At 56.3% G+C, this 57,090-nt stretch carries 51 protein-coding genes, 3 tRNA genes and 8 pseudogenes (2 of these 62 running past the window's edge); 48 read left to right on the plus strand and 14 right to left on the minus strand.

Annotated elements, in window-relative coordinates; all coding sequences use genetic code 11:
- A pseudogene (trxB, locus tag JCM25354_RS15945) lies at positions 1-356 on the minus strand (thioredoxin-disulfide reductase) (it extends 600 nt beyond the left edge of the window).
- A gap of 252 nt (positions 357-608) precedes the next feature.
- Between trxB and JCM25354_RS01985 the strand changes: the two are divergent.
- The 7 genes and pseudogenes from JCM25354_RS01985 (at position 609) to JCM25354_RS21940 (ending at position 5,811) form a co-directional block, all read left to right on the plus strand.
- On the plus strand, positions 609-1,067 hold the full coding sequence (locus JCM25354_RS01985; RefSeq protein WP_025884765.1) for an Lrp/AsnC family transcriptional regulator: 459 nt from the start codon (positions 609-611) through the stop codon (positions 1,065-1,067).
- Complete coding sequence (locus JCM25354_RS15950) at positions 1,064-1,834, plus strand: polyprenol monophosphomannose synthase (RefSeq protein WP_369345708.1); 771 nt, start codon at positions 1,064-1,066, stop codon at positions 1,832-1,834. The genes JCM25354_RS01985 and JCM25354_RS15950 overlap by 4 nt, the downstream gene beginning before the upstream one ends.
- On the plus strand, positions 1,831-2,154 hold the full coding sequence (locus JCM25354_RS23240) for a GtrA family protein (RefSeq protein ID WP_369345709.1): 324 nt from the start codon (positions 1,831-1,833) through the stop codon (positions 2,152-2,154). The genes JCM25354_RS15950 and JCM25354_RS23240 overlap by 4 nt, the downstream gene beginning before the upstream one ends.
- Positions 2,129-3,583: an ArnT family glycosyltransferase gene (locus JCM25354_RS15955; protein ID WP_243443831.1), complete on the plus strand. Its 1,455-nt coding sequence runs from the start codon at positions 2,129-2,131 to the stop codon at positions 3,581-3,583. Before JCM25354_RS23240 ends, JCM25354_RS15955 begins: the two co-directional genes overlap by 26 nt.
- 156 nt (positions 3,584-3,739) lie before the next feature.
- Positions 3,740-4,372: pseudogene (locus JCM25354_RS21930) on the plus strand (S9 family peptidase); the annotation flags it as partial.
- Positions 4,373-4,671: 299 nt separating this feature from the next.
- Positions 4,672-4,917 (plus strand): annotated as a pseudogene (locus JCM25354_RS21935) (hypothetical protein); the annotation flags it as partial.
- Between the two features lie 90 nt (positions 4,918-5,007).
- Positions 5,008-5,811 (plus strand): prolyl oligopeptidase family serine peptidase, encoded by an 804-nt coding sequence (locus JCM25354_RS21940; protein ID WP_243443849.1) that lies wholly within the window; start codon positions 5,008-5,010, stop codon positions 5,809-5,811.
- Positions 5,812-5,925: 114 nt separating this feature from the next.
- Here JCM25354_RS21940 and rpsU read toward each other — a convergent pair whose 3' ends face one another.
- Positions 5,926-6,129 carry a 30S ribosomal protein S21 gene (gene rpsU / locus JCM25354_RS02005; protein ID WP_007283570.1) on the minus strand — a complete coding sequence of 68 codons (204 nt, stop codon included), beginning with the start codon at positions 6,127-6,129 and terminating at the stop codon, positions 5,926-5,928.
- Positions 6,130-6,350: 221 nt separating this feature from the next.
- Between rpsU and def the strand changes: the two genes are divergently transcribed.
- The 4 genes from def to JCM25354_RS02025 are packed head-to-tail and all read left to right on the plus strand — an operon-like array spanning position 6,351 to position 9,410.
- Positions 6,351-6,881, plus strand: a complete 531-nt coding sequence (gene def / locus JCM25354_RS02010; RefSeq protein WP_025884767.1) for a peptide deformylase — start codon at positions 6,351-6,353, stop codon at positions 6,879-6,881.
- 3 nt (positions 6,882-6,884) lie between these two features.
- Complete coding sequence (locus JCM25354_RS02015) at positions 6,885-7,367, plus strand: MarR family winged helix-turn-helix transcriptional regulator (RefSeq protein ID WP_025884768.1); 483 nt, start codon at positions 6,885-6,887, stop codon at positions 7,365-7,367.
- Positions 7,364-8,053, plus strand: coding sequence for a response regulator (locus JCM25354_RS02020; protein WP_025884769.1), 690 nt, complete (start codon positions 7,364-7,366; stop codon positions 8,051-8,053). The genes JCM25354_RS02015 and JCM25354_RS02020 overlap by 4 nt, the downstream gene beginning before the upstream one ends.
- A gap of 10 nt (positions 8,054-8,063) precedes the next feature.
- Complete coding sequence (locus JCM25354_RS02025; protein ID WP_025884770.1) at positions 8,064-9,410, plus strand: ATP-binding protein; 1,347 nt, start codon at positions 8,064-8,066, stop codon at positions 9,408-9,410.
- A gap of 129 nt (positions 9,411-9,539) precedes the next feature.
- On the opposite strand, the gene JCM25354_RS02030 is transcribed toward JCM25354_RS02025, so the two are convergent.
- Entirely contained in the window at positions 9,540-10,112 is a 573-nt protein-coding gene (locus JCM25354_RS02030; RefSeq protein ID WP_025884771.1) for an outer membrane protein assembly factor BamE, read from the minus strand.
- 186 nt (positions 10,113-10,298) lie between these two features.
- Between JCM25354_RS02030 and JCM25354_RS15965 the strand changes: the two genes are divergently transcribed.
- The 7 genes and pseudogenes from JCM25354_RS15965 (at position 10,299) to JCM25354_RS02065 (ending at position 14,806) form a co-directional block, all read left to right on the plus strand.
- On the plus strand, positions 10,299-10,895 hold the full coding sequence (locus JCM25354_RS15965; protein WP_051537176.1) for a DUF177 domain-containing protein: 597 nt from the start codon (positions 10,299-10,301) through the stop codon (positions 10,893-10,895).
- Positions 10,896-11,032: 137 nt separating this feature from the next.
- Complete coding sequence (gene rpmF / locus JCM25354_RS20490) at positions 11,033-11,236, plus strand: 50S ribosomal protein L32 (protein ID WP_023977526.1); 204 nt, start codon at positions 11,033-11,035, stop codon at positions 11,234-11,236.
- A 66-nt stretch (positions 11,237-11,302) separates the two neighbouring features.
- Positions 11,303-12,397, plus strand: coding sequence for a phosphate acyltransferase PlsX (gene plsX, locus JCM25354_RS02045; RefSeq protein WP_025884774.1), 1,095 nt, complete (start codon positions 11,303-11,305; stop codon positions 12,395-12,397).
- Positions 12,398-12,465: 68 nt separating this feature from the next.
- A pseudogene (locus JCM25354_RS15975) lies at positions 12,466-13,418 on the plus strand (beta-ketoacyl-ACP synthase III).
- Positions 13,419-13,503: 85 nt separating this feature from the next.
- Positions 13,504-13,827 carry an integration host factor subunit alpha gene (locus JCM25354_RS02055; protein ID WP_025884775.1) on the plus strand — a complete coding sequence of 108 codons (324 nt, stop codon included), beginning with the start codon at positions 13,504-13,506 and terminating at the stop codon, positions 13,825-13,827.
- On the plus strand, positions 13,824-14,651 hold the full coding sequence (locus tag JCM25354_RS21945; RefSeq protein ID WP_025884776.1) for a MerR family transcriptional regulator: 828 nt from the start codon (positions 13,824-13,826) through the stop codon (positions 14,649-14,651). The genes JCM25354_RS02055 and JCM25354_RS21945 overlap by 4 nt, the downstream gene beginning before the upstream one ends.
- Before the next feature lie 81 nt (positions 14,652-14,732).
- Positions 14,733-14,806 (plus strand) — tRNA-Pro (locus tag JCM25354_RS02065).
- Between the two features lie 394 nt (positions 14,807-15,200).
- Here the strand turns inward: JCM25354_RS02065 and JCM25354_RS02070 are convergent.
- The 3 genes from JCM25354_RS02070 to JCM25354_RS02080 form a co-directional block, all read right to left on the minus strand.
- Positions 15,201-16,382 (minus strand): AI-2E family transporter, encoded by a 1,182-nt coding sequence (locus tag JCM25354_RS02070; RefSeq protein WP_243443832.1) that lies wholly within the window; start codon positions 16,380-16,382, stop codon positions 15,201-15,203.
- Positions 16,383-16,570: 188 nt separating this feature from the next.
- Positions 16,571-16,954 (minus strand): DUF3574 domain-containing protein, encoded by a 384-nt coding sequence (locus JCM25354_RS02075; protein ID WP_025884778.1) that lies wholly within the window; start codon positions 16,952-16,954, stop codon positions 16,571-16,573.
- Positions 16,955-17,013: 59 nt separating this feature from the next.
- Positions 17,014-17,838, minus strand: coding sequence for an NUDIX hydrolase (locus JCM25354_RS02080; protein WP_025884779.1), 825 nt, complete (start codon positions 17,836-17,838; stop codon positions 17,014-17,016).
- An 89-nt stretch (positions 17,839-17,927) separates the two neighbouring features.
- Between JCM25354_RS02080 and JCM25354_RS02085 the strand changes: the two genes are divergently transcribed.
- The 8 genes from JCM25354_RS02085 to JCM25354_RS02120 all read left to right on the plus strand — a co-directional run bounded on the left by JCM25354_RS02085 (position 17,928) and on the right by JCM25354_RS02120 (position 27,455).
- Positions 17,928-19,781 carry an ABCB family ABC transporter ATP-binding protein/permease gene (locus tag JCM25354_RS02085; RefSeq protein ID WP_025884780.1) on the plus strand — a complete coding sequence of 618 codons (1,854 nt, stop codon included), beginning with the start codon at positions 17,928-17,930 and terminating at the stop codon, positions 19,779-19,781.
- Positions 19,778-20,122 (plus strand): hypothetical protein, encoded by a 345-nt coding sequence (locus JCM25354_RS02090; protein ID WP_025884781.1) that lies wholly within the window; start codon positions 19,778-19,780, stop codon positions 20,120-20,122. Before JCM25354_RS02085 ends, JCM25354_RS02090 begins: the two co-directional genes overlap by 4 nt.
- A gap of 119 nt (positions 20,123-20,241) precedes the next feature.
- Positions 20,242-20,544 carry a 50S ribosomal protein L28 gene (rpmB, locus tag JCM25354_RS20500; RefSeq protein WP_023977516.1) on the plus strand — a complete coding sequence of 101 codons (303 nt, stop codon included), beginning with the start codon at positions 20,242-20,244 and terminating at the stop codon, positions 20,542-20,544.
- A gap of 238 nt (positions 20,545-20,782) precedes the next feature.
- Positions 20,783-22,888: an elongation factor G gene (gene fusA / locus JCM25354_RS02100; protein ID WP_025884783.1), complete on the plus strand. Its 2,106-nt coding sequence runs from the start codon at positions 20,783-20,785 to the stop codon at positions 22,886-22,888.
- Between the two features lie 337 nt (positions 22,889-23,225).
- A complete protein-coding gene (locus JCM25354_RS02105) occupies positions 23,226-23,687 on the plus strand; it encodes a TetR-like C-terminal domain-containing protein (protein ID WP_025884784.1) in 462 nt (153 codons plus the stop codon).
- 172 nt (positions 23,688-23,859) lie between these two features.
- Positions 23,860-25,419, plus strand: a complete 1,560-nt coding sequence (locus JCM25354_RS02110; RefSeq protein WP_025884785.1) for a sugar ABC transporter ATP-binding protein — start codon at positions 23,860-23,862, stop codon at positions 25,417-25,419.
- Between the two features lie 12 nt (positions 25,420-25,431).
- Positions 25,432-26,451: an ABC transporter permease subunit gene (locus tag JCM25354_RS02115; protein WP_025884786.1), complete on the plus strand. Its 1,020-nt coding sequence runs from the start codon at positions 25,432-25,434 to the stop codon at positions 26,449-26,451.
- Positions 26,452-26,513: 62 nt separating this feature from the next.
- A complete protein-coding gene (locus JCM25354_RS02120) occupies positions 26,514-27,455 on the plus strand; it encodes an ABC transporter substrate-binding protein (RefSeq protein WP_035446602.1) in 942 nt (313 codons plus the stop codon).
- Between the two features lie 38 nt (positions 27,456-27,493).
- Here the strand turns inward: JCM25354_RS02120 and JCM25354_RS02125 are convergent, their stop codons facing one another.
- Complete coding sequence (locus JCM25354_RS02125) at positions 27,494-27,751, minus strand: GlsB/YeaQ/YmgE family stress response membrane protein (RefSeq protein ID WP_025884788.1); 258 nt, start codon at positions 27,749-27,751, stop codon at positions 27,494-27,496.
- 354 nt (positions 27,752-28,105) lie between these two features.
- Here JCM25354_RS02125 and JCM25354_RS02130 point away from each other — a divergent pair, with 354 nt between their 5' ends.
- On the plus strand, positions 28,106-29,821 hold the full coding sequence (locus tag JCM25354_RS02130) for a thiamine pyrophosphate-dependent enzyme (protein ID WP_025884789.1): 1,716 nt from the start codon (positions 28,106-28,108) through the stop codon (positions 29,819-29,821).
- A gap of 165 nt (positions 29,822-29,986) precedes the next feature.
- Here JCM25354_RS02130 and JCM25354_RS15985 read toward each other — a convergent pair.
- A pseudogene (locus tag JCM25354_RS15985) lies at positions 29,987-32,737 on the minus strand (phosphoenolpyruvate carboxylase).
- Between the two features lie 238 nt (positions 32,738-32,975).
- On the opposite strand from JCM25354_RS15985, the gene JCM25354_RS22895 reads away from it, so the two are divergent.
- From JCM25354_RS22895 to JCM25354_RS02175, 9 genes and pseudogenes are all read left to right on the plus strand, one after another.
- Positions 32,976-33,563 carry a DUF445 family protein gene (locus JCM25354_RS22895; protein ID WP_279379529.1) on the plus strand — a complete coding sequence of 196 codons (588 nt, stop codon included), beginning with the start codon at positions 32,976-32,978 and terminating at the stop codon, positions 33,561-33,563.
- On the plus strand, positions 33,533-34,306 hold the full coding sequence (locus tag JCM25354_RS15990; RefSeq protein WP_279379530.1) for a DUF445 domain-containing protein: 774 nt from the start codon (positions 33,533-33,535) through the stop codon (positions 34,304-34,306). The genes JCM25354_RS22895 and JCM25354_RS15990 overlap by 31 nt, the downstream gene beginning before the upstream one ends.
- Before the next feature lie 130 nt (positions 34,307-34,436).
- Positions 34,437-34,904 (plus strand): SUF system Fe-S cluster assembly regulator, encoded by a 468-nt coding sequence (locus JCM25354_RS02145; protein ID WP_025884790.1) that lies wholly within the window; start codon positions 34,437-34,439, stop codon positions 34,902-34,904.
- 1 nt (position 34,905) lies between these two features.
- Positions 34,906-36,396: a Fe-S cluster assembly protein SufB gene (gene sufB, locus JCM25354_RS02150; RefSeq protein WP_025884791.1), complete on the plus strand. Its 1,491-nt coding sequence runs from the start codon at positions 34,906-34,908 to the stop codon at positions 36,394-36,396.
- Between the two features lie 11 nt (positions 36,397-36,407).
- Positions 36,408-37,178 (plus strand): Fe-S cluster assembly ATPase SufC, encoded by a 771-nt coding sequence (gene sufC, locus JCM25354_RS02155; RefSeq protein ID WP_025884792.1) that lies wholly within the window; start codon positions 36,408-36,410, stop codon positions 37,176-37,178.
- Positions 37,175-38,390 (plus strand): annotated as a pseudogene (gene sufD, locus JCM25354_RS23675) (Fe-S cluster assembly protein SufD). The gene sufC and the pseudogene sufD overlap by 4 nt, the downstream one beginning before the upstream one ends.
- A pseudogene (locus JCM25354_RS16000) lies at positions 38,387-39,624 on the plus strand (cysteine desulfurase). The pseudogenes sufD and JCM25354_RS16000 overlap by 4 nt, the downstream one beginning before the upstream one ends.
- A gap of 17 nt (positions 39,625-39,641) precedes the next feature.
- On the plus strand, positions 39,642-40,025 hold the full coding sequence (locus JCM25354_RS02170; protein ID WP_025884793.1) for an SUF system Fe-S cluster assembly protein: 384 nt from the start codon (positions 39,642-39,644) through the stop codon (positions 40,023-40,025).
- Positions 40,026-40,040: 15 nt separating this feature from the next.
- Positions 40,041-40,412 (plus strand): HesB/IscA family protein, encoded by a 372-nt coding sequence (locus JCM25354_RS02175; protein ID WP_025884794.1) that lies wholly within the window; start codon positions 40,041-40,043, stop codon positions 40,410-40,412.
- Here JCM25354_RS02175 and JCM25354_RS21960 read toward each other — a convergent pair.
- The 6 genes from JCM25354_RS21960 to JCM25354_RS21980 all read right to left on the minus strand — a co-directional run bounded on the left by JCM25354_RS21960 (position 40,403) and on the right by JCM25354_RS21980 (position 44,656).
- Positions 40,403-40,810 carry a class I SAM-dependent RNA methyltransferase gene (locus tag JCM25354_RS21960; protein ID WP_243443850.1) on the minus strand — a complete coding sequence of 136 codons (408 nt, stop codon included), beginning with the start codon at positions 40,808-40,810 and terminating at the stop codon, positions 40,403-40,405. The two genes, JCM25354_RS02175 and JCM25354_RS21960, sit on opposite strands and share 10 nt — an antisense overlap.
- 308 nt (positions 40,811-41,118) lie before the next feature.
- Positions 41,119-41,463: a class I SAM-dependent RNA methyltransferase gene (locus tag JCM25354_RS21965; protein ID WP_243443835.1), complete on the minus strand. Its 345-nt coding sequence runs from the start codon at positions 41,461-41,463 to the stop codon at positions 41,119-41,121.
- A complete protein-coding gene (locus JCM25354_RS21970) occupies positions 41,400-41,687 on the minus strand; it encodes a hypothetical protein (protein WP_243443836.1) in 288 nt (95 codons plus the stop codon). Before JCM25354_RS21970 ends, JCM25354_RS21965 begins: the two co-directional genes overlap by 64 nt.
- Before the next feature lie 6 nt (positions 41,688-41,693).
- Positions 41,694-43,298, minus strand: coding sequence for a DEAD/DEAH box helicase (locus tag JCM25354_RS16010; RefSeq protein ID WP_051537177.1), 1,605 nt, complete (start codon positions 43,296-43,298; stop codon positions 41,694-41,696).
- A gap of 906 nt (positions 43,299-44,204) precedes the next feature.
- A complete protein-coding gene (locus JCM25354_RS21975; protein ID WP_243443837.1) occupies positions 44,205-44,411 on the minus strand; it encodes a hypothetical protein in 207 nt (68 codons plus the stop codon).
- Positions 44,408-44,656 carry a hypothetical protein gene (locus tag JCM25354_RS21980; RefSeq protein WP_243443838.1) on the minus strand — a complete coding sequence of 83 codons (249 nt, stop codon included), beginning with the start codon at positions 44,654-44,656 and terminating at the stop codon, positions 44,408-44,410. The genes JCM25354_RS21975 and JCM25354_RS21980 overlap by 4 nt, the downstream gene beginning before the upstream one ends.
- A 137-nt stretch (positions 44,657-44,793) precedes the next feature.
- On the opposite strand from JCM25354_RS21980, the pseudogene JCM25354_RS16020 reads away from it, so the two are divergent.
- The 12 genes and pseudogenes from JCM25354_RS16020 to proS form a co-directional block, all read left to right on the plus strand.
- Positions 44,794-46,255, plus strand: a pseudogene (locus tag JCM25354_RS16020) (NAD(P)H-hydrate dehydratase).
- Between the two features lie 27 nt (positions 46,256-46,282).
- A tRNA-Leu gene (locus JCM25354_RS02205) sits at positions 46,283-46,367 on the plus strand.
- Positions 46,368-46,467: 100 nt separating this feature from the next.
- Positions 46,468-47,799 carry a trigger factor gene (gene tig / locus JCM25354_RS02210; RefSeq protein WP_025884796.1) on the plus strand — a complete coding sequence of 444 codons (1,332 nt, stop codon included), beginning with the start codon at positions 46,468-46,470 and terminating at the stop codon, positions 47,797-47,799.
- Positions 47,800-47,935: 136 nt separating this feature from the next.
- The gene (locus tag JCM25354_RS02215) at positions 47,936-48,580 is read left to right on the plus strand and encodes an ATP-dependent Clp protease proteolytic subunit (protein ID WP_025884797.1); all 645 of its coding nucleotides are present in this window, start codon (positions 47,936-47,938) and stop codon (positions 48,578-48,580) included.
- Positions 48,581-48,784: 204 nt separating this feature from the next.
- On the plus strand, positions 48,785-50,053 hold the full coding sequence (gene clpX, locus JCM25354_RS02220; RefSeq protein WP_025884798.1) for an ATP-dependent Clp protease ATP-binding subunit ClpX: 1,269 nt from the start codon (positions 48,785-48,787) through the stop codon (positions 50,051-50,053).
- Positions 50,054-50,210: 157 nt separating this feature from the next.
- Positions 50,211-52,667, plus strand: a complete 2,457-nt coding sequence (lon, locus tag JCM25354_RS02225; protein ID WP_025884799.1) for an endopeptidase La — start codon at positions 50,211-50,213, stop codon at positions 52,665-52,667.
- Positions 52,668-52,902: 235 nt separating this feature from the next.
- Complete coding sequence (locus JCM25354_RS02230) at positions 52,903-53,187, plus strand: HU family DNA-binding protein (protein WP_025884800.1); 285 nt, start codon at positions 52,903-52,905, stop codon at positions 53,185-53,187.
- A 49-nt stretch (positions 53,188-53,236) separates the two neighbouring features.
- Positions 53,237-53,311 (plus strand) — tRNA-Val (locus JCM25354_RS02235).
- A 22-nt stretch (positions 53,312-53,333) separates the two neighbouring features.
- Complete coding sequence (locus tag JCM25354_RS02240) at positions 53,334-54,062, plus strand: biotin--[acetyl-CoA-carboxylase] ligase (protein ID WP_025884801.1); 729 nt, start codon at positions 53,334-53,336, stop codon at positions 54,060-54,062.
- A gap of 10 nt (positions 54,063-54,072) precedes the next feature.
- Entirely contained in the window at positions 54,073-54,864 is a 792-nt protein-coding gene (locus JCM25354_RS02245) for a type III pantothenate kinase (RefSeq protein ID WP_025884802.1), read from the plus strand.
- A gap of 33 nt (positions 54,865-54,897) precedes the next feature.
- Positions 54,898-56,544 (plus strand): ribonuclease J, encoded by a 1,647-nt coding sequence (locus JCM25354_RS02250; RefSeq protein ID WP_025884803.1) that lies wholly within the window; start codon positions 54,898-54,900, stop codon positions 56,542-56,544.
- A 68-nt stretch (positions 56,545-56,612) separates the two neighbouring features.
- Positions 56,613-57,090 carry the start of a proline--tRNA ligase gene (gene proS / locus JCM25354_RS02255; RefSeq protein WP_025884804.1) on the plus strand. Its footprint extends 848 nt past the window's final position, so only the first 478 of its 1,326 coding nucleotides appear in the window; its start codon is at positions 56,613-56,615; its stop codon lies off the right edge, out of view.

Here is a 57,090-nt window from a genome sequence, read left to right on the forward strand (position 1 = left end):
CCTGTTGCGATCACGACAGTCCGCGCAAGATAGATGGCGCCGGAATCGGCTATCAGTGTGAAAAAACCCTCTTCGTTTTTCTGGTCAAAACGTGCTTCGGTAATCAGATCATAATGGATCTGTGTTCCGACATGCTCTGCCTGGAGCCGCATCTGCTCGACCAGCCAGGGCCCCTGGACCGGTTCGGCAAAACCGGGATAGTTCTCGACTTCAGTCGTGATGGTCAACTGGCCGCCTGGCTGCAAGCCGGCCACGAGAATCGGTTTGAGATTGGCACGAGCGGCATAGATGGCCGCTGTATAGCCCGCCGGGCCGGCGCCAATAACGAGCAGATCGGTCTTGAAACTCTGGCTCACAGGTGAGGTCCTCGGTCTGGGCCCGGCAGATCATATGCCGAGCCTATGTGAAGAGACATGTATCAAGAGACATGGCTCTTGGATCAGGATGCAGATATAGGTGATGCAGCGCACCTGCCAACCGACTAGTTTTGACCGACCCTCACGGTGACGATGACTGACAACGATTCAGAAGACCCCCATTTCCACCCTGTTTCGTCACGGGGCAATGTGTCTCCCGGCGGTTTCTCCACAGGGGATTCCGTATCGGGGATCGTCGATCTTGACGCGATTGACCGTCAGATCGTCGCCGAGCTTCAACGCGATGGGCGCATGACGAATGTAGAGCTTGCACGGCGCACCGGTATTTCGGCTCCTCCCTGCCTGCGTCGTGTCAGGCGGCTGGAAGAGGTCGGTGTGATTGAAGGCTATCACGCCGATGTTGATGCCTCGAAACTGGGATGGTCTTTGACCTTCTTTGCGTTGATTGGGCTTGAAAGCCAGAAAGGCAGTGTACTCGACGCTTTCGAGACCGAGATTGCCGGTTGGGCTGAAGTGCGCGAATGCCACATGATACGTGGTGGCGGTGATTTTCTTGTGCGTCTTGTGGCACGCGATGCACCCCATCAGAATTATCTTACAAAGCGATTGACCGATCTTGATCATGTCGTACGGGTGCAGACCCTGCAGACAATCCGTACCAGTCTGATGCGGGCCGGTGTTCCCGTATGAATCACCCGCTTCCTGCGGATCTGACACTTGTCATTCCCTGTTACAACGAAGCGGCCAATGTCGAGCCGCTGATCAATGGTGTGAAGCACGCCCTGGAGGGGATGCGTTGGGAAATTGTCTTCGTTGATGACGATTCTCCTGATGGTACATCACGTGCGGTAGAGCGCGCTGCGCGTCGCGATCCGCGTATCAGGCTGATACGACGTGTTGGTCGCCGGGGTCTGTCTTCGGCTGTCATTGAAGGGGCCTTGTCTTCAACTGCGACGGTCATTGCCGTGATGGACGGTGACCTCCAGCATGATGAAGGTATCCTGCGTGATCTCGTCACCCCGCTGCTGGACGATCATGCTGATATTGCCGTGGCGAGCCGCCATGTTGCCGGAGGTGACAGCAGCGGGTTGGCCAGTCGCTGGCGACATATGCTCTCCCGTTCAGGTATCAGACTGGCCCAGAGTATCCTGCCCATGACGCTCTCGGATCCGATGAGTGGTTTTTTTGCCGTAAGGCGCGCCATGTTCACACAGGCTGTGCCGCGCCTTACAGGTACAGGCTTCAAGATCATGCTTGAACTTGTCCTGTCCGTACCAAGAACGGCGCGGCTTGTTGAAGTACCTTTTGTTTTCAGGCCTCGTATTGCCGGAGAAAGCAAGCTCAGTCCGCTGGTTATGGTGCAGTTTCTCGGCATGCTGATCGAGCGTGCATGTGGTGGATGGTTACCGACACGTTTCATCATTTTTGCGGCAGTCGGTCTTGTTGGCGTTGCGTGAACCTTCTGGTTTCCGAGCTGTCGCGATTTGCCGGAGCGGATTTTCAGATCAGTCAGGTTGTTGGTACAGCCTGTGCCATTCTGGTCAATTTCCAGCTCAATAACCGGATCACCTATCTCGATCGTCCGCTCAGAGGGAAACGCTGGTTACCAGGCCTGTGTATTTTTGTGATCGGGGCCACGATCGGGGCTTTCGGTAATATTGGTGTCGCTCAGCTTCTCTACGATACGCATGGGCATTGGAGCCGGGCCAGCGCGGCTGGCGCGGTGATAGGTGTGGTCTGGAATTATGCAATTGCCTCTACACTCGTCTGGCGCTGACAGTTTCAGTATATTCCGTTTTGAGGGAAGGCGCGCCACAGTCTTCTTCTGGAGCGTGCTGTTCGGGCTGACATTCTTGCGTTTTGTTCTCGCTTCATCCCTCGGTATCACACCGGATGAAGCCTATTACTGGCTCTGGTCGCAGCATCTGCAATCCGGCTATCTCGATCATCCTCCAATGATCGCGCTCTTCATACGTCTTGGCACCAGCTTATGGGGCGATAATGCTTTTGGCATTCGGTTCTGTGGCCCGCTTTCGGCTCTGGTGGGCTCAGTAGCGCTGTTCCGGGCGGGGCGCGACCTTCTGGCAAGCCGCGCTGCCGGGTATCGAGCCGCTCTTTTGCTCAACGCGACGCTCATGCTTGGGTTAGGTGCAGCCACAGCGACACCTGATACGCCGCTCGTCTTTTTTCTGGCATGGACACTCTGGGCGCTTGGACGTCTGATCTGCACGGGTTGGCCAGGCTGGTGGCTCGTCATCGGGGCTTTCTTCGGTCTGGCTTTTGACAGCAAATATACGGCGGTTCTGCCTGCTCTGGGGTGCGGATTCTGGGCGTTATCGACGCCTTCCATACGTCGTCACTGGGGCTGGATGCTTGGTGGCTGCGTGGCGGGGCTTATCATGATCGCACCCGTTCTATTCTGGAATGCTACCCATGGTTGGGCAAGCTTTGCCAAGCAGGGAGGCAGGGCAGGGGATTGGCATCCGTTACGCGCTCTGAATTTTCTCGCTGAACTGGCCGGAGGGCAGATAGGCCTTGCGACCCCACTGATTTTCGTCCTGTTCTGTACAGGTCTGATCTGGTGCCTGAAGCATTCTGGCGAGAAGAGTGTTGCACGTTTGCTCGCTTGTCTCTGCATTGTGCCAATTGCAGTATTCGTACAGCATGCTTTTGGCGGACGTGTGCAGGCCAACTGGCCTGTTGTGCTCTATCCTGCCGCGGCTCTGGCTGCTGCGGCAACGGGGCGTCGCATAGGGTTTGCCTGCGCTACCGGACTGATAGTGACCGGGCTGGTCACCTTTCAGGGCATTGCCTCGCCTTTGCCGCTTTCTGCCCATCATGACGTCATTGCCCGGCAGACAGCAGACTGGTCAGGGTTGAGAGAGCGTCTGGATAAGGCATTGCCCGAGGGACAGGCTGTGATTGCCGGAGATTATGCCCTTGCCGCTATCTTGGCCTATCATCGACCGCATCACGCCTTGTTCAGCTATGACAAGCGCTGGGTCTATCTTGGTCGTCAGTTAGATCATCCTCATCGTGCCATACTGATTTTGCGAGAAAGCGAGCAGCCCGATCTGCCTGCTTCCTGGCTCGGTCAGCCTTGGCAGCAACATCCTTGTCGCATGCTGCGGGGCTCGCCCATGATCTGCTACAAACTGATCCCGCTGTCCCTGCCAGAGGATATACGGATGTACAGTCTTCCCTGAGACATCCTGACGCCAGGGTAATCGTTTTCTGTACAGAACATCTGTTCCCCTCATCCGGAGGCTGCTCTAGGCTTTCTCCTATTTCATAGGAGTAGAGCCGTGAGACACATTCTGTTGGCGATGACATCGCTTGCCTGGACCGCTCTGGCCGGGGCAATGGTACTTCCGGCCAGAGCCACTCCTGTCGATGTGACACCGTCCCGTACAGTGCTGGAACAGGTTGAGGGGAAGGAGGCTCTGGACTGGGTCAAGGCGCAAAACAACCGTACTGCTGCGCTTCTGCAGGCGGATCCGCGCTATCAGTCTTTCTACAGGTCTGTCCTGTCAGTGGAGCAGGCATCGGGGCGTTTGCCTCTGCCGGATCAATCTGGTGGCAAGGTCTGGAATTTCTGGCAGGACGCAGCTCATTCAAAAGGTATCTGGCGTGCGACAACGCGTGCGTCCTTTGAGACTGCCGACCCTGACTGGGTAAACGAACTCGATATTGATTCGCTGTCAAAACAGGAGGGGCGCGATTGGGTGTTTCAGGGGGCTGACTGCCTGGCGCCGGATGCCCGACACTGTCTGGTCATTCTCTCTCTTTCCGGCGAAGACGCCTCGTTTTATCGTGAATTCGACACGGTCGATAAAAAATTCATACCGGGTGGCTTCGAGTTGCCGCATTCGAAACAGCGGGCAGCCTGGCTCGATCGTGATACACTGCTCGTGTCCCGTGACTGGGGCCCTGATACGATGACACGTTCCGGTTATCCGTTCAGTGTCCGGGTCGTAAAGCGTGGTGAGCCGCTTGCTGCTGCGAAGGAGATCTACCGCGGCACGCCGGATGACATGATTGTCGAGCCGCAAGTGCTGCATGACAGTCAGGGCGGACAGATTGCGATCATCCAGCGTAATCTTGATTTTTTTCGCAGTGAGTATCGTGTCTATGACCCTGTCACACAAAACCTGCATCTTCTGAACTTGCCGCAGAAAATGCGGATCGAGGCTATTACGCCGGAAAGCTTGTCATCAGGCTTGACCAGGACTGGAAACAGGGCCGTCTCTACCGTCAGGGCAGCATACTGGCAGTTGATCCTGTCTCTGCAAAAATGCAGCCCGATCTGCTTTTTGCCCCTGACAGGCATGAGACCACGGCTGACATCGGTGTTACCTCCCGAGGAGTTATCGCTGTTATTTATCGCGATGTGCAGCCGTCCATACGCGTTTATCATGCGGTTGAGGGCAAGACTCAGTGGCATGAAACCACGATTTCCCTGCCATCGAACGTTTCTGCATCACTGCAATCTTCTGACCCCTCTGAATCATGGGCCACAGTAAAGATTGAAGGCTATATCGAGCCACCACAGCTCTGGACGCTGGATGTTACGGCCGGAAGAATCAGAAAAACGAAGGAAACTCCTGCGCTTTTCGATGCGAAAGGACTTGTGACCGAGGAATACTGGGTAAAGTCCAGCGATGGGGTGTCAGTGCCCTATTTTGTTGTGCATCGTCGTGACTGGAAGCTGAACAGCCATAATCCGGTGTTGTTCACGGCTTATGGCGGATTCGATCTGTCTTACCTGCCGACCTATTATGCCGATATTGGCAAGACCTGGCTTGAGCGTGGCGGCGTCTATGTGGTCGGTAACATTCGTGGTGGTGGCGAGTTCGGTCCTGCCTGGCATGAAGCCGGGATGAAGTCGGGCCGTCAGCACGCCTATGACGATTTTGCAGCGATAGGCCGCGATCTTGGCAGGCGGGGTATTGCCGATCGCAATCATCTGGGTATCCGGGGGCGATCGAATGGCGGCTTGCTGATGGGCGTGGAATTCACACAACATCCCGAACTCTGGAAGGCAGTGATCATCGGCGTGCCGTTGCTCGACATGGAACATTTCGAAAGCATGGCCGCAGGAGCGTCATGGGCAGCGGAATATGGTCATATGGCTGATCCGGCCGAGCGTGACTTCCTTCAGAGGATTTCACCTTTGCAGCAGCTGAAGAAAGACGTGGCCTATCCGGTGCCGTTTATTTTTACGTCCACCAAGGATGATCGTGTCGGGCCGGTGCATGCGCGGCTTTTTGCCGCGCGACTGGCAGAATTAGGCAAGTCTTTCTATTACTATGAGGATATGGAAGGTGGTCATGCTGGCACCGTCAATGCGAAAGAAATCGCTCATGAGCGTGCGCTCGAGGCTGTTTATCTTTCCCGCAGCCTGATGGATCAGGACAACGCGATAACACCCTGAGAAGAAGGAGAGGCGGGTCACCCGCCTCTTCTGGACCGGTCAAACCGGCACAGCAGGCACAAAAAAACCGCCGTGAAAGCGGCGGTTGATCTGTTTGCCGGAAGGGCAGGCTGATTAGAAGCCTTCACGCTCCAGGCGCTTGCGCTCCATCTTGCGAGCGCGGCGAACCGCTTCGGCCGCTTCACGAGCGCGACGCTCGGAGGGCTTTTCAAAGTGGCGACGCAGCTTCATCTCGCGGAAAACGCCTTCGCGCTGCATCTTCTTTTTTAGCGCCTTGAGCGCCTGATCAACATTGTTGTCACGAACCAGAACCTGCACGGGTCTGCCATCTCCTGTCCGACCATGAAAACATGGTCTTGTTTGTAAATGCAATGTCAGGAACGCGATACCGATGGCAGAGCGCTCCAGAGAGGCCGCCGCCTTAGCACAGGTTTTCAAGAGGACACAAACGGTTTGAGTAGTATCGCCCTAAATTTATTCATGTCACCATGCAGATGATGAACGCAACTTTTACGGTCGGGTAAGGACAGGGTACAGAAATGGCGTTGCTGAAAATCGCGCGAATGGGGCATCCGGTACTGCTTCAGAGAGCGCAACCGGTTGAAGATGTTCATTCTTTATCCATACGGCAACTCGTTTCAGACATGATCGAAACGATGCTTGATTCTCGTGGAGCCGGGCTTGCGGCCCCGCAGGTTCACAAATCCTTGCGTCTTTTCGTTTATCATGTGCCGGAGCCGCGTTGCGCTGCGGGAGAAGCTCCGATTCCGCCTCGGGTGCTGATCAATCCGGAAGTGACGCCAATCGGGGACGCGATTATGCAGTGCACTGAAGGGTGTCTTTCCTTGCCGCTGCTGCGCGGGGTCGTGCCACGTTATGCGATGGTCGCTTACACGGGGCTTGATCTTGACGGATCGGTCATCAGCGGTGAAGCGCGCGGGTTTCATGCAAATGTGCTTCAGCATGAATTCGATCATCTTGATGGTATTCTTTATACGATGCGTATCCGTGATTATGCGAGTTTTGGTTATGCCGATGAGCTTTCAGCCCCGCGTGACAGTGAGGACTGAGCTATGTCTGGCCTTCGTACGACACGTGATGCGCCGGGGCAGGCGCATCTCTATCTTCGCGAGGAGCAGATACGCCTTGCCTATGAAGCCATGCTTCTGGCCTGGCGCGAGCTGAATGCTATCTGTGATCCTTTTCAGCGTGATAACCAGCTCGGTGCCGCGCATCATCGCGTAATGTTTCTTGTCTCAACCCATCAGGGCCTGACCATGAGCGCATTGTTGCGCCGGCTGAATATTACCAAACAGAGTCTCAACCGCGTGCTTCAGGAGCTTGTGGCGCGTGGTCTGCTCGAGCAGCGGGCCGATGAGCGCGACAAACGTGTCAAGCGCCTGCATCTGACAGTGCAGGGTATAGCAATAGAGGAAGAGATCTTTGCTGCTCTGCGTGACCGGATGACGATCGCCTATAAGGCGGCAGGCGGGCAGGCGGTGGAAGGGTTTCGTCGTGTTCTGGCAACATTGCAGAGTGAAGGGGATGGGGTATGAAGGAATCGCATGTTCTCGTAGTCGATGACGATGCCCGTCTGCTCCGTCTGCTACAGCGTTTTCTGTCGGAGAACGGCTTTCGCGTCACGATTGCAATGGACGCCGAAGCTGCCCGGAAAATCCTGGCTGTTACCCAGCCTGATGCCATGGTCGCTGACATTACCATGCCGGGTGAGGATGGCCTCAGTCTGACACGCTCGCTGAGAGAAGGCGGACAGAATTTCCCCATCATTCTTTTGACAGCCAGAGGGGAGCCGGCCGACAGGATTATCGGTCTGGAATCCGGGGCTGATGATTATCTGGGCAAGCCATTCGAACCTAGAGAACTACTGTTACGCCTGCAGGCTCATCTGCGGCGTCATGTTCCACGACCGAGCAGTGCACCGCGACTGTTGCGGATGGGCAAGCTTGAATTTGATACGGGGCGCAATCTCCTGAGCGGTCCTGAGGGCATTGTGCATCTTACTAGTGGCGAGGCGGCATTGCTCACGGTCCTGACGCGTAGCCCCGGAGAGATCCTGTCCCGGGAGGCTATTGCCGAGGCTTTGGGGATGGACGAGATCGGTGAACGTGCGGTCGACGTGCAGGTCACCCGTTTGCGTCGGCGCATTGAACCTGATCAGAAGGAACCGCGATTTCTTCAGACGGTCAGAGGCAAGGGCTACGTGCTGAAACCTGGCAGCTGAGGCGCCGCTCATGCAGATTGCCCGTTTTATGGAACGCCTTGTCAGGCGCCTTCTGCCGCGTTCCTTTCAGGGGCGATCGCTGCTTATCGTGCTCATGCCCCTTCTGATCACCCAGATCGTGGCGCTTCAGCTTTTTTACGGCAATTATCTCAAGGTCGTGTCACGGCGCCTTGCCGATAGTGTGGTGTCCGATCTCGCTTTTATTGTGGATTCTGTCGAGCATATGCCTGGCCAGCGTGACTGGCTGATCACCCAGGCGCGCTGGCGTACGCAGCTTGAAATCGATTTTCATCCAGGCGAGAGACTCACAACCGAGAGCGCACCATTTGTGTTGGGTCCGATGGATGAGGATCTGACAAAGGCAGTACTGCGCGTGTTCGATGCCCCATGCCACATTGACTGGAAGGCCACCAGGCAGAGTGTCAGGCTTGAAATTGCCCTTCATGACGGCGTCCTGGATGTTTATATTCCGCGTAAACGTCTTGATGTGGGCCCGATCTGGCTGTTTGTTGCCTGGGAGGTGGGGAGTGCGATCCTACTCTTCATCATTGCCGGTCTTTTTGTCGGTCAGCAGGTGCGGGCTGTGCGCCGTCTGGCAAAGGCAGCCGAAAATTTCGGGCTGGGGCGCGATGACGGGCCGATCCAGCCTCAGGGTGCGCGTGAGATACGCAAGGCCGCTCTGGCATTCAATCGCATGCAGGCGCGCGTCAATCGCTTCGTTACCCAGAGAACAGCTGTGTTGGCGGGTGTCTCGCATGATCTGCGCACGCCGCTCACCCGATTGCGTCTGACCCTTGCCATGATGCCGGTTGAGGGCAGTGTTGAGGCGCAGGAGCTGCGCCCTGATATCGAGGATATGATCGCGGATATTACAGAGATGGAGCGCCTGATAGGCAGTTATCTCTCTTTTGCCCGCGGAGAAGGGGAAGAAGACCCGGTTCCCACCGATCTTCTCGCGCTTGTACGCGATGTGGCAGCAGATACGACCCGCTCGGGTGGAGAAGTGCTGGCTATACACGCTGAACAGAGCCTTGTGGTGCCGGTACGGCCAGACGCCATGCGTCGTGTGCTGATCAATCTGGCGGAGAATGCCCGTCGTCATGGCGGGCGTATGAGTTTCTCATTACGCAGGGCCGGGCGTTCCATCGAGATTATACTCGACGATGACGGGCCGGGCATCGCGCAGTCACGACGTAAAGATGTATTCCGTGCCTTCAGCAGTACATCAGGTCCTGACGGCGGAACCGGTCTCGGTCTGACGATTGCCCGTGATATCGTGGCAGCCCATGGTGGCAGTGTGACACTTCACAACAGCCCTCTTGGCGGATTGCGGGTTATGCTCAAGCTGCCACGCTGAGGCGTGTGATCCGGTAAGGGGCTGGTCCATCAGGGGAACAAAAAAAGACCCGACGAGGCAGTAGGCCCAGCCGGGTGAGATATGGTCGACGCGCCGCCCATGGTATGACGGCCACAACGTATGAGCAGGTTATGGAACCGAGTTGCCGGTACCGCCATGGCCGGTTCCAACGCCGGCACCCAGAGGACCCTGTGTGCCGCCAAAAGTACTGCCCATATTGCTCATGGGGTTGTAACGGCCGACATTGCCCAGCAGCTGCTGGAGTACATTGATCTTGGTGCCCGGTGTTGGTGTTGTTTCACCAACCATGCCGACATTGTAGCCATTCTTGCGATGGAGTGTATCCATGCGACGCAGGACGCCACCATTGTCGAAGGCCAGAACAAGCACATTCTGTTTTGTAATACGCGGGAAGCCCAGTGGCTGAGGAACAGTTACCATGGATATATAGATCCAGGTGTTGTCATCGAAAGTGGCGTGAGCTGTCGGTGAGCCGAGAATATCAGTCACGTCATTACGTGTGCTGGTTCCCGGCATAAGCTGGGAATAATCGTCTTTTTCGATCAGGGAGCCGCGATTTTGCGGAATGGGACCGAAGACGGAGCAGCCAGCGAGCGCAAGAGGGGCGATGCAAAGCAGGGCGCGCGCAAAACCCGCATGCGCTTTAAGCCGCGGGGAGGTCTTCTTGGAGGCGCTCTTCATGGCGGGTTATGTCGTCCTGCACTGATCGAAAAAAGGTCGAGAGATCGTCCGGCAATGACGGAAACAGGATTTTGACGCCATGGCAAGATGATCAAGCTCTTCTATATTGCGGAGAGCGACGGTAAGGCAATTCGGAAAAGAAGCCCCGTCTGCGGGTTTTTTACAGCCAGTGTCAGGAAAGCAGTCATGAACGACGCTCAGGAATTCTCCCGATCACATGCTCCACAGCCGGAATTCTCGCGCCGCCTGATGCTCAACCGCATCGGTCATGAAGGGCTTTCGGAGACGGTCAAGGCCAATCAGGACGAACGCAAGGCGCTTGCCCGGCGTCTGGGGATTCTCGATCTTCATGAATTGTCCTGCCGTTTCAGGATATTCCCTGAAGCATCCGATCATTTTGTGCTCGAGGGCATCCTGACCGCCCGTGTCGTGCTTGAATGTGTAATCACGAGTGAGACTTTCGAGGATGTCCTGAACGAATCCTTCGCAGTACGCCTGGTTCCGGCTCGCCGTTTCTCCGAGGAGAATGCTTCTGATCTCGATGCAATTGACGAGATTCCCTATGACGGCAATGCGCTCGATCTGGGTGAGATTACGTCAGAGCAGTTGGCGCTGATACTGCCTGCCTATCCTCGCAAACCGGGGGCAGCCCTCGAAAATGCGGTTGACGAAGCCCCACGAGAGGCGGCAGAGGAAGCTCCAGATGAAGCAAGTGGCCGACCTAACCCTTTCGGTGCGCTGGCTGGTCTGTCTGTACCCAAAAAGAAGACGGATCTCAGCTAGAACCGCACAGGATGCTTGCGACCCGGCTTCGGGTCTGCTAGAGCCGCCCGCCTGATCATAGTGAACAGTATCGTTTCCTGCTGCGGTCGAATGGCGACCAAAAGCGGGGTCGATCTAAGAAGAAAGAGGCTCCTGTCATGGCCGTCCCCAAAAGAAAGACCACGCCGTCCCGCATGGGCATGCGTCGCAGCCATCACGCCCTGACCGTTCAGGCTCACGCTGAGTGCAGCAATTGCGGTGAGCTGAAGCGCCCGCATCACGTCTGCGCGCATTGCGGTCATTATGACGGTCGTGAAGTCGTTGCTTCTGGCAAGACGCTCAAGACGACCGTTCGCGTTTGAGGCTCGATAGGGCCGGTCTTTTTCTGACTGGCTCATCTTGTTTTGAAACAAAACGCGGGGCGGAGCATGAGTGACGTAAATGCGCCGGCCAGCCAGGCTGCGCCTTACTGTTTGGCTGTCGATGCGATGGGCGGGGATCATGCCCCTGAAATCGTTCTGGCCGGCCTGGATCGCGCAGCCGATCGACATCCGACAGCAAGAATTTTGCTGGTCGGTGATGAAGCTGTCCTGCGTCCTCAGCTGGCCCGCTTCGCCAAGGCTCAGCGTATCTGCGAAATCCGCCACGCTCCGTCCTCCATTTCCATGGAAATGAAACCGACAGCAGCCCTGCGTCTGCGCGATTCCTCATTGCGTGTGGCGATTGATGCTGTCGCGTCTGGTGAGGCTGGAGGGGTTGTCTCGGCGGGTAACAGCGGTGCCATGCTTGCTCTCGCCAAAATCGTTCTGAAAACCCTGCCGGGCATTACCCGCCCGGCTATGGCGGCGGTCAATCCATCAGCACGTGGCGATGTGGTGATGCTGGATCTTGGCGCTAATATTGCCTGCGACACCCGTAATCTTGTTGAGTTCGCTGTCATGGGCGAGGCTTTTGCCAAGGCTGTTCTCGGGCTCCCTGCGCCCAGCATCGGTCTGCTGAATGTCGGTGCCGAAGAGCTCAAGGGTGATGAACGCTTGAGAGCTGCTGCGGATATTCTGCGCGAGTCGCCGCTTTCATCCCAGTTTCACGGGTTTGTCGAAGGTCATGACATAACGGCTGGTACAACGGACGTTGTTGTGACTGATGGTTTCTCTGGCAATATTGCTCTCAAGACGGGTGAGGGTGCGCTCAAACTCGTTTCCATGCTTCTGCAACGGGTTTTCAAGACCAATCTGCTTACCCGCATCGGCTATCTCCTTGTACGTCCCGGTCTGGAGCGTATGAAAGAATGGATTGATCCTCGCCGTTACAATGGTGCTGTTTTCGTTGGCCTGAACGGGATTGTTGTGAAATCGCATGGCGGTGCCGATGCTGAGGGCTTTGCTGCAGCCATCGATGTGGCGATGGATGCTGTTACACACTCGATTAACGAGAAAATCCGCGAACGTCTTCGTCAGGTGGAGGTGCTGATGGCTGCCTCTGAGGACGAAGGCGAGCTTGCTTCTTCCTCCACAGCCGCCTGACTGGCACAGTGAGGGGATAGGCTGGTGATGATCTCTGCTTTGCCAGCACCAATTCAAGAGGAAGAGACATGTCCCTGCGCGCGCGTCTGACCGGGTTTGGCAGTTATCTGCCAAAGCAGGTTGTCACGAATGCCGAGCTTGCCGAGCGTATTGAAACCTCAGACGAGTGGATCAGGACCCGTACAGGCATCTCCCAGCGGCATATAGCAGGTGAGGGAGAGAACGCCGTTACTATGGCTGCCGCCGCGGCACGCTCGGCTTTGGCTTATGCTGATGTAGCTGCCGAATCAGTTGACGCAGTCATTGTTGCAACGGCGACCCCTGATCAGGGATTTCCTGCAACAGCCGTACGCGTACAGGCTGAGCTTGGTATGAGCGCCGGCTTTGCTTTTGACATCACGGCAGCCTGTTCAGGATTCGTCTATGCGCTTTCGACTGCAGAAGCGTTCATCCGGAGTGGTCAGGCAAAAAAAGTGCTGGTGATCGGGACGGAAGTCTACTCACGCATCATGGACTGGGAAGACCGGACGACCTGCGTTCTCTTCGGAGATGGAGCCGGTGCTGTTCTGGTCGAGGCCAGTGACGAGGCTGAGGTCGGTATTCTGTCAACTCATTTGCACAGCGATGGGACCTACGCCGATCTACTGTATGTTGATGGCCCGACGGTGGAAAAACCTGTGTTGCATATGCAGGGGCGTGACGTGTTTCGTCATGCTGTTGCCAAGCTTTCTTCTGTGGTCGATGAGGCTTTGGCGGCCAATGGTCTGTCAGGTGAGGATATTGCCTGGCTCGTGCCGCACCAGCCAATCTCCGTATTATCGAAGGCATGGCCAAAAAGCTCTCCTTGCCGCTTGATCGTGTTGTTGTGACCGTCGATCGCCATGCCAATACGTCAGCGGCTTCCATTCCTCTCGCTCTTGATGAAGCAATACGTGACGGTCGTATCAAACCGGGTGATCTGGTGCTGATCGAGGCTCTGGGTGGTGGGTTGACCTGGGGGTCTGCCCTGCTGCGGATCTGAGCCAGATCTGACGTAATTGCCCTTCAGGGGCATATCCTTTCATTGAGTCGATTGACCTTCATTACTGTCATGATACGGTGCTGTCATGACCACGGTGACCCGCGCGCAAATTGCAGAGCATATCTACAGCCAGGTTGGACTGTCCCGGCACGAATCCGCCGATCTGCTTGAGACGGTTCTCGAGCTGATTGCGTCGCGGCTTGAGAAGGGCGAAACAGTCAAACTGAGTGGCTTTGGAACTTTTTCTGTCCGTCAGAAGGGCCGCAGGGTTGGTCGCAATCCCAAAACAGGTATCGAAGTACCGATTCTTCCCCGTTCTGTACTGGTGTTCCGGCCAAGTCAGATTCTCAGGGCGGAAGTGAACGGCGAGTCGATCGAAGGTCTGGCCAGTGAAAGCGATGATTCATGAGTACGACCCACGTCTCTCCTGACATGACGAGAGTGACGGAAGAGAGGGCGGAGCTTGAGCGTCTGGTCAAAGGGCCAAATGCCTATCGTACCATCAGTGAAGTCGCTGACGAACTGCATGTTCCTCAGCATGTACTCCGTTTCTGGGAAACACGATTCCCTGAAGTGAAACCTCTCAAAAGAGGGGGCGGGCGTCGTTATTACAGTCCGGAAGATATTGATGTCCTGCGTCATATCACAGACCTGCTCTATGTGCAGGGCTATACGATCAAGGGTGTTCAGCGTGTCCTTAAAGAGCATGAAGCCCCATCAGCACTTGTCCCTGTTCCTGTGAAAGCGAAAAGCGCTGCTGTGGCAGTCTCTTCTGCAAGTGGGTCAGCACCTGTTGAAATAACCGATCCTGTTGTGTCGAAAGATACAGAGTCCGAAAAAGACCAGGCGGAGGTCGTGATTCCAGCCACGCGAAGCTCTCTCGAAATTCCTGCTTTCCATGCAGGTGACGAAGAGGCGGCGAAGCATGATCAGTTATCTGAGGATTACGTGGCTGACTCGCTGGCAGATCCCGGAGAGGAGACCGCTTCATCATCAGATATTGCTGACGAGGAACCGCTTGCACAGTCACACTCCGACAATCTGTCTCATGATGACGATACAGCGGCAGTGAAAAGCGAGTCTGAGATCGCGGCTGTTCTGTTTGACGAACTTGTCGAGCTTCGTGCGCTTCAGGCCAGCTGGACAAGTGAAAAGCGCGCGCTTCGTCTGGCATTGGAAGATGTTTTGGGTGAGCTCGATAGCTTGCGTCAGATGGTGCCGGGAAGCGCTTGAGCACTATCGGATAAAAAACCTGCTTCCAGACGCTTGCAGGAAAGGCGTCTCACTGCTAAACGGCCTTTACCGCAGGACTGACGGGCAGTAGCGCAGCCTGGTAGCGCATCAGTCTGGGGGACTGGGGGTCGTGGGTTCGAATCCCGCCTGCCCGATATCTTCGTCCTGCGGTTATTCTCCTCCTGTATGATACAGTACCTTGACCACTCAAGGTTGCCCTTTGCTGCCTCTTGTTCCTGTGATGGCATGAAGGTTACCCCACGGTGACCTAGCCTTATTCGGGGTCGGGAGAGGGTTCAAAGAGACCCCTCGTCACAACGAAGAACAGGTTCTGGTCTGTCTGAGAGATCGTACAGATCCGGGTCGGGCATTAAGTACCGATGACTGTTGCGTCTGGCCTGACTACTTTCACTTAGTATACAGCGATAGGCCAGGTTTTTGCTTTTGGCGTCGTCGCATGGCAGTCTGCCAAAGGGGATAATCTTATAATAAGACTCCCCCGGTTTCCCTGGTCAGACCGGCCTTAAACCGGATTGGCGTGATATGTCGTCAACGTAAACTCTGCTCCTGCGCCTGCTCTTGCTCACGTTCTGAATCCGAACTCCAGATGCGCCAGAGCAGATGTACGGCCGCCATAATGGCCGGCCCCAGAAACAGGCCAAGTAAACCCCAGGTTTCAACACCTGCGAGAATACCAAGCAACACCCAGAGAAAAGGCATCTGTGTGCTGCCGCCAATCAGTGCCGGACGAATGAAATGATCGGCGACAAAAATCACGACAGCACCGAGAGCCACAACGACGATCGCAGAAATCATCTTGCCCTGTATCATGATCAGCAACGCTGCCAGGACAACCGTAGGCAGACCCAGAAACGGGATCATGGCTGCTACGCCGGTCAGCATAGCCAGAAGCAGGGGCTGGGGCGTGTCGGTCAATACATAGGCGACCCCCATTACAAGCCCTTCGCCGAGACCTACGAGCACGAGGCCGGCTACGGTACCATGAACAGATGAGATCATTTGTCGCGCGAGACTTTCACCACGCTTGCCGAAAGTGCGGTTCGAGACGACTAGCACGCGGTGAATGATATCAGCACCATCTCTCAACAGAAAAAACAGTGTCAGGATCGAGAACAGAAACAGTGTGGCCCGTTTGGCGACCTGGGTTGTGACCTGTCTCGTTACCGCCATGCCATGACCAGCGTCGAAAGAGTGGAAGAGCCGATTGAGGTGTTCGGGATTGACAAGATTGTTCTGCCACCATCTTGCAACCTGCGCGCGTTCGAAAGGGAGGTCATTCAGCCATTCGGGCATCGGGATACCGGTATGACGGACCTGGTCGATCCAGCGCAGGGCACTCTGTGCCTCTTCTGCGGCCTTGTAGCCAACCAGACTGAGCGGGATCAGGAAGATGAGCGCAATCGCCGCTGTAAACAGCATAGGGAGCCATTCTGTGCGGCCGAAACGCTTTTCGGTGCGCTGGTAGAGTGGCCACGAAGCAATGGCGAAAACACACCCCCAGAGCAGGGCGGGCAGAAAATTCTTCAGTGTGAAGAGGGCAAGCGCGATGAAGAAAAAACCCAGCAACCCGCGTGAACGCCGCTGCGAGCGGCCAATTGGAGATACGGCCTGCGCATTGTCATCTGAAAAATCGTCTTCCACGTCTCGTTTCTGGCTCCTTGCCATTTTCCTGTCTGAGCCTTCGGGAGGAGGCGCGTTGTGATCCGTCATTATGTTCCTCGGGCGTTGCATTACGCATATCTCGTTCATCTGACGACCCTGGTTTTCCGATCGTCTGGTTTCCCGGATGCCGCTTCACATAGTGATGACCCTGATCAGATCAGGATCGAAAATCTCATTTCTTGCATGTCACGGCAATGCGTCAATATCATTACGATTTTCCAGGACCGGCATGCGTGTCAGAACGAGGCGCAGATCGGATGGATGAACGCTCCGACAGAGCTCTGGTTGAATTGCTTTTTATAGCTGCTGCGTATTGCCTCAAGAGCCGGAAGAAGTTCTGGTTTTTGTGAGGTAATAATCCAGATCAGGCGCGATTTTTCATGAAGAACAGGTTCATGGCGACCGTTCTGCCACTGTCCTTCTGCCTCGATTACGGAAAAGCCGGACGGAAAGCGAGGTGTTACATTTTCCGCGAGAAATCTTGTCCACTGTGATCGGGAGACCTCGCCGCCTCCGGGCAAGGAGAGGCCAAAAGCGAGGGTAACAGCCTCTCCCTCGTACCCGCCGAACCTAGTGCAGAGAGCCGTCTTCTCAGAGGATCGCGCCTCATCATGTCGCATACATCCTGAGAGTGCGAGCACCAACAGACTGCAGCTCGCAAAACAGACGCCTCTTGGTATCATTGTCGATCGAGTGCAGCACGAAGCAGGCGGCTGTCTTCTGTCGAAAAGAGATTGCGGCGCAGGAAAAGATCAATCAGCACAAGATTGACGTTGAACTTGATGTCAGTCGTGTCCCTGACAAGGCAAAATACTTTTTCGAGGGACATGAGTTCGAAGAAAGCCACTTCGCCATCGACTGGTTCAGGAATAAAATCATTCGGCAGGATCAGATCGTAACAGAACAATGTATCCTGACGCAGTCCTTCCGGACGTTCCATGGCGTAGCGCAATGTTGCAACGGGCTGTGCCCGGGTTGCCAGCTCTGGCGGGATGGCAGCTTCTTCTCCGGCTTCCTTGATCAGGGCCTGTATGGGGGTAAGGCCGGTACAGATGCCCCCTGCCGCAAGGTGATCAAGTTTGCCCGGATCGAGCCTTTTGTTTTGGGCGCGATGACCCATCCATAGAAATATCCCTTCTTCCTTCTCCACCAGCCCGTTGAGATGCACGCCGGACGCGGTGCAGCCAAGAAGGGGCAGGGCGCCACGATCAATCCTGCCGATTGCTGTGCCTTTGTCGTCGAAAACATCAAAAAGTTCATGATGGGGGCGATAAAGACCCTGGGCTGCCAGTGTCTCCCCCAGGGGAAGCAGGGCCTCGCCATCAGGCAGGCGGAAATTTGTGCCGTCTTCGTAGCCCAGCGTGCACAATGCTTCGAAAACACGTGGGTCGGCCAGGCCAAACAAGGCGTCTCCTGCCAGAATGGGACGACGTTTGCCAGGCAGGATGGCAGTCTGGCAGCGTCGGATATGGGCAAGAAACGGGGCGAGGTTATCGTCGGGCATGAAAAGCGGTACTCTCCTGTCGGAGTATCCACGATATCGCGTATCGCTGTACGATTGCAAAATGCCTTGCCGCAGTTCAGTTGAGGAGCATGCGCTTCAAACGGACACTCCCCTTTGCCGTAATCAGTCTGGCGCGTGCCTGGCGATTGGTCCTCTCTCACGATATCCGTTACTTCAGGTTCGGGATCGGAGTGACGCTTTTCCTGCTCGTCGCCGAGCGTCTTTGCCTGCTTGGTACGCCCTATCTGTTCAGTCGGATCGTAGCGCATTTTTCGTCGCCGGATCTTCTTGTAATCATTCCTGTTGCTCTGATTCTTTCCTATGCCGGATTGATCTTCTGTCGAAGCGCATTCTCTGCCCTGCAGGAAATGGTCTATCAGCCTGTGGGCCAGAGATTGCAGGCTCTTACAGCGCAACAGGCCTTTCGCCATCTGCTTGATCTGCCCTATCGCTTTCATCGTGATCGCCAGACAGGGGCCCTGACGCGCGCCATTGAACGTGGCTCCGAGGCGGCCGATACGCTTTTGCGCCTCGCTCTTTTCAATATTCTGCCAGCGCTGCTTGATACCAGCCTGACGATTGCGGTCGTCTTCTCCTGTCTGGGAGGACGTTATGCCGGTGTGATTCTTTTGGCACTGCTTTGCTATCTCGGGCTTGCCCAGTGGTTCGTACGTCAGCGTGTCAGGGCGCGTCGTCAACGCAATGAGGCCAATGGAAAGGCGCAGCATTTCCTGCTCGATTCCCTGCTCAATTTTGACTCCGTGCGTCATTTTGCCAATGAGGCGCATGAATTCGATCGCTATGAACAGGCGAGGATTGCCCAGGAAAAAGCCAGTTTGCGCATGACATTCGTGGCCGGACTTTCGTCTGTCTGCCAGAACGCCATGATCGCGCTTGCGACCCTGATCATTTTTCTTATGGCAGCGCAGGATCTGGCAGCAGGACATATTGATGTGGCGGCCTTCGTCATGATCGGGACGTATCTGCGCACGCTTTATCAGGCCGTCATCTCGCTCAATATTGTTTATGCGGGATGGCGCAATGCCTGTGTCGATCTGGAACACCTTACCGATCTTATGGATGAGCCTGCGCGGGATGGTGGTTCGTTGATCGAGGGAACGGCTTTTCGTGAGCAGAACACGGGGCCGGCGTCACTGGCGTTCGATCATGTCGTGTTTGATTACGATGGTCGGGAAATTCTGCATGATCTGTCTTTTGCTGTCGCTCCTGGTCAGACTGTTGCGCTGGTAGGCCCGACGGGTGCGGGAAAATCCACCATCGCCCGTCTTGTGCTGGGCGCATATGCGCCGAAATCAGGACGGATTTTGCTGGATGGACAGGATCTGACCGGTCTGTCGCCTGCGATGCTGCATCAGACGATCGGTGTTGTTCCTCAGGATACCCAGCTTTTCAACGATACGATCGGCTATAACATTGCCTATGGCCGCCTTGATGCGACGCAGGATGAGATTGAAGAAGCAGCGCGGCTGGCGCAGATCCACGATTTCATAGACTCTCTGGAGGGAGGCTACGAAACCCTGGTGGGTGAGAGGGGGCTGAAGCTCTCGGGAGGAGAGCGCCAGCGTATCGCCCTTGCTCGTATCATCTTGCGCAAACCCAGATTGCTTCTGCTTGACGAAGCAACAAGCGCCCTCGATACGCACACGGAACAGCGTCTGATGGATGCTTTGCGACGGGTCACAACGCGCCAGACCACCGTTGCGGTTGCCCATCGCCTTTCGACGATACGCCACGCTGATCTTATTCTGGTTATCGACTCAGGAAGGATTGTCGAGCAGGGAACGCATGAGGCGTTGATGACAGCGAAAGGCAGATATTTCACAATGGTGGGCAATCAATCTGATCCTCTCTCTGGTTTTCCCGATCATGGAGCCCTACGTGAGGGAGCGGAATATCCAGTCAAGAGAGGAGAGAGTCCATGACGAAGCAGGCTGAAGAACTCGCCCGCGATTTCCATCCGGACAAGGCTGTCGAGGAAGAAATTCGCGAACAGGTTGCCCATGAGCTCTCTGATGGGGAAGAGGGAGTCGAGATACCGGAAGAGCTTCGTCAGTGTGGCGTCGTGATCGACAAGGCGATTGGCTATCTTGTGGAGCAGAATCTTCCTACAGAACTTATTGCCTCTGCATTGCTCGGTGGCTCACTTGGCGTTCTCGCGCGGACAACCGATGCCGAAACGATGATCAGGATGCTTCAGACGGCTGTTGAGAGTATCAAGGCCGGAGAACTGATCTGCGCGGACGCGTTTTCCGACGGCGAATGACAGTTTGCGACGCTTTCGGCTTGACGGAACCGGGGGGGTCCGTCATAAGCCGCGCCTTAACGCGTCGTCGTATGCCGGGACTGGTCTCGGCGAACTTATTACTACCGAGGATCAAGTCCATGTCACGCCGCTGCCAAATCACGGGCAAGGGTGTGCTGACGGGCAACAACGTCAGCCACGCCAACAACAAGACCCGTCGTCGCTTCCTGCCGAACCTGCAGGAAATCACTCTGCTCTCCGACATTCTCGGCACGGGCGTTCGTCTGCGTCTGTCCACCCAGGGCATCCGCACGGTTGAGCATAACGGCGGTCTGGACTCGTTCCTGATCAGCACGCCGAACCGCAAGCTCCCGGTGGAAGCTCAGGTTATCAAGCGCCGCATCCTGCGCGCTCAGGAAAGCAAGGCCGCTCAGACCGCCTGAGTCTGACGGTGTTTGCCTCGCGGCCTCTGGCTGCAAAAGGCAGGCAAAAACAAAATTGGCCTTGAAAACGTGATCGGGTTGTTTCATTCAGCCACTCGATCACAAGGCCTGACTTGGTCGATCCGGCTTCGACGTCTTTACCGGACTATTCCGAAAATTGCGTCGATCTGTGACGGCCACGGCAAAAGGTGTTTCGGGGCGGCCTGAAGCACCTTTAATCGCATTCTGGAGGTATCCCGTGTCCGAAAGCAGCGTCGCAGAAGCCAAATCGGCTCTCTCGAAGATCCGCAATATCGGTATTACCGCGCATATCGATGCCGGCAAGACCACGACGACCGAGCGCATTCTGTACTACACCGGCGTGTCTCATCGCATTGGTGAAGTGCATGATGGCAACACGACCACTGACTACATGGCGCAGGAACGTGAGCGTGGCATCACGATTACCTCGGCAGCCGTGACCTGCGAGTGGGAAAACCACCGCATCAACATCATCGACACCCCGGGTCATATCGACTTCAACATCGAGGTGAACCGCTCGCTGCGCGTACTCGACGGCGCCATCTTCATTATCGAAGGCGTTGCCGGTGTTCAGCCGCAGTCAGAAACCAACTGGCGTCTGGCTGACCGCTACAACGTGCCGCGCGTCATTTTCATCAACAAGCTCGATCGTACCGGCGCCGATTTCTATCGTGCGTTCGACACGCTGAAGGAAAAGCTCGACATCGTCGCTATTCCGCTTCAGCTGCCGATCGGCATCGAAGAAAACTTTGTTGGTGTGGTCGACCTGGTCGAAATGCGCGCCATCATCTGGGAAGGCGGCGAGCTGGGCGCAAAGTTCCACTATGCTGAAATTCCCGATGACCTGAAGGAAAAGGCAGCCGAGGCCCGCCAGAACCTTCTGGACACCGCGCTGAGCGTTGATGAAGCCGCGATCGAAGAGTATTTCGAGAAGGGCGATGTTGACGTTGCAACACTGAAGAAGTGCATCAAGAAGGGCGCCATCTCCGGCGTGTTCCGTCCCGTTCTGTGCGGCACAGCCTTCAAGAACAAGGGCGTTCAGCCGCTTCTCGACGCCGTTATCGATTACCTGCCGGCTCCTGACGAAGTCGAAGGCATCCGTATTGCGCCGCCGGAAGGCGAAGAGGTCGACGAGAACTTCCTGCCGATCGTGCCGGTTGACCCCGATGGCAAGTTCGCTGGTCTCGCCTTCAAGATCATCTCCGACAAGTATGGCACTCTGACCTTCGTGCGCGTCTATCGTGGTGTTCTGAAGTCGGGTGACACCGTGCTGAACACGACCAAGGGCCACAAGGAACGCGTCGGCCGCATGTTCCAGATGCACGCTGACAAGCGTGAGGAAGTCAAGCAGGTCGGCGCTGGCGACATCGCAGCTTTCGTTGGTCTGAAGGACACCCAGACGGGTGACACCCTGGCCGATGCTGCCGATCCGGTGGTTCTGGAGCGCATGCAGTTCCCGGTTCCGGTTATCGACATCTCTGTCGAGCCGAAGACCAAGGATGCCGTCGAGAAGATGACGCTGGCGCTGCAGAAGCTCGCCGCCGAGGATCCCTCGCTGCAGCTCAAGACCGACCAGGAAACGGGTCAGACCATCCTGTCCGGCATGGGTGAGCTGCATCTCGACATCATCGTTGACCGTCTGCGTCGTGAATACGGCGTTGAAGCCAATGTTGGTGCGCCTCAGGTTGCTTATCGCGAAACGATTTCGCGTCCGCATATCGAGACCTACACCCACAAGAAGCAGTCCGGTGGTTCGGGTCAGTACGCTGAAGTCAAGATCGAGTTCGCTCCGGTCGAGCGTAACGAAGGCATCAGCTTCGAGAACAAGGTCGTCGGCGGTACGGTGCCGAAGGAATACATCCCGGCTGTCGAAAAGGGCATTCGTATGCAGTCCTCGACGGGCGTGCTGGCTGGCTTCCCGACGGTCGACTTCAAGTTCACGCTGCTCGACGGTAAGTACCATGACGTCGACTCGTCGGCTCTCGCCTTCGAAATTGCCGCCAAGGCCTGTTTCCGTGAAGGCATGAAGAATGCCGGCCCCGTGATCCTTGAACCGATCATGGACGTCGAAATCACGACCCCGAACGATCACGTTGGCGACGTGGTGGGCGACCTTAACCGTCGTCGTGGCATCATCCAGAGCCAGGAAACCGCCGGTTCGACCGTCATGATCCGCTCGCAGGTGCCGCTGAAGGAAATGTTCGGCTACATCTCGCATCTGCGTTCGGCCACCAAGGGCCGTGCGTCGTTCACGATGCAGTTCCATCACTATGATCCGGTGCCGCGCAACGTGGCTGACGAGATCATGGCGAAGAGCGCCTGATCCTTCGGGACTAGTCAAAGCCTGCAAGAAAGCCGCCCTTCCGGGCGGCTTTTTTGTTTGAATATCTGCTGGATCGGGGAGGGGATGAATCAGTGTCGACTGGCAGCATAAAGGCGATAAAGCAATTTGCCCTGAAAGCTGACCAGGATCATGGCGAGTAATGTAGTCTTCAGAATAATGCCGGAGACCATGTGGTTATGCGGCGTGGAATCCAGATAAAGGAGATAGCCGCTCCTGAGCAGAAAAAAGCTGGCTGACCCAGCTTTCCAAAAAGCTTCTGCGCAGGGCAGGTGTTTCGGCTACAGCTGCCGTCCCTCATCTAGGCTCTCTTGTTGGATTGAGATCGGCACTTGCCGCACAAGGGTATGATGAACTGGCTGATGCTCTCCTTTCGGCACAGGGTCTGCCTCTCTCAGTGAGCGAGAACAGTTCTGACAGTGGCATGCACGAGGATCATACAAAGGCGCGGTCGGCAGGACGTGCTTATCTTGCCTTCGCAACTGCAAACCCAGATCTCTTCCGACTCATGTTTCGCCGCGCCTTGCTGGATTACAGCTGTCCGGAACTTGCCCGGGCATCGGCAAGAGCCTTTGAGGCGTTGAGCTTGCTATGCGGGGATGATGGGTCAGGCGTACGAAATTCCGCTCGCATGGCAGGGCTCTGGGAAAGAGTACATGGACTGGCCACCCTGGCTATCGACGGTATGCTCGGTCCTTTGCTGGAAGAAGCAGAGGCTCCTTCGCAGGAGCTTTTTCTGAATGAAGCGCTTGCTCTCTCCGGATCCCGAAATCATGAATGACGCATTTGCGAGAAACATGAACTATGATTAATTATCACGTTTACGTTACTGTCACAAATATTGCGAAAACATTATATTAATTTAATCAGAAGTCTGCTTTTCTCCTGTTCAGTGACGGGGGACGCTGGACGAAATCCCCGCTGCTTCAGGCTCAAATCGGGAGGCTGGTCCCATGGCATTGGCCCATCAGACCACAAGTGAAATGCAGGAAAACAATACACCGCTCCTGCATGTGGCGGGTATTTCTAAGACATTTTCCGGGATCAAGGTTCTCAAGGATGTCTCACTCAGCGCCTATGGTGGCGAGATCCTCGCCCTCATGGGAGAGAACGGGGCTGGAAAGTCCACTCTCATGAAAATTCTGTCAGGTGCGTATACTGCCGATCCCGGTGGCGAGATCCGCATTGGCGGTGAGGTCGCCAGGATTACAAATCCTGCTTCTGCGCGTGCACTCGGGGTTGGCATTATCTATCAGGAGCTTGCACTCGCACCGAACCTGACCGTTGCTGAAAATATTCATCTCGGCTCGGAGCTGCGCAAAGGGGGAATGATCGACCGTTCTGCGATGAATGAGGCGTGTCGCGAGTTGCTCAGGGAGCTTGGCGCGCCTTTCGGACCGGAAGACAAGCTTTCAACCATGTCGGTCGCTGAGCAGCAACTGGTTGAGATCGCCCGTGCCCTTCATCGGGATGTTCGCATTCTCGTGCTTGATGAACCGACAACGGCGCTTTCAGCACGCGAAACAGACCGGCTTTTTGCCCTGATCCGTCAGCTACGCGCCAAGGGGCTTGCGCTTATCTATATCAGCCATCGTATGGATGAGATCGACGAGCTTGCTGACCGGGTATCGGTGCTGCGCGATGGTGCTCATGTAGGCACACTCGAAAAACATGAGCTTTCTTCTGCACGAATCGTCAGTCTTATGGTCGGGCGTGATCTGTCGAGCTTTTATGAGAAAGACGGTGATCATGTGCGCCATGATGCGGCTCCGATCCTGCAGGTTGAAGGGCTGACAGATGGCAAACGCGTTCAGCCGGTCAGCTTTGTGCTTCGTCCTGGCGAGGTTCTGGGTATTGCGGGGCTGGTCGGTGCAGGACGTACGGAGCTTGCACGTCTTGTTTTCGGTGCTGATCCGAAAGTGGCAGGTACTATCTCTCTTGATTCCCGGAAGCTTGATATCCGTTCGCCACGCGATGCGCTGGCAGCCGGCATTGCCTATCTGACCGAAGATCGCAAGGCGCTCGGTCTCTTTCTGGACATGTCTTGCAGTGGCAACATCAATCTTGGCGTTGTCGAACGCGATGCGCGGCTTGGTGTACTTGATCATGGCAAGGGAAGAACGCGGGCAACAGGTTCCTTTGCCGCCTTGCGGATCAAGGCCCAGAACATGCTGACCAATGTTGGTGGCCTTTCAGGTGGCAACCAGCAGAAGGTTCTTCTGGGTCGTCTGCTCGAAACCGGTCCGAAAGTGCTGATACTCGATGAACCGACAAGAGGTGTCGATATCGGTGCAAAAACAGAAATCTATCGCATTATCAACGATCTGGCAGCCCAGGGGCTGGGGATTATCGTCATATCGAGCGAGATGGCCGAGATCATCGGTGTGAGTGATCGCGTTCTTGTCATGCGTGAAGGTCACCTTACGGGTGAACTCACAGGCGACGAGATCACGCAGGAAGCCATCATGTCTCTCGCAGTCGGTCTCGCCGCTGCTCCTTCAATCGCCGCCTAGGATAACACGTCTATGAGCACCACTCTCAACCCGGCGGTTGCGGCTACTCCCGCCGCCCAGCTCAATGCGCGCGCCGCGACCCGCAGCATTCTCCAGGCTGCAGGCATGTTACCGGTTCTGATCCTGCTGGCGCTCGGTTTCCATTTTCTGGGAGGGCATCGTTTTCTCTCGGGTCAGAATCTCTCGATTATTGCCCAGCAGGCATCGATCAACACTGTTCTGGCTTCGGGGATGACATTTGTCATCCTTACCGGCGGTATCGATCTTTCAGTTGGTTCCATACTTGCTTTCGCGGCCATGTGCGGACTGATTGTTTCGACAATGCCACATCTGGCCTGGCTTGCCGTGCCTGCATGCCTCGGAGCGGGACTGCTTATCGGCGTGTTCAACGGTGCCCTCATCGCTGGTGTCAAGATTCCGCCTTTCATCGTGACGCTGGGTACATTGACTGCTGTGCGTGGTCTCGCCCGTCTGATGGGAAATGATCGCACAATCTTCAACCCGGATCTTTCCTTTGCCTGGATCGGCAATGATGGCATCGCCATCACCTCGACTTTCACCATTCCCTGGCTTGCCGTCATTGCCCTGGCGGTTGTGGTGGCAAGCTGGTTCATCCTGCGACGCACTGTCCTGGGTGTGCATATCTACGCCATCGGCGGCAATGCTTCGGCAGCACGACTTGCCGGTATCCGTGTCGGCCTGGTGCTGATGTTCGTATATGCCGCTTCTGGTCTGCTCGCTGGCCTTGGCGCAGTGATGTCATCCGCGCGGCTTTATGCTGCCAACGGTCTGCAGCTTGGACAATCCTACGAGCTTGACGCCATTGCCGCTGTCATTCTGGGGGGCACGTCGTTTGTCGGCGGCGTCGGCTCCATCTGGGGCACACTGGTCGGTGCCCTGCTGATTGCCGTCCTGACCAATGGGCTCATCCTGGTTGGTGTGTCCGATATCTGGCAGTTCATCGTCAAGGGGCTCGTCATCATCGTGGCGGTCGCTCTTGACCGGTTCCGTGCACCGGCGGCGCGCACCTGATTTCAGGTTGTATCCTTCCGTCTTTTTCGATCCTGTTCTTCTATCGCTTCGGATATTTCAAGATGATTACTCGTTCAAAATTCCTCCTCGGTGCGCTGGCTCTCTCAACGGCTCTTTCGGTTCAGACAGTACATGCTGAAGGCATAAGCAATGTCGGGGTTTCGGTCGGCTCTCTGGGTAATCCCTATTTCGTGGCACTGGTCAAAGGCGCCACGACCCAGCTCAAAACTGTCGCTCCGGATGCCAGGATCAACGCGCTCTCCGCTGATTACGACCTGAACAAGCAATTCTCGCAGATGGACAGTTTCGTTACCTCGGGTGTCAATCTGATCCTGCTCAATGGTGTTGATCCACAGGCGGTTCTGCCTGCAGTCAAACGTGTGCAGAAAGCAGGGGCAACCGTCATTGCGGTTGACGTTGGTTCTGCCGGTGTGGATGGGACGGTCCAGACCGATAACGTGGCGGCAGGGCGTATTTCCTGCGAGTATCTCGCGAAGAAACTGGACGGAAAAGGCGAAGTCGCCATCGAGAACGGCCCGCAGGTTTCCTCGATCATTGATCGTGTAAAGGGCTGCAAGGAAATTCTGGCAAAGTATCCGGATATCAAGATTGTCAGTGATGACCAGAACGGGGGGGCAGAGCGTGACCTCGGTTTCAAGGTCATGCAGGGCTTTCTCGTGCGTTTCCCGAACCTGAAAGGTGTTTTCGCCATCAACGATCCGGAGGCGATCGGTGGCGATCTGGCCATTCGTCAGGCCCATCGTCAGGGAATTACAGTCACTTCTGTCGACGGTGCGCCGGATATCGTAGCGTCACTCAAGGACCCGAGATCATCCATCGTTGCTTCTGCCAGCCAGGATCCGTACCAGATGGGCAAGGACGGTGTTGCCATGGGGCAGGCGATCAAGGATGGCAAGCTGGCAAAGGGCACTGTACGCCTGATGCCACCAACCCTCATCACGCGTGACAATGTCGGCACCTATAAAGGCTGGACCGGCGAATAAGCCAGTCCGTTTCCCCGGCCTCACAGCGGGGAGATGTCTCAGTTCTGCGTATTGTTCGAAGCGAAAAGCCGGTAGATAAGCAAAAGAATCATCGCACCGAAAACCGAGGCGACAAAGCCGGCAGGCTGGCCAGCGTGATAGAAATGCAGTTTCTGGCCTATCCACCCAGCCAGAAGCGCACCGGCGATACCCAGAAAAATTGTGATGATAAAGCCACCGGGGTCCCGGCCGGGCATCAGGAATTTGGCGATCAACCCAACAAAAAAACCGACGATCAATGTCCAGATCAGATGCATGTCATCTCCTCATGCCTTCAGGCATTTGTCACGTCATTGTGACTACCATGAAAATAACACAAGGGTCCACGGCCGGCTGGGCTGACTCCTTGTCCCTATCTTCCACCTGGTAGTCAAAGCGGATCTGACGACAGACGCAGAGGCAGGTTGTTGTCTCTCCTCTGGAAAGGAATTCTTCATACTTGAAATACTGATCATCTATATATTTTATGGTTTATAAAAAATATATTTTCTTTCTTTATTGTAATTTATGTAAATTATTTACTCGACATATGTCCTGTTTCACTAATGAAAAGAACCTCTCTTCTGTTGCCGACGTTGTGTCTCATGAGGATTCCATTCGGAGAAACAAAGATGAGCCGCAACGTCGCTGAGTCCATGGTTGAAGTTCTTGAGGAAGCGGGAGCGCTTCATTGTTATGGCATTCCGGGCGACACGCTCAATCATTTCACCGATGCCCTGTCCCGCAGTTCAATCTCTTTCGTTCACATGCGTCATGAGGAAGCAGGAGCTTTCGCTGCCGGGGCTGAGGCGCTTCTGGCCGATCGCCTGACACTTTGCGCGGGGTCGTGTGGACCTGGCAGTCTGCATTTCATCAACGGCATATGGGAGAGCAACCGGAACCGTGCTCCGGTGCTCCTGATTGCAAGCCAGATAGCCCGTGACCAGCTTGGTTTCGAGTTTCCGCAAGAGGTTGATTTCCGTACCGTCTACGGAGCAGGGACTGTTTTCTGCGAGGAAATCCGCACACCGGAACAGGCTGTCCGTATGACGGCAATGGCTGCACAGGCGGCCGTGTCCCGTCGGGGGGTCGCTGTTCTGATTGTACCTGCTGATGTTTTTGCGGCGAAGGAAGCCAAAAAATCGGCGCATCGTGCGCATTATGCCCGTCCCGTCGTGACGCCCAATGCCGCCGAACTCAAGGCGATGGCAGAAATTCTCAATGCCGGACATCGCATCACCATTTTCGGGGGCTCAGGATGTGAAGATGCCCATGACCAGATTGTTCGTCTGGCAGATGCACTGAAAGCGCCGGTCGCCAGAACATCCCGTGCGAAGGATTTTCTTGAGCACAACAATCCATTCGATGTGGGAATGACTGGCATGATAGGTGCCGAAGGCGGAATGCATGCCGTCAGCTCCTGCGACACCCTGCTTTTGCTCGGCTGTGATTTTGCCTGGGCACAATATTATCCGGACAAGGCGAAAATCATTCAGCTTGATCTTGATCCCGTTCACCTCGGTCGACGTCATCCGATTGATCTGGGCGTGGCTGGTGATGTAGGTGCGACGCTTGACGCTCTGCTCCCCCTTGTCAGCCCCCGGACTGATCGCACATTTCTTGATGCCTCGCTCGAAGTTGCCCATGAGGCTCAGGCCAAACTCGATGAACGGGCTGTTCCCGGAAAGATAGGAACCATTCATCCTCAGTACCTGGCTGCAACTGTTGCCCGCCACGCGGCACCGGATGCCATTTTCACGGCCGATGGTGGTTCACCTATGGTCTGGATACTCCGGCATGTTCCTTCCACAGGCCGTAATCGTACGCTGACCAGTCTCAGTCACGGCACGATGGCCAATGCCATGCCGCAGGCATTGGGTGCCCAGAAAGCCTTTCCTGAACGTCAGGTGATTTCTTTTTCAGGAGATGGCGGCATAGCGATGTTGCTTGGCGATCTGTTGACGACCATTCAGGAGAAACTGCCAATCAAGGTTGTTGTGTTCAACAACAGCTCGCTGAATTTTGTCGAGCTGGAACAGAAGGTCGAAGGGCTGCTCGATCATTACACCAATCTGGTCAATCCTGATTTCAGTCAGGTTGCTTCCTCGATCGGGTTGTGGAGCCGGCGTGTGGAGAATCCTGATGATCTGGATGGAACCGTTCAGGAGTTTCTGGCAGTACAGGGCCCAGCCCTGCTGGATGTCGTCACAAACGAATTCGAACTGGTCATGCCTCCTGATATTCATGCCGGAGAAGTTGTCGGAATGAGTTTGTATGCTGCCAAGGGCATGCTTTCCGGAAGAGCCAAGGAAGTTGTCAAGATGCTCGGCGGGGCTTTGCGCGGCTGAGTTTCTCCCTGGCGGGGACAGGCCACAAGAGAAGCCGAGGCTAGGTAATCGAAGCGCTTGGCTCCGCTTTGTAACCGCCTGATTTTTTAGTTGTCTGGATTGTCATCAAGATCCAGGACAGGCGCGAGAGAAATCCTACGTCTGTCCTGGGTGTCTATCATGCATTCAGCCGAATGAGCCGTTGGCATGCATGACCGCTACGCTGATCTCCCGCAACACGGCGAAAAGACGGGCCATCGGGGCAAAAATCTCTTCGTGCTCGCGGGTGAAGCCATAATCGTCACGAGGGCCACTGGGCTCATGAAAGTCGATATCGGTGACCATCCCTGCGGATTGAGGGAAGATCTCTGAAAGGCGCTTGAGCACGGCTGGAATTTCGAGCTGCAGCACAAGTTTCAGCAATGTCTCCCGATTGATGTCGTTGCGCGGGCTGAAAGAGGGAATACGTGTGGCCAGAATCCAGATCTGGCCGATAACAGCGTGGCGGATGGCATGGAGCGTCCGTTCCTGTGCGGTCATTCTGAGTGAATGACTCCAGACAGATTCAAGGGCGATATGATCTGCCTGTATGCGCCTGAACATGGCAGGCAGACTGCGCCAGAACTCCAGCCCTTCGAGCCCATGCGCCAGAACAAGATGCTGTCTGCGCTGCTCCTCGTTGCGTGCTGATGCAGCCCTGTCCAGCCAGGTGCCTGGATCCAGCAGCCGCACGATCCCCCGCAGCGCCAATATCGGAATGTGCCGCAGCCTGACGGGCAAAATCGAGTGCGAGACCGAAACGCCGGCTGCTGCGGGCGAGCTTCTCGAAGGTCTCGGGGTGGCGCGAGGCAGCCGTACCGAAACCCTGGAGTACGTTTGTCCACCAGCCAAGCTGTTCGAGAATGGCGTTATTGGGAATGGCACGAAGCTGGCTCGGATGGGTAATACGCGTGACGCTGATACCGTCTCCCTGCCGTGCCGACGGACGTGAGCCGGACTTGTCGATCAGAGCCGGGCCAAAGGCACCGAGCAGCCCGGCATAGCAGGATCTTCAACAAGGCTGCTCATGTCGAGAGCAATGGTCGAGAAGAAGTCCGAGGAGAAATCCGGCTCGTCATAAATCGGGTCGCGCGCGGTTGAAATCGGGCGCATCAGATGTTCGGCAAGGGTTGCGATGGTTGAAGCGGCAAGTGGCGCCGTGCCGAAGAGCGTGTATCCGTCACCACCCTGAAAGGCCACTTCCTCACGCAATCTGATACCGGCCTTGGCGAACAGGCCACGCGTATGATCGGGAGAGAAATAGCTCAGTCGGTCGGACAGGCTGAACGGATGGGCACCACGGCCGATACTCTCACCATGGGTATCGAACAGAACAAGCTCGATATCCTTCATTCCATGCTTCTGCATGAGTGCAAGAGTGCGCAGACGCAGACGCTCGACCAGATTGGTTGCAGCGAGCTGGCCTATATAGCGTCCGGAATCCGAATAGCCGAATTGCAGGCAGAGACGGCCGTTGTTGCGGATGTAATCCCGCCAGTGAGGTGAACGGAACGCTTCTTCGAGAATAATCTCGCCGTGTTCAAGCGCGTTCTGTGTTTCGAAAAGTGGTGAGATCTGGATCTGGTTGTCGCGTATGCCGAGCAGACGTGCCAGCCAGAGTGTGGCAAGCAGGGTGTAGCCACTTTCTGTTTCGGCAATCAGGAAGCGTATTGGTGTGTCGGAATCGATATGCTTGAGGATCTGCGCCATGGTCATCATCAGACGGCCGGCAGAAGATTGCTCCATCATCACCGCGCCGAAATCGACGGGAATAGGTTCCTTCAGGGATTCAAGAGCATCATTGATCTGGGAGAGTACCAGGCGACGGCGTGACGGAATGGTGGGATCATCCTCGATACCGAGACGATGGCGCACCACGTTATAGATCTGGGTTGCATTCAGGCGGGTATGGATATGGGCAGCCCCCAGACCATGTGCCATGAAGCCGGCACGCGCGGTCAGCAGGGCGGCGCGGCCTGTATTATCCAGCAGGGGTAATGCCTGCTCGAAAAGTGGCGAAAGTGTTTCGGCAGATGTAAGGGCAGAGTCCCGTCGGCTGACCAGAGTCCGGGCAAAGGCAGCGATTGCTGCTGCGTCATGATGCTGCTGGTCAGGGCAGGCGGCTTCCTGTTCTTTGACCGCGCCCAGTGCGACATCGATACGGGCCACGAGCTGGGAACATTGAGGTAACAGCTTCTCGAGCTGATTACGCAAACGTTCCAGCTGTGTGCGCTTCAGTGCCAGACGAATGCGAAGAGTATCCCACCAGTATATGTCGCTTCGACCATCCGTATCGAAGCCGACCCAGGTGGCCAGAATGAGCGTTCTGATATCGAACGCGGCAAGCGTCTCTTCATGCTCGGGCCAGCGTATGGCTGCATGTTTCAGGATCGCAGCATTGAAGATGTCGAGTGCATCGCGCCCGCGAAGAATGGCCGTGAGTGCCAGACTCTGCTCATGAGCAAGTGTCGGGGCAGCTTCGCGGCGATGCGATTTCAGTTCCGGCAGGCGATGAGAGGGGTCGGTCGCCATTTCGACAATATGGCGATAGACGTTGTCGGCCAGAGCAAAAGTCGGATGAGCAGTAAAAACGGCAGCAAATCCGGGACGGGAGAGTTTTGCAACCAGCGCCTCTGCCGTGTCACAGCTTTCAACGGTTTCCCGTGCCGCGCTGTCCAGGCGACTTTCTGGTGTCGTCTCATTCCCGAGGCCAAGATAGCCGCGCAGACGTGAGGCGCGTTCCCTGAGATTGTCGTCTCGCAAGACGCGCACGGTATTTTCGAGAGTCGTTACCGAAAGCGCGCCGTCGATCAGTTCGTCACCTATCCGGCTCGAAAGCGTCTCGATTGGATCAGGAGCATGGCGCTCATGCGAGGCGCGATCCTGGAGTGCCTGCATTTCACCTGTCAGACGTTCGGCAAAAGCAATGCTTTCACTGGTGTCAGCAGCAGTTTTCTGGTTGGCCTTGGGGGTTGGCGTTCCGTCAGGGGCGTGATGCGGTGCAGTATTGGACAAGGCACTCTCGCTGAGGTTCGGGTCACGGGCGGAGTCCGGTTTTCCATGCAAAAGGCATGATGGCAATGGAGGATCGCCGAGGTGCAGGACTTTTTATCCCGCAAGTGGTAATCGGTCGGAAATGCATCATCCGAATTCCGATCATTCCCCTGGTGGCGAACGTCAGGCTGAAGGCAGCGCCTCAGACGCCGAGGCTCTTGCGAGCCTGAGAGCTTCCCGACGTCTTGCGGGAGGGCTGCTGGTGTCGATGGGCGGGGTCATGGTTCTTTCTGCAGGGCTGCCCGCCATGGGACTGGTGAAAGATCATTTTCTGCTCGAGGTGCTGCGTTCCGGCGCACGGGCCGGGGTGGTTGGCGGTATTGCGGACTGGTTCGCCGTCACGGCCCTGTTTCGGCATCCGCTGGGCCTGCCTATCCCTCATACGGCAGTACTGCCCCGGCAGCAGCCGCGTCTGGCGCGTGCGCTGGGGCGCTTTGTCTCTACGCAGTTCTTTACTGAAGAAGATGCAGGCCGTGCCCTGGCGGCGGCCGATGTGGCACGCATACTGGCCAATCTTCTGCGTCAGCCCCGTACAGTCAATGCGGCAGCGGCGGCTCTGCGCCGCAGCGTGCCTGACATGCTCGACAGACTTGAGGACGGGCGAGCTTCTGCTGCAATAGCCAAGCATTGCCGGTTCTGGTGCGCGGTGAAACCTCCATCAACGTGGTAACGCGCGCGCTGAGAGCGCTGGTCGATGATGAGCTGCATCAGGAAGTGCTTTCCGCGTTGCTTGAACGCTTCAAGGGTGGGGTACAGAAACGCGAGGCAACGCTTCGCAGCTTTATCGAGGAGCGTGTGCGCGAACAGGGCGGCCGCATGATTGGCTGGGCGATAGGCCCATCAGTAGCCAGCAGGGTCATAACGGCGCTTTATCTGGAACTTGATCGCGTTGATCCGCGGGATTCTGAATTGCGTGAGGGATTCACAGGCTGGATCCGACAGGAAATCGACCGTCTGGAACAGGACCCGGAACGTCGTGCCCAGTTTGGCGATGCCATATCGGGTTATCTCGGACATGACAGCCTCAAGCTCTGGTGGTCGGAAATCTGGCAACGTTTCCGGGGGCTTGCCGAGGCCGATCTGGCCAGTGATGAGGGGTGGAGCCGAAGCGTGATAGAGGCGGCGCTGCTCAGTCTGGCTGATCAGCTCGATCATGATCCAGCCATGCGCGCGCGCCTGGAACAGACGCTCAGAACTACCCTTGTCAGGATATTGCCGTCGCTGCGTGACAAACTGGCGGCTTATATCGCTTCGGTCATGGAACGCTGGGACCCCGCCGAGCTTTCGGCAAGGCTTGAGCAGCGTGTTGGCCGCGACCTGCAGTATATCCGTATCAATGGCACGCTGGTCGGATTTGTCGTTGGCGCTGTTCTTGATATGTTCATGAGACTTTGCTTCGGCCATCTAGGCTAGACGACGTCTTTCTCTGCAAAGCTGATGCTGAAAAGGGTTGACGCAGCGGCCTTGCGCGCGCATCTGCTATGAAAATAGCACCATTTAGGTCTTTAATTTCTGTCCATGCGGGACTGATCGAGGGAGCCGAATGCTCAGGTTATCGAAACTCGCTGATTACGCAACGGTTCTGCTCGTGCAGCTTGGCCAGCAGGACACGCTTGTGACAGCCACCGCGCTTGCGGCAGCGACCGGTGTGCCGGAACCGACTGTTGCCAAGCTGCTCAAGGGGCTGGCTGCGGACGGTCTGGTTGCCTCGCATCGTGGCGCACGCGGCGGGTACCGGCTGGCGCGATCTCTGGCTGATATTTCGATTGCCGCCGTCATCACCTCGGTCGATGGTCCAATTGCCCTGACTGCCTGTGTCGAAGGACGGGTTTGTGAAGCGAAATCGCTTTGCGCCCTGTCATCCGGTCAGTGGGACATGGTTAACAGGGCCATCCGCTCGACACTCGAATCCATCAATCTTGACGATATGAGTCGCGCGCATCTGACGGGCGGTTTTGCGCCTGCATCACGCTGCGTCGCTCATGATCATCATCCTGCCAGGGAGGGATGAGATGCCAGCCGTAACGGAAACCCGTGAAGCCGTCGAAACACTCGGTCAATCGACCTATAAATGGGGTTTCGAGACTGATATCGAAATGGAGTTCGCCCCCAAGGGGCTGAGCGAGGAAACCATCCGGTTCATCTCGGCACGCAAGCAAGAGCCTGAATGGATGCTCGACTGGCGTTTGCAGGCGTTTCGTGCCTGGCAGGCCATGGAAGAGCCCAGCTGGCAGAAGCCGGAATATCCGGCGATTGATTACCAGGATGCTTTCTATTTTGCCGAGCCGAAAAAGAAGCCTGGCCCGAAATCGCTTGAGGAAGTCGATCCTGAGCTTTTGCGCACCTACGCGAAACTGGGAATTCCGTTGCACGAGCAGGCCATTCTGGCGGGTGTCGAAGGGGCTGGCGAGCCTGAGGCCCGTCTACCGGTTGCTGTTGATGCCGTGTTTGATTCTGTTTCGGTCGTAACAACCTTCCGCAAGACTCTTGAGGAAGCCGGGGTCATCTTCTGCCCGATTTCGGATGCCATTCGTGAGCATCCCGAACTGGTGAAGCGCTATCTCGGTTCCGTCGTGCCTGTGAGTGACAATTTCTTCGCGGCGCTGAATTCGGCAGTCTTTACTGACGGTTCGTTCGTTTATGTACCTGAGGGTGTAAGCTGCCCGATGGAGCTGTCTACCTATTTCCGCATCAATGCACGTAATACGGGGCAGTTTGAACGTACGCTTATCATCTGCGAAGATCGCGCCACAGTCTCGTATCTCGAGGGTTGTACTGCGCCGATGCGCGACGAGAACCAGCTTCATGCTGCGGTGGTCGAACTCGTGGCGATGAACGACGCCAAGATCAAATATTCCACAGTGCAGAACTGGTATCCGGGCGATGAGAACGGCAAGGGTGGCATCTATAACTTTGTGACCAAGCGCGGTGCCTGCCGTGGTCGCAATGCCAAGATCTCCTGGACACAGGTCGAGACGGGGTCTGCCATCACCTGGAAATATCCTTCCTGCATCCTCGCGGGCGAGGGTTCGGTGGGCGAGTTCTATTCGGTGGCTGTCACCAACAACCGTCAGCAGGCCGATACGGGTACGAAGATGATCCATCTGGCGCCCAATACCCGCTCGACCATCATCGCCAAGACCATTTCTGCCGGGCACTCCGACAGCACGTATCGCGGTCTGGTGCGTATGATGCCCAAGGCTCGGGGCGCGCGCAATTTCACGCAATGCGACAGTCTGCTGATCGGCGATCAGTGTGGCGCGCATACCGTGCCTTATATCGAGAACCGCAACATGACGGCGCGTGTCGAGCATGAGGCGACCACCTCGAAGATTTCTGAAGACCAGCTTTTCTATTGCCGGTCACGTGGCCTGTCGGAAGAAGATGCCGTGGGCCTCATCGTCAACGGGTTCTGCAAGGATGTCCTGAAGGAACTCCCCATGGAGTTTGCAGTGGAAGCTCAGAAGCTCCTGCAACTCAGTCTTGAAGGTAGCGTCGGGTAAAGAGCCGCATCATGAATGATTTTCTGAAAATTTCTGGTCTCTGTGCGCAGATTGACGATAACGGAACCCCGAAGGAGATTCTGCGCGGTCTCGACCTCGAAGTGCCCAAGGGCCAGATCCACGCGATCATGGGGCCGAACGGTTCGGGCAAGTCGACGCTCTCCTATGTGCTCGCCGGTCGTGAAGACTACGAAGTAACGGGTGGCAGCGCCGAGTTCCTCGGCGAGGATCTGCTGGCGCTTGAGCCGGAAGAACGCGCCGCCCTCGGTGTGTTCCTCGCCTTTCAGGCGCCGATCGAGTTGCCCGGCGTGAATAATGCCAATTTCTTGCGCACGGCGGTCAATGCGGTGCGTCGCGCCCGCAAGGAAGAAGAGCTTGATGCCGTGGGCTTTCTCAAGGCCGTTCGCGCCGAGACGAAGCACCTGCACATGTCCGACGACATGCTCAAGCGCAACGTCAATGTCGGCTTTTCCGGCGGTGAGAAGAAGCGCAACGAAGTGCTGCAGATGCGTATGCTGCGGCCTAAATTTGCCATTCTTGACGAAACGGATAGCGGTCTCGATATCGATGCGCTGCGTATCGTGGCAGAGGGCGTGAACAGCCTGCGCGGATCTGACTTCTCCGCCCTGATCATCACCCATCACCAGCGCCTGCTGGATTACATCAAGCCTGATCGTGTGCATGTCATGGCCAAGGGCAAGATCATCCATAGCGGCGGTGGCGAAGTGGCGCTGGCGCTTGAGGCTCAGGGTTATCAGCAATATCTCGAGGCGGTGGCATGAGCGGCGTAACCGCCATTTCTCCTGCGATCGAATCCTTTCTTTCGCGGGCGCATCAGGGTGAGGCGCGCAGCCTGCTACAGCGTCAGGGTCTGCCGCAGCGTCGCCTCGAAGCCTGGCGTTACACACCGCTGCGTGATCTCGACAAGAGCATTTTCACCACCCCTGAAGCTGTATTGGGTGATGAAGCAGAGGCTCTTCTTGCCCGTCTCGCGCCCGAAGCGCTCGAGGGTCATCGCGTCGTTTTCGTCAATGGCGTTGCAGTCTCTGCCCTTACCAGCCTGCCGGATACGGTCGAGATCGTTGATCTCGACACTCCACTTTTGACGGACCGCCCACTGAGCGTGCTTAACAGTGCCGTGCAGCAGCCGGGGCTTGCCCTGCGGGTGGCAGCAGGTATCGATGCTGGCCGGATTGCCCTTGTGTCTCTGGTCACCAGTGGCAATCAGGTTTCAACGCATCTTGCACATCAGATCACGTTGGAAGCAGGTGCGAAACTGACTCTGCTCGACATCCAGTCGGGAGAAGGTACCTATCTCGCCAATCCGGGCCTTACGGTTTCGGTGGCGGAAAAGGCGCATTTGACGCATCTGCGTGTGCAGCAGGACAGCTTGAGGCGACCAATCTTGCATTGGTCAATGCCCGGATTGCCGAGCATGGCACTTATGACAGCTTCACGCTGACCCTCGGGGCGAAGCTTTCGCGTCATGAGGTTCTGGCGCATCTGGGCGGCAGGCATGCTATCGTGCATGTCAACGCGGCGCAGCTTCTGGCTGGCACGCAGCATGCCGATCTGACTTCGGTCATTACCCATGCCGCCCCTGACTGCAATTCACGTCAGACAGTCAAGAATGTCCTTATGGATGCCGGCCATGGTGTATTCCAGGGCAAGATCTACGTCGATCGCATTGCCCAGAAGACAGATGGCTACCAGATGAACCAGGCCCTTCTTCTATCGGAAAAAGCGCAGATCGACAGCAAGCCGGAGCTTGAGATCTACGCGGACGATGTCAAATGCAGTCATGGTGCCACTGTCGGTGCGCTTGATGAAGAACAACTCTTTTATCTTCGTGCGCGGGGCATTCCGCACGCTGAAGCCCGCGCCATTCTGGTGCGAGCCTTCCTGCTGGATGCTCTGGCACTGGTGACGGATGAACCGCTTATGCATTGCTCGACCGACGTGTTGATGCATGGTGGCAGAAAAGAGAGGCATGATGACCTCGAACGACGTTCTCGACCGTTTTGCGACGTTGCGCAGCCAGTTTCCGATTCTGTCGGAAACCGTGCACGGGCGTCCGCTTGTCTTTCTTGACAGTGCAGCTCGGCGCAAAAGCCGGATTGCGTTATAGACGCCATGGCTCAGGCCATGCAGCATCAATACGCGAACATCCATCGCGGACTGCACTGGATGAGCGAGCGCACAACCGAGGCGTATGAATCGGTGCGCACGCAGGCTGCCCGTTTTCTCAATGCGCCGGATCGTCACGAGATCGTCTTCACGCGTAACAGCACCGAGGCGATCAATCTCGTCGCGCATTCCTTCGGGGCTCTGCTCAAACCCGGGCAGGCTGTGCTGATCTCGGAGCTGGAGCACCACTCCAATCTCGTGCCGTGGCAGATGCTGCGTGACCGCGCCGGAATCGACCTGCGCATTGCCCCCATCACCGGGCAGGGCGATCTCGATCTGGAGGCTTATGAAGGGTTGCTCCAGGACGGACGTGTCGGGCTGGTGGCCATTACCCATATGTCTAACGTGCTTGGGACCTTGACCCCGGCAAAAGAGCTGGCGCGCCTGGCCCATCGCCACGGCGCGCGTATCCTGTTCGACGGATCGCAATCTGCGGTGCATCGCAAGATCGATGTGCAGGACATCGACGCTGATTTTTTTGTATGTACCGGACACAAGCTTTACGGCCCGACCGGCATTGGTCTGTTGTGGGGGCGGACTGAACTGCTCGATGCCATGCCACCCTTCATGGGCGGTGGCGAGATGATCGAGAGCGTAAGTTTCGAAAAATCGACTTGGGCCCGAATTCCCCATAAATTCGAAGCCGGCACGCCGCCTATTATTGAGGTGATCGGCCTCGGCGCCGCACTCTCTTTCATGGACAAGCTTGGCGCTGAAACAATTGCCGCTCACGAAGAGGCGCTGGTCTCCTATACGCGCGCGACACTGGGTGCATGTGAAGGGGTCAGGCTCATCGGGTCACCTGCTGAACAAGGGGGCGTAGTCTCTTTCATTGTAGAAGGTGCACACCCACATGATCTGGCAGTACTCTTGGATCGTCAGGGTATTGCTATCCGGGCAGGGCAGCATTGTGCGGAACCCCTGATCCGTCGTCTGGGCCTGACGGCAACAGCAAGAGCAAGTTTTGGCGTCTATACGACGCGTGATGATATCGATGCATTGGCCAAGGGCGTCTTGCGTGCCCGACAGATGCTGGTCTGACGCAGGGAGATCACACCATGACGGACGAAAATCATATCCTGACCAGACCACTCGGCGCTACGGACGAGGATGGATCTGTTGAGACTACCTCTTCGGGTCTCGCGGATGAGGACAGTGTCATATCGGCCATTGCGACCGTTTATGATCCTGAGATTCCGGTTAATATCTATGAGCTTGGCCTTATCTACGCAATCGATCTGCATGATGACGGTCGTGTTGATATCGAAATGACCTTGACCGCACCTAACTGTCCCAGTGCGCAGGAGCTGCCTGAACAGGTTCGCGAGGCTGTTGCCGCCCTGCCAGAAGTCACCAAGGCCAGTGTTGCCATCGTCTGGGATCCGCCATGGGATATGAGCCGTATGAGCGATGACGCGCGTCTTGCGCTGAATATGTTCTGAACGGGGAGAAGAGAGATGAGCGATACACAGACTGCCCCGATGCCCGTCAAACGGGAGCTGCCTCCGCTGATGCAGATGACCGAACGTGCGGCAAAGCGACTGAAGCAGCTCTACGAAGGTGCAAACAAAGGGCAGATCCTCCGCATCAGTGTCAATACACGCGGCTGTTCTGGTATGTCCTATGATATGAGCTTCGTGGAAGAAGCAGCGCCAAGCGATGAACGCGTCACGGATCAGGGGCTCCTGCTTCTTGTTGATCGCAAGGCAACGCTTTTTCTGATCGGTACGGTGATGGATTACGAGGTCAAGGATCTCGAGTCAGGATTTACTTTTACCAATCCTAACGAAAAAGGCCGTTGCGGCTGCGGTGAAAGCTTTCACGTCTGACGACGTGAAAGCCTCTTTTTGCTTTTGGTGAAGCTGACGACCGCTTCTACCTCGGTTGACCAGAGAAACTGATCAATGACCGCAACCGAAAGTACCTCATAACCTGCCTTCTGCAGAAGAGCTGAATCCTTCTGAAGCGCCTGCGGATTACAGCTTACATAGATAATATCCTCGACGCCGGACCGCGCAATATGATCCATCTGCGACAATGCGCCAGCATGAGGCGGGTCAAGAACGATGACCCGTGCTTTGGCAAACTCCTTGGCAATGAGGGGCTGGCGTGTCAGATCGCGGTGAGTGGTTTCAATACGCTGGCCAATGGCACCTGATTTAAGTGCAGCGATCGCTTCGGAATGCCCCTCATAAGCCAATACGCGCCCTTTTTGTGCGAGTGGCACGGTAAGTGTGCCAAAACCCGCAAAAAGCTCGATGATCGGGTCACGACGATTCAGCGTAGGCAGCGCGTTCAGAACAGCATCGGCAATCGCTGACTCACTCTGATTGGTGGCTTGCAGAAAGCCGCCTGGTGGTGGCGTCAGCCTGACTGCTCCGAAAGCATGGAAAACCGGGCCCTGCTGAGCGACAATCTCGTAGCCGTCACTCGGCCTGCGTCTGGAGCGCCACGAAATACGGGGAATTTTATGGGTACGGGCGAAGGAGGCAAGTTTGACCCGGTCTGTCGGGACGAGCGCTGCGTCAGTCGCAATCAGAAGATCCGGGCCCGAACTGTACAGATTGATCTGGAGATCGCCCCCTCCCGTAACAGCGCCCAGAGATCCGAGAACCTCGCGTAGCGGTCGAGAAGAGCAAGCAGGCTTGGCTCGATGACATGACATTCTGTCATGTCCACTACGTCGCCATGGCGACGATGAAGGCCCAGAATGATCTTGCCGGGTTGACGCTGAAAGGCGAGATCTATTCTGCGACGGCTCTCTGCATCAACCTGCATTGCATCGAAACGCGGCAGGGTCTCGAACCCGGAACGGGTCAGGGCATGCTGAACCAGCCCGATCTTCCAGTCCAGCAGGGCCGGACGGGAGGTGGTCTGCATCGCGCAGCCACCGCAACTCCCGAAAAGGGAACAGACAGGGGGGACCGATCGGGGGAGGGGGCAAGAATGTCGATCAGCTCGACATGACGGGAGTCGTCATAGCGTAATCTGAGTGTATCGCCCGGAACAGTTTCAGGAATGTAGGCGGGCTTGTCCTTGATAAGAACAAGCCCGTCGCCATTCGCGCCGAAGGAGAGGACCTTCGTCTCGATAAGAGAGGCCATCAGGGATCAGACAGTCCCGCGATGCTGGATCGGTCCAACCTGATCATCGTGTTCTGCCTTGCGATTGCGGCGCGGCAGCAGCATGAAGGCCGGTGTGTCATGGCCGAATCCGGTGCGTGGGGCATCGTGATCGAAGGCAGGCGTGGGAGCAATCGAGATGCCACCCGCCTCATCCTTGTCGCGTACCGGCTGACGCGACGCATTGCCTGTTCCAGTACGGTCACGATCACGGTTTTCACCATGACGGTTCTGGCGACCGCCACGGTCTTTTCCGTGGCGCTTTTCACGGCGTTCCGGATGGCTGTTTTCCTGTTCGGGATCTGCCCAGGGCAAGGTCTCGATTCCATCGATGCTGATGGATGGAATCGGGGCATGTTTCAGCTTCTCGATTGCCTCGGCCAGTAATTTCTGGCGTGGGGAAGCCAGACTGAATGCATGGCCTGTTTTTCCTGCACGTCCGGTGCGGCCGATACGGTGGATATAATCCTCTGCATTGAAAGGCAGATCGAAATTGAACACATGGGAAAGGCCGCCAATATCAATGCCGCGAGCAGCCACGTCCGAGCAGACCAGAATCTGAAGCTCGCCTGCCTTGAATCGTTCAAGCGTCTTGAAACGAAGCGACTGGGCAAGGTCTCCGTGCAGATGACCTACAGCAAAACCATGCTTGTGCAGGGATTTGTAGAGCACATCAACGTCGCGCTTGCGGTTGCAGAAGACGATCGCGTTCTGCACGTTTTTACGTCGCAGCAATTTGCGAAGCACACGACGCTTCTCATGTTCATCGACAACTAGAAGGGCTTCCTCGATTGTGGTTGCAACCGATGAGGGGCGCGAAACGGTGATTTCTTCTGGCAAATGCAGGAACTGATCTGCCAGTGTCCGGATTTCCGGCGCCATGGTTGCTGAAAAAAGCAAAGTCTGGCGATTTGCAGGAAGCATGGAAACGATACGCGTGATGTCGGGAATAAATCCCATATCCAGCATGCGGTCGGCTTCGTCGATAACCAGGATACCGGTTTGCGTCAGAAGCAGCCCCCCCCGGTCGAACAGATCCATCAGGCGCCCAGGTGTTGCAATCAGGATATCAACGCCCTGATTCAGCACTGCACGCTGATCGGCCATGCTTTCACCACCGATGAGAAGGGCATGGTTAAGGCGCAGATGCTTGCCGTAAAGGGTGAGATTTTCGGCAACCTGGAGTGCCAGCTCACGCGTAGGCTCAAGAATGAGGGAGCGAGGCATGCGGGCGCGGGCGCGCGATCCAGCGAGTCGCTCGATCATGGGGAGGGTAAAGGAAGCGGTCTTTCCCGTACCGGTCTGGGCGACGCCAAGCACATCCTGACCGCTCAGAACGACAGGGATGGCGCGTGCCTGGATTGGAGTCGGATGCTCATAGCCCATCTCCTCGATGGCACGCATGACAGGAGCCGACAGGCCAAGTTCGGAGAAGCGTGGTCTGGGTGTCTCGGCAACAGCTTTCAGGTCCGGCTCTTGGTCGAGAGGCGGTGTCGTCTGAGGCAGTACAGCAGAGGAGGTCTGTGTCGTTGTTTCAGTCGTGCTGGGCTTGCGGCGGCCGCGTCTGGGAGGGGTCTGTACTGCAGGCTCTATCGCGAGAGGGAGGGCGACCACAGACTCCTCTTCAACGTGTGACTCATTTTCCTGAGGAGCAATGTCTGCAATTGCTTCTTTCAGGGCAGGTTCGAGTTTGGCAACAGTGCTACGGGCTGTACGCTTGCGTGGGCCCCGGGGCGTGTCTGTGTCGGGTTCATTAGTCAACGCGACGGGTTCAGCAAGGACGGGGGCAGCCTTGGCTGTTGCGCGAGGCTTGCGCGAGACGGATTTAGTGACTGCCGTCTTGCCTGCTGAAACCTTGCTGGCAACTGGTCTTCTGCCGGGCTTGGCCTTGGGTTCTTCCGGTGCACCCTCTGTCTTGCTGGCGACTTCTTCATCCATGACAGCAGCAAGGGGAGTCTTGCGAGGACGGCCACGTCCGCGCTTGACCGGGACTTCCTGTTCCGAAGTGGCGACAGTGACAGCTTCGGCTGTCGGAGCGGTCTTTTTCACTGCTGTGGTTCTGACACGGGCAGGTTTTGTGATGGTTGTTTTCTCTGTTGTGGCGCTGCTGATGACTGGCTTGCGGCCGCGTCTTGCTTTGGGCGCATTCTCGACGGCGGGTGCGTCAGACTGAGTGTTGCGAGGCTGCGCCTCTGCCACGGACTCCACCGCTTGAAGTTCTGCCTTGGAGGAGGAACGTTTCTTGCGTGCGGGGGAGGTTTTTGCCGAACCTGCGGTCGATTTTGCGGTCAAACTGCTCTCTGATAACTATGGAGGTCTAGAAAATATACGGCGCTCAGGCATGGCCTCTTTACAGCAGGGCAAGCGCAGGGCCTTGGCCAGTCGCCCGTGCGTTATCGCGAAATCCTGTAAAAGGCAAGGTTTTCCGCTGATCGGGCTCCAGATCAGCGGTTTTCGGTTCTTTTTTCTGCCTTTTGTCGGGTGTTCGCCAGAGGCGCGTCATACATTCCCGCCTGTGGCAGCGCAGAATACGATCAGAACGCCTATGGCGACCATCAGGATGACGCGCTTGCGTACCTTGTCAAACTGTGAGGGCTGTGGCCGGATGGCGCGGCGAAGGCTCTGGAAAGGCCCGAAATAGATGCTGGCAAAAAGTAGCGCCATGATGAGAGCAAGGCCCTGCATGATGTTGATTGGCAGGCTCATGGCGCCGAATCCACCATATGGATAACCAGCAGCCAGCCCGTGATCAGGGCAGTCGGGATAACATGAAGCAAGGCGCGGAAGTAACGACCGATCAGCTGGATCTGTACATTCTGCCGTTGAGCGGGTTCAAGCAGAGCAACCGTCGAGCGGCTGACGATCGCAGCGTAAAGACCGCCTCCAATCCAGTAAGCCATGCACAGAAGATGAAGCGCAAGGATCACGCTCCAGAGAAACGGGTTCGACATGTTTTCTCCATCAAGGATCGGGTCCAGAAAGGATCGGCGTCCTCAGGATCAGGGCCCTGAAAAGCGGGATCTGGAATACTGGAGCTTTCTGCGACGTTCCCTAGCAGCATGCACGAAATCATCAATATCGGAATGAAATGATCATGAAGCCGGATCTGCGTTTTTCCCTGCCAACACCTGCACAATGCAGTCTCATGGACAGAAAGGCGAGCGAGACGGTTGGGATCGCCAACCTGATGGAGCGCGCGGGATGGGCCGTTGCCCAGGCCGTTCGGGCACGTTTTGCGCCTTGTCGCGTGCTGGTACTCTGTGGGCCGGGAAATAATGGTGGCGATGGTTATGTTGCTGCGCGCTATCTGGAGCGTGCAGGCTGGCCGGTACAGGTATCATATTTCGTTCCGCCACGGGTTCCCGGTCCTGCGGCTGAAGCTGCATCCCGGTTTCGCGGTAACAGAGTCGCTTTTACGGCAGAAAATGTGGCACGGGCCGATCTGGTGATTGATGCCATTTTCGGGGCGGGACTTGATCGTCCGCCTTCTTCCGGAATCATGGGCGTGTTGTCAGCGGCAAAAAGACTGGTTGCGGTCGATCTGCCGAGCGCGATCAATGGCAGTACGGGAGCCATCATGCCGAAGGGCCAGATTACTGTCTGAGTGTGACTTTTGTTCGCCCGAAACCTGGCCATATTCTCTATCCCGGGCGTGCGGTTTGCGGCGAAGTCGTATGGGCTGATATCGGCATGCCTGAAGACTGCCTTGCCCATGCTGCGCCCGATACCTGGCTTAACCAGCCCGGCTTGTGGCGCATTCCGGCGATGAGCCTGAAGATCACAAATATCGTCGTGGCGTTGTCAGCCTGTGTGCTGGGCAGGTCATGCCAGGTGCCACGCGTCTGGCAGCAGCGGGTGCCCGGGCAAGTGGGGCAGGTCTGGTACGGATAAGTGCAGGTCAAGGGGCAGAAGCTTATCGTCTCGGCGCGCCGGGACTCGTTATCGACGAAGCGCCGCTTGAAGCCCTGCTTGAGGACGACCGGCGCAAGGTATGGCTCTGCGGCCCCGGCCTGACGGAAGGAGAAGTCGAAGCGAGTCTCCCCGTACTCCTACGTGCGGGACGTATTGTGCTTGCCGATGCCGGGGCGCTGGGCTGGGCAGGTGAATGCCCGGCCAGACTGGAAGGTGTTGCCGTCATCACGCCTCATATCGGAGAGTTTACCAGACTTTTCGGCTCTCCCGGTGATGATCCTGTCATGGCGGTTCGTGAGGCAGCGCGGCAGATCGGAGCAACAGTCGTATTGAAAGGGGCGGTAAGTATTATTGCAGCACCTGACGGGAGAGTGGCTCTGAATGACCATGCAAGTCCGGCACTTGCCACGGCAGGTTCCGGCGATACGCTTTCCGGCGTGATCGCAACAATGCTGGCGGCGGGTATGGCAACATGGGAAGCTGCCTGTGCGGGTGTATGGCTGCACGGAGAAGCTGGATTGAGAGCCGGAAACTGGCCAATTGTTGAGGCTCTGGATTCTCATCTTGGCGATGCTCGTGCCAAGGCGATCGCACTGGCTTGTGGAATGGAAGATCTTGCTGTAAAGCGGCGCGCTTGACGGTCCTGCTCCGGCGGGACTGCGTGTGCGGGCGTGGTGGAATTGGTAGACACGCCAGATTTAGGTTCTGGTGGCGCAAGTCGTGGGGGTTCAAGTCCCTCCGCCCGTACCAAATAATTCTCCTTAGTCGGGGTTCCTGCCTTGCCTGTGCTGCGATGAAGCCAGGCGCAGGGCCCCGATGGCAACCCGGTCAATAGAGGATCGCCTGACAGATGCAGGTTACCCAAACGCAATCCGAAGGTCTGAAGCGCGGCTTTACCGTCACTGTGCCGGCTGGCGATCTGGAGGCGCGACGCGCCGCTCGTCTCGCCGAGCTCGGCCGTACGATCAATTTGCCTGGCTTCCGTCCTGGCAAGGTGCCCGCATCGCTCGTCAAGCAGCGCTATGGCGCCGCTCTGAACGGTGAGATCCTTGAGCAGGTCGTTAACGAATCCACGACCAAGGTGCTGGAAGACAACAAGCTGCGCCCTGCTGTGCAGCCGAAAGTCGAGCTGGTATCAGGTGGCGAGGGTGAAGGTGATCTCGAATTCAAGATCGAACTCGAGATTCTGCCGGAAATCGCCCTTCCCGATCTGTCAGGGCTTGAGCTGACCCGTCTCACTGCCAAGCCGGCTGATGAAACCATCGACAAGGCCCTTGCCGAGCTCGCCAAGCGTCAGCGCAGCTTTGAAACGATCGAGGAAGATCGTGCTGCCCGTCAGGGTGACGTCGTGAACTGCGACTTTGTCGGCAAGCTGGACGGCACGCCTTTCGATGGCGGTACGGCGCAGGACGTCAATGTCGAGATCGGTGGTGATGGCTTCATCCCCGGTTTCGCCGAACAGCTTGAAGGCATGAAGGCCGGGGAAGAAAAGGTGATCACCGTCACGTTCCCCGCCGAGTATCAGGCCAAGGAGCTGGCTGGCAAGGAAGCGACCTTCGACATCAAGGCGAATGCTCTCAAGACGCCGGTAGATCCGGCGCTCGATGACGAGCTGGCGAAGAAGATCGGTTTCGAGAACATCGCCCAGGTGCGTGACATCATCGTCAAGCAGGCTGAGGGTGAATACAGCCAGTTGTCACGTCTGCGCATCAAGCGTGAGCTGCTGGATGCTCTTTCTGGCAAGACCGAGTTCGAGGCTCCCGAGAGCATGGTCGAGAGCGAATTCGGCCAGATCTGGCAGCGCGTCGAGCAGGATCGTGCTTCCGGCGAGATAGATGAGGAAGATGCAGGCAAGGATGAGGAAACCCTGCGCGCTGATTACCGCAAGATTGCTGAACGCCGCGTAAAGCTTGGTCTTCTTCTGGCAGAAATCGGCCGCAGCAAGGAAATCACGGTTTCCCGCGAAGAGCTGATGCAGGCCGTTCGTCAGGAAGCCATGCGCTATCCGGGGCAGGAGCAGGCCGTGTTCGAATTCTTCAGCAAGAATCCGCAGGCTGCTGACGGTCTTCGCGGTCCGATTCTGGAGAACAAGGTTGTCGACTATCTGATCGAGCTGGCCAAGGTCACAGACAAGGAAGTGACGCCTGAAGAGCTGGCCGAAATTCCGCCAGCCGATCTCTGATCATCTGATTCGCACCGAAACTCCCGGAGTCCGTTCGTTTTTTGACGGACGGGCTCTAGGCGTTCATGGTGGCCATACCAAGATTAGAGAAGTCACACACCGGCCCGATCAGGGCCGGTGGCAGTTAGGAACGGAAATGGCCATGAGAGATCGCGATCCTGTCGAGATCTTCAATAATGCGCTCGTACCGATGGTCGTTGAGCAGACGTCACGCGGCGAACGGGCTTTCGATATTTATTCCCGTCTCCTGCAGGAGCGGATTATCTTTCTGACAGGTCCGGTCTACGATCAGGTAGCCGCCGTCATCTCGGCGCAGCTTCTCTATCTGGAGAGCGTCAATCCGAGCAAGGAAATCTCGTTTTATATCAACAGTCCGGGCGGCGTTGTTTCAGCCGGTCTCGCGATGTACGACACGATGCAATATATCCGCTGCCCCGTCAGCACAGTCTGTATCGGGCAGGCGGCTTCCATGGGCTCGCTGCTTCTTGCTGCCGGTGAAAAAGGGCGGCGGTTCTGTCTGCCGAATGCACGCGTCATGGTGCATCAGCCATCCGGTGGAGCGCAGGGTCAGGCGTCTGATATCGAAATCCAGGCTCGTGAAATTCTTGAAATACGCAAGCGCCTGAACGAGATCTATCGTCACCATACAGGGCGGACCCTTGAAGAGATCGAGCAGAAGCTCGAACGTGACACCTATCTCTCGGCTGATGAAGCAAGAGAATTCGGTCTGGTTGACGAAGTTGTCCAGGCGCGTCCCAAAAGTGTCCCAGAGCAGGGCTAAGCCTGTTCCCGGTTGCGAGGTCCGGCCCTCTCGCCGGATCTGACGCAAGGCCGCAACAAGTGGTTCTACGCTCGGGGCCTGCTGGCCCCGTTTCAGCCTCTGACCGGAGGGGCTTGCCGGGCTCTTGTTGCCTGGCCTAAGTTTGGAATTCCCCCTGTCGCGTTCTCGCCGCATGGCCAGGCCGATCGGGGAGGAGGAGCAACGATGACTAACAAGACCGGCGATTCGAAAAACACCCTGTATTGCTCGTTCTGCGGCAAGTCGCAGCACGAGGTGCGCAAGCTCATTGCCGGTCCAACCGTCTTCATCTGCGATGAATGCGTCGAGCTGTGCATGGATATCATCCGTGAAGAACACAAGACGCATCTTGTGAAATCGCGTGATGGGGTCCCGACTCCTAAAGAGATCTGCAAGGTTCTCGACGATTATGTGATTGGCCAGTTTATCGCCAAGCGCGCGCTCTCCGTGGCCGTCCATAACCATTACAAACGTCTTGCCCATTCCCAGAAGAGCAATGATATCGAGATTGCAAAGTCCAATATCATGCTTATCGGTCCGACCGGCTCTGGCAAGACACTGCTCGCCCAGACGCTGGCGCGTATTCTCGATGTACCCTTTACAATGGCTGACGCCACAACCCTGACTGAAGCCGGGTATGTGGGTGAGGATGTCGAGAATATCATTCTCAAACTGCTTCAGGCTGCCGATTACAATGTCGAGCGGGCGCAGCGCGGTATTGTCTACATCGACGAGATCGACAAGATTTCGCGTAAATCCGACAATCCCTCGATTACGCGTGATGTCAGTGGTGAAGGTGTGCAGCAGGCCCTTCTCAAGCTGATGGAAGGTACAGTCGCCTCAGTGCCGCCCCAGGGAGGGCGCAAGCATCCCCAGCAGGAATTCCTGCAGGTTGATACGACAAACATGTTGTTTATCTGCGGTGGCGCCTTTGCCGGACTGGACAAGATTATCTCGGCACGTGGCAAGGGGTCGGGCATCGGTTTCGGTGCCGATGTGCAGAACCCCGATGACCGTCGACTGGGTGCTGTGCTGCATGATGTCGAACCTGAGGATCTGCTGAAATTCGGTCTGATTCCGGAATTTATCGGTCGTCTGCCCGTTGTGGCGACGCTTGAAGATCTGGATGAAGAGACACTGGTTGCTATTCTTTCCAAGCCGAAGAATGCGCTTGTCAAGCAGTATCAGCGCCTGTTCCAGATGGAGGGAGTGGCTCTGACCTTCACTGATGATGCTCTGGTCCAGATCGCCCAGCGTGCCATCGCTCGCAAGACAGGTGCCCGTGGTTTGCGTTCGATCATGGAAGCCATTCTGCTCGGGACAATGTTCGATCTGCCCGGTCTCGACGGGGTGGAAGAGGTCGTTATCAACAAGGATGTGGCTGAAAGTCGTGCAGCGCCTGTTTATGTCTATGGCCAGAGCAAGGCCAGTGAACCGGCAGAGCAATCCGCCTAGGTGTTTTCCGCTTTAAACAAGACGGGCTGGCTTGTCGCATCGGCCCGTCATTCTCATATGAAAAAAACCTGCCTTTATCGGTAGAAAAGACGCGGCGTCGTTCACGCCAAATTTCGGGTGACAGTGCCGGGATCGTCCTCAAGGAGATCAGAGTTTTATGAGTGAAAAAAAGAGGAAGACTGCGGCGAGCAAGCTCTCTACCGCAGTCAAGGCAGAAGAAGTCAAGGCAAACCCGGTAAAAACAATTGCCGTTCTGCCGCTGCGCGATATTGTCGTCTTTCCGCACATGATCGTGCCGCTGTTTGTGGGCAGGGAGAAATCTGTTCGTGCCCTTGAGGCGGTAACACGGGACAACAAGCAAATCCTTCTTGTGGCGCAGAAAAATGCATCACAGGATGATCCGCCAGCCGATGATATCTATCGCTTCGGTACGATTTCAACGATCCTGCAATTACTCAAACTGCCCGATGGCACGGTCAAGGTGCTCGTAGAGGGTATTCGTCGTGCGCGTATCAAGGAATTCCACGATATTGACGGTCACTTCGAGGCTGAAATCGAGGAGATCGCCGACGCGCCGGAAACGGGAAGTGAAGTTGAGGCACTGGGGCGTACAGCCATTTCCCAATTCGAGCAGTACATCAAGCTCAACAAGAAAATTGCACCTGAAGTCATGGTGTCGCTTAACCAGATCGAGGATCTCTCGAAACTGGCTGATACGATCGCCAGTCATCTCAATCTGAAGATCGCCGAGAAACAGGAGATTCTTGAAGGTGGCTCGGTCAGCCATCGCCTTGAACAGGTCTTCGCCCATATGGAGCAGGAGATCGGGGTTCTTCAGGTCGAGAAGAAGATCCGTAATCGCGTCAAGCGGCAGATGGAAAAGACCCAGCGCGAGTACTATCTCAACGAGCAGCTTAAGGCGATCCAGAAGGAGCTCGGCGAGGGAGAGGACGGACGCGATGAAACCGCTGAAATCGAAGAGCGCATTGCGAAAACGAAGCTGAGCAAGGAAGCGCGAGAGAAGGCGCTGGGTGAACTGCGCAAGCTGCGCGGTATGAGCCCCATGTCGGCTGAGTCAACTGTCGTACGGAATTACCTTGACTGGATCCTGAGCATTCCCTGGAAAAAGCGTTCCAAGGTCTCCCGTGATTTTGCGGCAGCCGAGGAGGTGCTTGAATCAGAGCATTACGGACTGGAAAAGGTCAAGGAACGTATCCTGGAATATCTGGCGGTACAGACCCGCTCCCAGAAGCTCAAGGGCCCGATTCTCTGTCTCGTTGGTCCGCCCGGTGTAGGCAAGACCTCGCTGGCGCGCTCGATAGCGAAAGCGACAGGGCGTCAGTATGTGCGTATGTCTCTGGGCGGTGTGCATGACGAGTCCGAAATTCGCGGACATCGTCGTACCTATATCGGTTCAATGCCCGGCAAGATCGTTCAGGGCATGAAGAAAGCCAAGACGTCAAACCCGCTTTTCCTGCTTGATGAAATCGACAAGCTGGGCTCGGACTGGCGCGGTGATCCGTCTTCAGCTCTTCTCGAGGTGCTGGATCCGGAGCAGAATAGCACATTCAATGATCACTACCTCGAGGTCGATTACGACCTGTCCGACGTGATGTTCGTCACAACGGCGAATAGTCTGAACATGCCGCAGCCATTGCTGGACCGCATGGAGATCATCCGTCTGTCAGGTTATACCGAGGATGAGAAGGTCGAGATCGCACGGCGTCATCTGGTAGGCAAGCAGGCTGAGGCGCACAACCTCAAACCGCATGAATGGTCGATCAGCGACGCTGCGCTACGCAGTCTGATCCAGCATTATACGCGTGAGGCCGGCGTGCGTAATCTCGAGCGCGAGATTGCCAAGATCGCCCGTCGTGTGGTCAAGCGGCTGGTAACGTCGTCGGTCGAAACCATCGCAGTAACGCCGGAAAACCTCGAAGAATTTTCAGGTGTACGTCGTTTCAGGCATGGAGAGACAGAGGCCGAGGATCTGGTCGGTATGGTCTCCGGTCTTGCCTGGACTGAAGTAGGTGGCGAGATTCTGACGATTGAAAGCGTCATTCTGCCCGGCAAGGGGCAGGTCAAGGCTACGGGCAAACTTGGTGAGGTCATGCAGGAAAGTGTATCTGCTGCCGTATCCTATGTTCGTTCGCGTGCGCAGACTTTTGGTATCAAGCCGTCAATTTTCGAAAAGCGTGATATCCACGTTCATGTACCTGAGGGGGCAACACCAAAGGATGGTCCTTCTGCCGGTGTTGCCATGGCCACCTCGATTGTTAGCGTCATGACCGGTATTCCAATTCGTCGCGATGTCGCGATGACAGGTGAAATCACCTTGCGTGGTCGTGTACTCGAAATTGGCGGTCTGAAGGAAAAGCTTCTGGCTGCAACGCGCGCCGGTATCACGACCGTTTTCATTCCCAAGGATAATGAAAAGGATCTTGCTGAAATTCCGAATAACGTCAAAGAAGCATTGACGATTGTTCCGGTCTCCCATGTTGATCAGGTTCTTGCGGCAGCTCTTGTGCGTCCGCTTGAAGCAATCGAATGGGACGAGGAAGATATTCCGGCGGGTCGTTCAGCAGAGACACTTGCCAGTCAGCTGCCTCATTGAGGCGATACAGTTCGGCTGAACAGGCGCGATCCTGTATGTGACATGGCCGCTCCGAAAGGAGCGGCCATTTTCATGGCCATGGCAGGAAAGTCGCAGCGTTGGTTAAAGCGTTGATTTGTGCAGTCCGGGCGCGGTCTGTACGGTTGACGTGATAGAAAACGCCTTCATAGTGCCTGACTGGACAAGCCGGGAGACTGGCATCAGGTCGAACAAAGAGATTTTTCAAGAGGACAAGATGGAAAAGCCGCTGAACAAACAGGAGCTCATTGCAGCGGTTGCCGAGAAGACCGATCTTCCCAAGGCAAAGGCCGGGGATGTGGTCGAAGCTCTCTTTGCCAGTATCGAAGAGGCTCTGGTACGTAAACAGGAAGTACGTCTGGTGGGTTTTGGGTCTTTTGCAACCACGACGCGTAAAGCCGCGAAAGGCCGTAATCCGCGCACCGGTGAAGAAATCGACATTCCTGCATCGATTTCTGTACGTTTCCGCCCAGGCAAGGGCTTGAAGGATGCTGTCAGTTAAAGTATTCCCTCTTCAACGACAGGCGGCGATTCGAAGCCTCCTGTCCTGAGGGCGATTAGCTCAGCGGTAGAGCGTCTCGTTTACACCGAGAGGGTCGGCAGTTCAATCCTGTCATCGCCCACCATTCCTCAGTATACGGAAGAGTTATGAGCTTCCTCTGGTCCCTGACGTGTTACAAAACGCTTGGGTCGACCTCCGATTTCTGCAAACAGCTCGCTGAGAACGGTGCCCCAAGCGGGCACGCCGTTCTGGCATACAGCCAGACAGCGGGAAGAGGCACGCGTGGACGTGTCTGGACTGCACCGGAAGGTAATCTCTCGTTTTCATTCCTGCTTCGTCACGACAGGCTCGAGGAGCTCGCTCAGGTCATGCCGTTTCTCGTGGCGGTTTCCCTGCATGAAGCTCTCTGTTCCTTCCTGCCCCATGCGGAATTGCGCCTAAAATGGCCCAATGACGTGGTGTGTGAAGGTGCCAAGCTTTGCGGCGTGCTGATCGAGCGCGGCGGTATTGCAGATGCAGCGTGGATTGTAACCGGCATTGGGGTCAACTTGCAGACTGCGCCTGTCATTGAAGGGCGCAGGACTGTTTCGGCTGTCACCCTGGGTGCTGAGATTGCTCCTGAAGGGCTTGCAGAGTGTATTCTCGCGCAATTCGGTCTCTGGATCGACCGTTGGGAGCGTGAAGGTTTCGCGCCGATCCGCATGGCCTGGCTCGACCGGGCACATGATCCGGGCTCACGGCTTGCGGTTCAGAAGGGCGCTGACTATATTGAGGGTTTCTTCGTGGGCCTTGACGCATGCGGTCGGCTCCTTCTCCAAACCGATCGGGACGAAATCCAGACGTTCTCGACGGGAGAGATTCTACTGCTAGGGTGAAAGACGGTCTGTGCTCCTCGTTGTCGATGCCGGTAATACCAATATTGTTTTTGCCGTGCATGACGGTCGGGAATGGCGTGGTACCTGGCGTATATCGACCAATGATCAGCGTACTTCCGATGATTATGCTGTGTGGCTTCTGAGCCTTATCGAGCGGTCCGGCTTGCACCCACAATCCATTTCACGTGCCATCATAGGCACTGTTGTTCCGGCTGCGCTTTATCATCTGCGACGTCTGTGTCGCGAATGGCTCGATGTTGAACCGCTGATTGCGAATACGGCGCTTGACTGGGGCTATCCGCTCAAGGTGGATACCCCTTCGGAGGTTGGAGTGGATCGCCGTCTCAACGGGCTGGCGGCACAGCATTTCTTCGGCGGCCCTCTTGTCGTGGTGGATTTTGGCACGGCAACCACTTTTGATGTCGTGGATGGGGAGGGGGCTTTTTGCGGTGGAGCCATTGCGCCCGGCGTGAATCTCTCGCTTGAGGCACTGCATCAGGCCGCCGCACGTCTGCCACGCATCAGTGTCGGCCGTCCTTCTTCTGCGATCGGCCGTAGTACCACAGTGGCGATGCGGTCTGGTCTTTTCTGGGGTTATGTCGGTCTGGTGGAAGGGATCGTCTCGCGTATTGCGCTTGAGATGGCCACACCGATCAAGGTGATCGCGACAGGCGGACTGGCCCCGCTTTTCTCTGAAGGAACAGATCTGTTCCAGCATGTTGCTCCTACTCTCACGCTCGACGGGCTGCGCCTTCTTGCTGCGCGCAACTCGACGGGTGAATTCATTCCGGCACCAGGATGAAGGTGCGTTTTTCTCCAAATTTAGGAATTTTGAATGTCCGTGACTGAAAAGGGTCTCGCATTTCTGCCATTGGGCGGGACGGGCGAGATCGGCATGAATTTCAATCTTTACTGTCTCGACGGTAAATGGCTGGCCATCGATTGCGGGATCGGGTTTTCGGGTAATGATACCCCCGAGGCAGAGATCCTGATGCCCGATCCGCTCTTTATCGCAGAGCGTCACAAAAGCCTTTGTGGTCTGGTGATCACTCATGCGCATGAAGATCATCTGGGCGCAGTTGCGCATCTCTGGTCGCAATTGCGTTGCCCCATTTATGCGACCCCTTTCGCCGCTGCTGTGCTGCGTCGCAAGCTGGGTGAAGCCCATCTGCTTCCCCAGGTGGCGATTCATACCATCCCTATGGGTGCGCGTTTCGAGGTTGGTTCCTTCAACCTGCAATTCATCAACGTGACCCATTCCGTGCCCGAAGCGCAGTCGCTCGTGTTGCGCACGCCTTATGGGACGATTGTTCATACTGGTGACCTCAAGCTCGATCGTGAGCCCGTGGTTGGTCCGCTGACTGATCTTGATGCCTTCAAGGCCGTGGGTGATGAAGGCGTTCTGGCCATGGTGTGTGACAGCACCAACGTATTCCGCGACGGCATTTCCGGCACGGAAGGCCAGGTGCGGGATTCCATGGCCGCTCTGATCAAGACCCTGCATGGCCGTGTCGCCATTACGTGTTTTGCAAGTAACGTGGCTCGTGTTGAAAGCATTGCCCGTGCAGCCAGGGCCGCAGGGCGTCAGGTCATGGTCGTAGGGCGTTCACTGCGCAATCTCGAGGTTGCAGCCCGTGAATGTGGCTATCTGCAGGATATTCCGCCTTTCCTTGATGAACGCGAAGCAAATTCGGTCCCTGATAATCGCCTGCTGATGATCATTACGGGCAGCCAGGGCGAGCCGCGTTCCGCTCTGTCACGCATTGCCTCTGATGTTCATCCGAACATTGCGCTGGGTGAGGGGGATACTGTTATCTATTCGTCGCGTATGATCCCCGGTAATGAGCAGGCAGTCATGGCGGTGCAGGATAACCTGACGCGTCGCGGTGCTACAGTGCTGACCGACAAGGATCATCTGGTGCATGTGTCGGGCCATGCCACAGCTGATGATCTGCGTCACCTCTACAGTCTCGTGCGCCCCAGATACAGCGTGCCTACCCATGGAGAATGGCGTCATCTGACTGCTCATGCGGCTCTGGCCCGCGAGACGGGTGCAGAAGCCATTCTGCTCGAAGATGGTGATCTGCTGCGTCTTGCTCCCGATCATGTTGAAGTGGTCGATACGGCACCGACAGGCCGTCTGGCACTTGATGGCGGGCGTCTGCTTCCCATGACCGGTGGCGTACTTGCTGCGCGTCGCAAGATGCTCTTCAATGGCATGGTCATTGCGAGCTTTGCGGTGGATGATGAGGGCTACGTAATAGGCATGCCCAAGATCAGCGCCCCGGGTCTGCTTGAAGCCGAAGACCCTGAGAGCACACGTATTTCTGAAGAATTCGCCGATGCGATCGACGAGATCCCTGATGACCTGCGTCGCGATGACGATGCCTTTCGCGATGCAGCGAAAACGGCATTACGGCGCGCTCTGGGGCGGAAGCTGCAGAAGCGTCCGTTGGTCGATGTTCATCTTCTGCGGGTCTGATCCTGCAGCGAATTTTTTCGAACGCGCCGTGAAAGGCGCACCATCTTTCTTCAGAATGGTCTAGCTCGATGCGTCTGTCCCGTGGTTTTTTGCCTACTCTCAAAGAAGTCCCTGCCGAAGCCCAGATTGCCTCTCACAGACTGATGCTGCGTGCTGGTCTGGTGCGTCAGACTTCAGCAGGTATCTATGCCTGGTTGCCTGCAGGACTTCGGATTTTGCGCAATATCGAACAGATCGTGCGCGAAGAGCAGAATGCCATTGGCGCGCAGGAATTGCTGATGCCGACTGTGCAGTCTTCCGAATTATGGAAGCGCTCCGGTCGTTACGATGCCTATGGACCGGAAATGCTGCGCATTCGCGACCGTCAGGATCGCGAGCTGCTCTACGGACCGACCAATGAGGAAATGATCACCGATCTCTTTGGCCAGGTCGTGAAATCCTATCGCGAATTGCCCCAGACGCTCTATCATGTTCAGTGGAAGTTCCGCGACGAGCTGCGCCCGCGCTTTGGTGTTATGCGAGGCCGCGAATTCTTCATGAAAGATG

Source organism: Asaia prunellae JCM 25354 (assembly GCF_000613885.1).
GTDB classification, from domain to species: Bacteria; Pseudomonadota; Alphaproteobacteria; order Acetobacterales; family Acetobacteraceae; genus Asaia; species Asaia prunellae.

Excerpts from the sequence above, each read along its gene's own strand:
- JCM25354_RS21965 (WP_243443835.1), bottom strand. The coding sequence starts at position 41,463 with ATGCAGACCACCTCCCGTCCGGCCCTGCTGGACTGGAAGATCGGGCTG.
- JCM25354_RS02175 (WP_025884794.1), top strand. The coding sequence starts at position 40,041 with ATGAGCGATACACAGACTGCCCCGATGCCCGTCAAACGGGAGCTGCCT.
- rpmF (WP_023977526.1), top strand. The coding sequence starts at position 11,033 with ATGGCCGTCCCCAAAAGAAAGACCACGCCGTCCCGCATGGGCATGCGT.
- JCM25354_RS02030 (WP_025884771.1), bottom strand. The coding sequence starts at position 10,112 with ATGAAGAGCGCCTCCAAGAAGACCTCCCCGCGGCTTAAAGCGCATGCG.
- JCM25354_RS02020 (WP_025884769.1), top strand. The coding sequence starts at position 7,364 with ATGAAGGAATCGCATGTTCTCGTAGTCGATGACGATGCCCGTCTGCTC.
- JCM25354_RS21970 (WP_243443836.1), bottom strand. The coding sequence starts at position 41,687 with ATGGCCTCTCTTATCGAGACGAAGGTCCTCTCCTTCGGCGCGAATGGC.
- JCM25354_RS21975 (WP_243443837.1), bottom strand. The coding sequence starts at position 44,411 with ATGAGCCTGCCAATCAACATCATGCAGGGCCTTGCTCTCATCATGGCG.
- JCM25354_RS02080 (WP_025884779.1), bottom strand. The coding sequence starts at position 17,838 with ATGCCCGACGATAACCTCGCCCCGTTTCTTGCCCATATCCGACGCTGC.
- JCM25354_RS02240 (WP_025884801.1), top strand. The coding sequence starts at position 53,334 with ATGAGCTTCCTCTGGTCCCTGACGTGTTACAAAACGCTTGGGTCGACC.
- JCM25354_RS02120 (WP_035446602.1), top strand. The coding sequence starts at position 26,514 with ATGATTACTCGTTCAAAATTCCTCCTCGGTGCGCTGGCTCTCTCAACG.
- JCM25354_RS02075 (WP_025884778.1), bottom strand. The coding sequence starts at position 16,954 with ATGCGACATGATGAGGCGCGATCCTCTGAGAAGACGGCTCTCTGCACT.
- JCM25354_RS02230 (WP_025884800.1), top strand. The coding sequence starts at position 52,903 with ATGGAAAAGCCGCTGAACAAACAGGAGCTCATTGCAGCGGTTGCCGAG.
- JCM25354_RS02115 (WP_025884786.1), top strand. The coding sequence starts at position 25,432 with ATGAGCACCACTCTCAACCCGGCGGTTGCGGCTACTCCCGCCGCCCAG.
- JCM25354_RS02145 (WP_025884790.1), top strand. The coding sequence starts at position 34,437 with ATGCTCAGGTTATCGAAACTCGCTGATTACGCAACGGTTCTGCTCGTG.
- JCM25354_RS02250 (WP_025884803.1), top strand. The coding sequence starts at position 54,898 with ATGTCCGTGACTGAAAAGGGTCTCGCATTTCTGCCATTGGGCGGGACG.
- JCM25354_RS02025 (WP_025884770.1), top strand. The coding sequence starts at position 8,064 with ATGCAGATTGCCCGTTTTATGGAACGCCTTGTCAGGCGCCTTCTGCCG.
- JCM25354_RS22895 (WP_279379529.1), top strand. The coding sequence starts at position 32,976 with ATGCATCATCCGAATTCCGATCATTCCCCTGGTGGCGAACGTCAGGCT.
- JCM25354_RS02125 (WP_025884788.1), bottom strand. The coding sequence starts at position 27,751 with ATGCATCTGATCTGGACATTGATCGTCGGTTTTTTTGTTGGGTTGATC.
- JCM25354_RS02085 (WP_025884780.1), top strand. The coding sequence starts at position 17,928 with ATGCGCTTCAAACGGACACTCCCCTTTGCCGTAATCAGTCTGGCGCGT.
- JCM25354_RS15965 (WP_051537176.1), top strand. The coding sequence starts at position 10,299 with ATGAACGACGCTCAGGAATTCTCCCGATCACATGCTCCACAGCCGGAA.
- JCM25354_RS15950 (WP_369345708.1), top strand. The coding sequence starts at position 1,064 with ATGAATCACCCGCTTCCTGCGGATCTGACACTTGTCATTCCCTGTTAC.
- JCM25354_RS02170 (WP_025884793.1), top strand. The coding sequence starts at position 39,642 with ATGACGGACGAAAATCATATCCTGACCAGACCACTCGGCGCTACGGAC.
- JCM25354_RS21945 (WP_025884776.1), top strand. The coding sequence starts at position 13,824 with ATGAGTACGACCCACGTCTCTCCTGACATGACGAGAGTGACGGAAGAG.
- JCM25354_RS02130 (WP_025884789.1), top strand. The coding sequence starts at position 28,106 with ATGAGCCGCAACGTCGCTGAGTCCATGGTTGAAGTTCTTGAGGAAGCG.
- sufC (WP_025884792.1), top strand. The coding sequence starts at position 36,408 with ATGAATGATTTTCTGAAAATTTCTGGTCTCTGTGCGCAGATTGACGAT.
- JCM25354_RS02090 (WP_025884781.1), top strand. The coding sequence starts at position 19,778 with ATGACGAAGCAGGCTGAAGAACTCGCCCGCGATTTCCATCCGGACAAG.
- clpX (WP_025884798.1), top strand. The coding sequence starts at position 48,785 with ATGACTAACAAGACCGGCGATTCGAAAAACACCCTGTATTGCTCGTTC.
- JCM25354_RS02070 (WP_243443832.1), bottom strand. The coding sequence starts at position 16,382 with ATGACGGATCACAACGCGCCTCCTCCCGAAGGCTCAGACAGGAAAATG.
- tig (WP_025884796.1), top strand. The coding sequence starts at position 46,468 with ATGCAGGTTACCCAAACGCAATCCGAAGGTCTGAAGCGCGGCTTTACC.
- JCM25354_RS21980 (WP_243443838.1), bottom strand. The coding sequence starts at position 44,656 with ATGTCGAACCCGTTTCTCTGGAGCGTGATCCTTGCGCTTCATCTTCTG.
- JCM25354_RS02110 (WP_025884785.1), top strand. The coding sequence starts at position 23,860 with ATGGCATTGGCCCATCAGACCACAAGTGAAATGCAGGAAAACAATACA.
- JCM25354_RS02055 (WP_025884775.1), top strand. The coding sequence starts at position 13,504 with ATGACCACGGTGACCCGCGCGCAAATTGCAGAGCATATCTACAGCCAG.
- JCM25354_RS02015 (WP_025884768.1), top strand. The coding sequence starts at position 6,885 with ATGTCTGGCCTTCGTACGACACGTGATGCGCCGGGGCAGGCGCATCTC.
- plsX (WP_025884774.1), top strand. The coding sequence starts at position 11,303 with ATGAGTGACGTAAATGCGCCGGCCAGCCAGGCTGCGCCTTACTGTTTG.
- lon (WP_025884799.1), top strand. The coding sequence starts at position 50,211 with ATGAGTGAAAAAAAGAGGAAGACTGCGGCGAGCAAGCTCTCTACCGCA.
- JCM25354_RS02215 (WP_025884797.1), top strand. The coding sequence starts at position 47,936 with ATGGCCATGAGAGATCGCGATCCTGTCGAGATCTTCAATAATGCGCTC.
- rpmB (WP_023977516.1), top strand. The coding sequence starts at position 20,242 with ATGTCACGCCGCTGCCAAATCACGGGCAAGGGTGTGCTGACGGGCAAC.
- sufB (WP_025884791.1), top strand. The coding sequence starts at position 34,906 with ATGCCAGCCGTAACGGAAACCCGTGAAGCCGTCGAAACACTCGGTCAA.
- def (WP_025884767.1), top strand. The coding sequence starts at position 6,351 with ATGGCGTTGCTGAAAATCGCGCGAATGGGGCATCCGGTACTGCTTCAG.